General features: G+C 38.3%; 55 protein-coding genes, 1 pseudogene and 1 riboswitch (1 of these 57 cut by a window edge). Of the genes and pseudogenes, 34 read left to right on the forward strand and 22 right to left on the reverse strand.

Annotated features, from left to right (window positions below; genetic code table 11):
* Positions 1-187: 187 nt before the first annotated feature.
* The gene (locus ACFSX4_RS00440) at positions 188-406 is read left to right on the forward strand and encodes a DUF308 domain-containing protein (RefSeq protein WP_377770438.1); all 219 of its coding nucleotides are present in this window, start codon (positions 188-190) and stop codon (positions 404-406) included.
* A gap of 239 nt (positions 407-645) precedes the next feature.
* On the opposite strand, the gene ACFSX4_RS00445 is transcribed toward ACFSX4_RS00440, so the two are convergent.
* The gene (locus ACFSX4_RS00445) at positions 646-1,239 is read right to left on the reverse strand and encodes a 7-cyano-7-deazaguanine synthase (RefSeq protein ID WP_377770440.1); all 594 of its coding nucleotides are present in this window, start codon (positions 1,237-1,239) and stop codon (positions 646-648) included.
* 203 nt (positions 1,240-1,442) lie between these two features.
* Between ACFSX4_RS00445 and ACFSX4_RS00450 the strand changes: the two genes are divergently transcribed.
* From ACFSX4_RS00450 to ACFSX4_RS00470, 5 genes are all read left to right on the forward strand, one after another.
* A complete protein-coding gene (locus ACFSX4_RS00450; protein ID WP_377770442.1) occupies positions 1,443-2,237 on the forward strand; it encodes a helix-turn-helix domain-containing protein in 795 nt (264 codons plus the stop codon).
* 86 nt (positions 2,238-2,323) lie between these two features.
* Positions 2,324-2,689, forward strand: coding sequence for a DoxX family protein (locus ACFSX4_RS00455; protein WP_377770444.1), 366 nt, complete (start codon positions 2,324-2,326; stop codon positions 2,687-2,689).
* A 168-nt stretch (positions 2,690-2,857) separates the two neighbouring features.
* Positions 2,858-3,421, forward strand: coding sequence for an immunodominant staphylococcal antigen IsaB family protein (gene isaB / locus ACFSX4_RS00460; RefSeq protein ID WP_377770446.1), 564 nt, complete (start codon positions 2,858-2,860; stop codon positions 3,419-3,421).
* Positions 3,422-3,542: 121 nt separating this feature from the next.
* On the forward strand, positions 3,543-4,718 hold the full coding sequence (locus tag ACFSX4_RS00465) for an MFS transporter (protein ID WP_377770448.1): 1,176 nt from the start codon (positions 3,543-3,545) through the stop codon (positions 4,716-4,718).
* Positions 4,719-5,321: 603 nt separating this feature from the next.
* Positions 5,322-7,043, forward strand: a complete 1,722-nt coding sequence (locus ACFSX4_RS00470) for a DUF2207 domain-containing protein (protein WP_377770450.1) — start codon at positions 5,322-5,324, stop codon at positions 7,041-7,043.
* Positions 7,044-7,174: 131 nt separating this feature from the next.
* On the opposite strand, the gene ACFSX4_RS00475 is transcribed toward ACFSX4_RS00470, so the two are convergent.
* Positions 7,175-8,023 carry a VOC family protein gene (locus ACFSX4_RS00475; RefSeq protein WP_377770452.1) on the reverse strand — a complete coding sequence of 283 codons (849 nt, stop codon included), beginning with the start codon at positions 8,021-8,023 and terminating at the stop codon, positions 7,175-7,177.
* A gap of 371 nt (positions 8,024-8,394) precedes the next feature.
* On the opposite strand from ACFSX4_RS00475, the gene ACFSX4_RS00480 reads away from it, so the two are divergent.
* Positions 8,395-11,943, forward strand: a complete 3,549-nt coding sequence (locus ACFSX4_RS00480) for an SIR2 family NAD-dependent protein deacylase (RefSeq protein ID WP_377770454.1) — start codon at positions 8,395-8,397, stop codon at positions 11,941-11,943.
* A gap of 50 nt (positions 11,944-11,993) precedes the next feature.
* Positions 11,994-13,085, forward strand: a complete 1,092-nt coding sequence (locus ACFSX4_RS00485) for a metallophosphoesterase (RefSeq protein WP_377770456.1) — start codon at positions 11,994-11,996, stop codon at positions 13,083-13,085.
* A 533-nt stretch (positions 13,086-13,618) separates the two neighbouring features.
* Here ACFSX4_RS00485 and ACFSX4_RS00490 read toward each other — a convergent pair.
* From ACFSX4_RS00490 to ACFSX4_RS00505, 4 genes are all read right to left on the reverse strand, one after another.
* Positions 13,619-14,419: a hypothetical protein gene (locus ACFSX4_RS00490; protein WP_377770458.1), complete on the reverse strand. Its 801-nt coding sequence runs from the start codon at positions 14,417-14,419 to the stop codon at positions 13,619-13,621.
* Between the two features lie 68 nt (positions 14,420-14,487).
* Complete coding sequence (locus ACFSX4_RS00495) at positions 14,488-15,306, reverse strand: LolA family protein (protein ID WP_377770460.1); 819 nt, start codon at positions 15,304-15,306, stop codon at positions 14,488-14,490.
* A gap of 357 nt (positions 15,307-15,663) precedes the next feature.
* The gene (locus ACFSX4_RS00500) at positions 15,664-15,927 is read right to left on the reverse strand and encodes a hypothetical protein (protein ID WP_377770462.1); all 264 of its coding nucleotides are present in this window, start codon (positions 15,925-15,927) and stop codon (positions 15,664-15,666) included.
* Between the two features lie 91 nt (positions 15,928-16,018).
* The gene (locus ACFSX4_RS00505) at positions 16,019-16,621 is read right to left on the reverse strand and encodes a DUF5067 domain-containing protein (protein WP_377770464.1); all 603 of its coding nucleotides are present in this window, start codon (positions 16,619-16,621) and stop codon (positions 16,019-16,021) included.
* Positions 16,622-17,239: 618 nt separating this feature from the next.
* On the opposite strand from ACFSX4_RS00505, the gene ACFSX4_RS00510 reads away from it, so the two are divergent.
* From ACFSX4_RS00510 to fosM, 3 genes and pseudogenes are all read left to right on the forward strand, one after another.
* Positions 17,240-19,060 carry a P-loop NTPase fold protein gene (locus tag ACFSX4_RS00510; RefSeq protein ID WP_377773395.1) on the forward strand — a complete coding sequence of 607 codons (1,821 nt, stop codon included), beginning with the start codon at positions 17,240-17,242 and terminating at the stop codon, positions 19,058-19,060.
* Positions 19,061-19,102: 42 nt separating this feature from the next.
* Positions 19,103-19,357 (forward strand): annotated as a pseudogene (locus ACFSX4_RS00515) (GNAT family N-acetyltransferase); the annotation flags it as partial.
* A 32-nt stretch (positions 19,358-19,389) separates the two neighbouring features.
* Positions 19,390-19,812, forward strand: a complete 423-nt coding sequence (gene fosM / locus ACFSX4_RS00520; protein WP_377770466.1) for a FosM family fosfomycin resistance protein — start codon at positions 19,390-19,392, stop codon at positions 19,810-19,812.
* A gap of 171 nt (positions 19,813-19,983) precedes the next feature.
* On the opposite strand, the gene ACFSX4_RS00525 is transcribed toward fosM, so the two are convergent.
* The 3 genes from ACFSX4_RS00525 to ACFSX4_RS00535 form a co-directional block, all read right to left on the reverse strand.
* Positions 19,984-20,319, reverse strand: coding sequence for a type II toxin-antitoxin system PemK/MazF family toxin (locus tag ACFSX4_RS00525; RefSeq protein ID WP_377770468.1), 336 nt, complete (start codon positions 20,317-20,319; stop codon positions 19,984-19,986).
* Entirely contained in the window at positions 20,313-20,564 is a 252-nt protein-coding gene (locus tag ACFSX4_RS00530) for an AbrB/MazE/SpoVT family DNA-binding domain-containing protein (RefSeq protein ID WP_377770470.1), read from the reverse strand. The genes ACFSX4_RS00525 and ACFSX4_RS00530 overlap by 7 nt, the downstream gene beginning before the upstream one ends.
* 101 nt (positions 20,565-20,665) lie before the next feature.
* Complete coding sequence (locus ACFSX4_RS00535; protein WP_377770472.1) at positions 20,666-21,589, reverse strand: 1,4-dihydroxy-2-naphthoate polyprenyltransferase; 924 nt, start codon at positions 21,587-21,589, stop codon at positions 20,666-20,668.
* Positions 21,590-21,706: 117 nt separating this feature from the next.
* Here ACFSX4_RS00535 and ACFSX4_RS00540 point away from each other — a divergent pair, with 117 nt between their 5' ends.
* The 9 genes from ACFSX4_RS00540 to ACFSX4_RS00580 all read left to right on the forward strand — a co-directional run bounded on the left by ACFSX4_RS00540 (position 21,707) and on the right by ACFSX4_RS00580 (position 31,941).
* On the forward strand, positions 21,707-23,077 hold the full coding sequence (locus tag ACFSX4_RS00540) for an isochorismate synthase (protein WP_377770474.1): 1,371 nt from the start codon (positions 21,707-21,709) through the stop codon (positions 23,075-23,077).
* Complete coding sequence (gene menD / locus ACFSX4_RS00545) at positions 23,067-24,719, forward strand: 2-succinyl-5-enolpyruvyl-6-hydroxy-3-cyclohexene-1-carboxylic-acid synthase (RefSeq protein WP_377770476.1); 1,653 nt, start codon at positions 23,067-23,069, stop codon at positions 24,717-24,719. The genes ACFSX4_RS00540 and menD overlap by 11 nt, the downstream gene beginning before the upstream one ends.
* Positions 24,712-25,509 carry a 2-succinyl-6-hydroxy-2,4-cyclohexadiene-1-carboxylate synthase gene (menH, locus tag ACFSX4_RS00550; RefSeq protein WP_377770478.1) on the forward strand — a complete coding sequence of 266 codons (798 nt, stop codon included), beginning with the start codon at positions 24,712-24,714 and terminating at the stop codon, positions 25,507-25,509. Before menD ends, menH begins: the two co-directional genes overlap by 8 nt.
* Positions 25,510-26,328: a 1,4-dihydroxy-2-naphthoyl-CoA synthase gene (gene menB / locus ACFSX4_RS00555; protein WP_377770480.1), complete on the forward strand. Its 819-nt coding sequence runs from the start codon at positions 25,510-25,512 to the stop codon at positions 26,326-26,328.
* Between the two features lie 44 nt (positions 26,329-26,372).
* Entirely contained in the window at positions 26,373-27,746 is a 1,374-nt protein-coding gene (gene menE, locus ACFSX4_RS00560; protein ID WP_377770482.1) for an o-succinylbenzoate--CoA ligase, read from the forward strand.
* A 144-nt stretch (positions 27,747-27,890) separates the two neighbouring features.
* Entirely contained in the window at positions 27,891-29,138 is a 1,248-nt protein-coding gene (locus ACFSX4_RS00565) for an MFS transporter (protein ID WP_377770484.1), read from the forward strand.
* A 108-nt stretch (positions 29,139-29,246) separates the two neighbouring features.
* A complete protein-coding gene (locus ACFSX4_RS00570) occupies positions 29,247-29,750 on the forward strand; it encodes a helix-turn-helix domain-containing protein (protein ID WP_377770486.1) in 504 nt (167 codons plus the stop codon).
* 76 nt (positions 29,751-29,826) lie between these two features.
* Complete coding sequence (gene relB, locus ACFSX4_RS00575) at positions 29,827-30,057, forward strand: type II toxin-antitoxin system RelB family antitoxin (RefSeq protein ID WP_377770488.1); 231 nt, start codon at positions 29,827-29,829, stop codon at positions 30,055-30,057.
* Between the two features lie 93 nt (positions 30,058-30,150).
* Positions 30,151-31,941 (forward strand): S9 family peptidase, encoded by a 1,791-nt coding sequence (locus tag ACFSX4_RS00580; RefSeq protein WP_377770490.1) that lies wholly within the window; start codon positions 30,151-30,153, stop codon positions 31,939-31,941.
* Between the two features lie 21 nt (positions 31,942-31,962).
* Here the strand turns inward: ACFSX4_RS00580 and yidD are convergent, their stop codons facing one another.
* Positions 31,963-32,226: a membrane protein insertion efficiency factor YidD gene (gene yidD / locus ACFSX4_RS00585; protein ID WP_377770492.1), complete on the reverse strand. Its 264-nt coding sequence runs from the start codon at positions 32,224-32,226 to the stop codon at positions 31,963-31,965.
* Between the two features lie 75 nt (positions 32,227-32,301).
* Between yidD and ACFSX4_RS00590 the strand changes: the two genes are divergently transcribed.
* Positions 32,302-32,766, forward strand: a complete 465-nt coding sequence (locus ACFSX4_RS00590) for an NUDIX domain-containing protein (RefSeq protein ID WP_377770494.1) — start codon at positions 32,302-32,304, stop codon at positions 32,764-32,766.
* A gap of 46 nt (positions 32,767-32,812) precedes the next feature.
* On the opposite strand, the gene pckA is transcribed toward ACFSX4_RS00590, so the two are convergent.
* From pckA to ACFSX4_RS00610, 4 genes are all read right to left on the reverse strand, one after another.
* A complete protein-coding gene (pckA, locus tag ACFSX4_RS00595; RefSeq protein ID WP_377770496.1) occupies positions 32,813-34,390 on the reverse strand; it encodes a phosphoenolpyruvate carboxykinase (ATP) in 1,578 nt (525 codons plus the stop codon).
* Between the two features lie 223 nt (positions 34,391-34,613).
* Positions 34,614-36,218, reverse strand: coding sequence for an ABC transporter permease (locus tag ACFSX4_RS00600; RefSeq protein ID WP_377770498.1), 1,605 nt, complete (start codon positions 36,216-36,218; stop codon positions 34,614-34,616).
* A gap of 26 nt (positions 36,219-36,244) precedes the next feature.
* The gene (locus ACFSX4_RS00605; protein ID WP_377770500.1) at positions 36,245-37,126 is read right to left on the reverse strand and encodes an ABC transporter ATP-binding protein; all 882 of its coding nucleotides are present in this window, start codon (positions 37,124-37,126) and stop codon (positions 36,245-36,247) included.
* A 33-nt stretch (positions 37,127-37,159) separates the two neighbouring features.
* Positions 37,160-37,780: a TetR/AcrR family transcriptional regulator gene (locus tag ACFSX4_RS00610; RefSeq protein ID WP_377770502.1), complete on the reverse strand. Its 621-nt coding sequence runs from the start codon at positions 37,778-37,780 to the stop codon at positions 37,160-37,162.
* Positions 37,781-38,004: 224 nt separating this feature from the next.
* On the opposite strand from ACFSX4_RS00610, the gene ACFSX4_RS00615 reads away from it, so the two are divergent.
* The 3 genes from ACFSX4_RS00615 (at position 38,005) to metK (ending at position 40,321) form a co-directional block, all read left to right on the forward strand.
* Positions 38,005-38,172 (forward strand): hypothetical protein, encoded by a 168-nt coding sequence (locus tag ACFSX4_RS00615; protein ID WP_377770504.1) that lies wholly within the window; start codon positions 38,005-38,007, stop codon positions 38,170-38,172.
* Positions 38,169-38,735: a hypothetical protein gene (locus tag ACFSX4_RS00620; protein ID WP_377770506.1), complete on the forward strand. Its 567-nt coding sequence runs from the start codon at positions 38,169-38,171 to the stop codon at positions 38,733-38,735. Before ACFSX4_RS00615 ends, ACFSX4_RS00620 begins: the two co-directional genes overlap by 4 nt.
* 204 nt (positions 38,736-38,939) lie before the next feature.
* A riboswitch (SAM riboswitch) is annotated at positions 38,940-39,050 on the forward strand.
* Between the two features lie 89 nt (positions 39,051-39,139).
* Positions 39,140-40,321, forward strand: coding sequence for a methionine adenosyltransferase (gene metK, locus ACFSX4_RS00625; RefSeq protein WP_377770508.1), 1,182 nt, complete (start codon positions 39,140-39,142; stop codon positions 40,319-40,321).
* A gap of 91 nt (positions 40,322-40,412) precedes the next feature.
* Here metK and ACFSX4_RS00630 read toward each other — a convergent pair whose 3' ends face one another.
* Positions 40,413-40,580, reverse strand: coding sequence for a hypothetical protein (locus ACFSX4_RS00630; protein WP_377770510.1), 168 nt, complete (start codon positions 40,578-40,580; stop codon positions 40,413-40,415).
* Positions 40,581-40,777: 197 nt separating this feature from the next.
* On the opposite strand from ACFSX4_RS00630, the gene ACFSX4_RS00635 reads away from it, so the two are divergent.
* Both ACFSX4_RS00635 and ACFSX4_RS00640 read left to right on the forward strand, forming a co-directional pair.
* Positions 40,778-41,692, forward strand: coding sequence for a nuclease-related domain-containing protein (locus tag ACFSX4_RS00635; protein WP_377770512.1), 915 nt, complete (start codon positions 40,778-40,780; stop codon positions 41,690-41,692).
* Positions 41,693-41,787: 95 nt separating this feature from the next.
* Positions 41,788-43,206 (forward strand): FAD/NAD(P)-binding protein, encoded by a 1,419-nt coding sequence (locus tag ACFSX4_RS00640; protein ID WP_377770514.1) that lies wholly within the window; start codon positions 41,788-41,790, stop codon positions 43,204-43,206.
* A 263-nt stretch (positions 43,207-43,469) separates the two neighbouring features.
* On the opposite strand, the gene ACFSX4_RS00645 is transcribed toward ACFSX4_RS00640, so the two are convergent.
* The 3 genes from ACFSX4_RS00645 to ACFSX4_RS00655 all read right to left on the reverse strand — a co-directional run bounded on the left by ACFSX4_RS00645 (position 43,470) and on the right by ACFSX4_RS00655 (position 45,625).
* A complete protein-coding gene (locus tag ACFSX4_RS00645) occupies positions 43,470-43,787 on the reverse strand; it encodes a hypothetical protein (RefSeq protein ID WP_377770516.1) in 318 nt (105 codons plus the stop codon).
* A gap of 247 nt (positions 43,788-44,034) precedes the next feature.
* A complete protein-coding gene (locus tag ACFSX4_RS00650) occupies positions 44,035-45,024 on the reverse strand; it encodes a proline dehydrogenase family protein (RefSeq protein WP_377770518.1) in 990 nt (329 codons plus the stop codon).
* A gap of 94 nt (positions 45,025-45,118) precedes the next feature.
* Positions 45,119-45,625 carry a gamma carbonic anhydrase gene (locus tag ACFSX4_RS00655; RefSeq protein WP_377770520.1) on the reverse strand — a complete coding sequence of 169 codons (507 nt, stop codon included), beginning with the start codon at positions 45,623-45,625 and terminating at the stop codon, positions 45,119-45,121.
* 81 nt (positions 45,626-45,706) lie between these two features.
* On the opposite strand from ACFSX4_RS00655, the gene ACFSX4_RS00660 reads away from it, so the two are divergent.
* On the forward strand, positions 45,707-46,507 hold the full coding sequence (locus ACFSX4_RS00660; protein WP_377770522.1) for an alpha/beta hydrolase: 801 nt from the start codon (positions 45,707-45,709) through the stop codon (positions 46,505-46,507).
* A 758-nt stretch (positions 46,508-47,265) separates the two neighbouring features.
* The gene (locus ACFSX4_RS00665; protein ID WP_377770524.1) at positions 47,266-47,457 is read left to right on the forward strand and encodes a hypothetical protein; all 192 of its coding nucleotides are present in this window, start codon (positions 47,266-47,268) and stop codon (positions 47,455-47,457) included.
* Positions 47,458-47,502: 45 nt separating this feature from the next.
* Here ACFSX4_RS00665 and ACFSX4_RS00670 read toward each other — a convergent pair whose 3' ends face one another.
* Positions 47,503-48,072 carry a tRNA (mnm(5)s(2)U34)-methyltransferase gene (locus ACFSX4_RS00670; protein ID WP_377773397.1) on the reverse strand — a complete coding sequence of 190 codons (570 nt, stop codon included), beginning with the start codon at positions 48,070-48,072 and terminating at the stop codon, positions 47,503-47,505.
* The gene (locus ACFSX4_RS00675; protein ID WP_377770526.1) at positions 48,062-49,015 is read right to left on the reverse strand and encodes a TIGR01212 family radical SAM protein; all 954 of its coding nucleotides are present in this window, start codon (positions 49,013-49,015) and stop codon (positions 48,062-48,064) included. Before ACFSX4_RS00675 ends, ACFSX4_RS00670 begins: the two co-directional genes overlap by 11 nt.
* 105 nt (positions 49,016-49,120) lie before the next feature.
* Here ACFSX4_RS00675 and ACFSX4_RS00680 point away from each other — a divergent pair, with 105 nt between their 5' ends.
* The 5 genes from ACFSX4_RS00680 (at position 49,121) to ACFSX4_RS00700 (ending at position 55,154) form a co-directional block, all read left to right on the forward strand.
* Complete coding sequence (locus ACFSX4_RS00680) at positions 49,121-49,885, forward strand: ABC transporter ATP-binding protein (protein ID WP_377770528.1); 765 nt, start codon at positions 49,121-49,123, stop codon at positions 49,883-49,885.
* Positions 49,851-51,389: a hypothetical protein gene (locus ACFSX4_RS00685; RefSeq protein ID WP_377770530.1), complete on the forward strand. Its 1,539-nt coding sequence runs from the start codon at positions 49,851-49,853 to the stop codon at positions 51,387-51,389. Before ACFSX4_RS00680 ends, ACFSX4_RS00685 begins: the two co-directional genes overlap by 35 nt.
* A gap of 5 nt (positions 51,390-51,394) precedes the next feature.
* Positions 51,395-51,859, forward strand: a complete 465-nt coding sequence (locus tag ACFSX4_RS00690; protein WP_377770532.1) for a methylated-DNA--[protein]-cysteine S-methyltransferase — start codon at positions 51,395-51,397, stop codon at positions 51,857-51,859.
* Between the two features lie 570 nt (positions 51,860-52,429).
* A complete protein-coding gene (leuS, locus tag ACFSX4_RS00695) occupies positions 52,430-54,844 on the forward strand; it encodes a leucine--tRNA ligase (protein WP_377770535.1) in 2,415 nt (804 codons plus the stop codon).
* Positions 54,845-54,860: 16 nt separating this feature from the next.
* Complete coding sequence (locus ACFSX4_RS00700) at positions 54,861-55,154, forward strand: antibiotic biosynthesis monooxygenase family protein (RefSeq protein WP_377770537.1); 294 nt, start codon at positions 54,861-54,863, stop codon at positions 55,152-55,154.
* Between the two features lie 95 nt (positions 55,155-55,249).
* On the opposite strand, the gene ACFSX4_RS00705 is transcribed toward ACFSX4_RS00700, so the two are convergent.
* Together ACFSX4_RS00705 and ACFSX4_RS00710 are read right to left on the reverse strand one after the other, a co-directional pair.
* Positions 55,250-55,507, reverse strand: coding sequence for a hypothetical protein (locus ACFSX4_RS00705; protein ID WP_377770539.1), 258 nt, complete (start codon positions 55,505-55,507; stop codon positions 55,250-55,252).
* Between the two features lie 207 nt (positions 55,508-55,714).
* Positions 55,715-56,965, reverse strand: a complete 1,251-nt coding sequence (locus tag ACFSX4_RS00710) for a BaiN/RdsA family NAD(P)/FAD-dependent oxidoreductase (protein ID WP_377770541.1) — start codon at positions 56,963-56,965, stop codon at positions 55,715-55,717.
* A 78-nt stretch (positions 56,966-57,043) separates the two neighbouring features.
* Between ACFSX4_RS00710 and ACFSX4_RS00715 the strand changes: the two genes are divergently transcribed.
* Positions 57,044-57,671, forward strand: the 5' portion of a protein-coding gene (locus ACFSX4_RS00715) for a putative polysaccharide biosynthesis protein (RefSeq protein WP_377770543.1). The gene runs 1,007 nt beyond the window's last position; only the first 628 of its 1,635 coding nucleotides appear in the window; the start codon lies at positions 57,044-57,046; the stop codon falls past the right edge of the window.

Here is a 57,671-nt window from a genome sequence, read left to right on the forward strand (position 1 = left end):
AGTGTATATATATTATTAAAATAAAGGTACTTATATAGTATGAGTACACAGAAGTAACAAGCGTAGTAGCTATAATAGTTTTAGTCTTCTTTGATATTAATTTAACCCTTTTTTTGAATTATTTGTTAATATGTAGGCGCCTTGTTTATACTAAAATAAACATTCTGATTAATAAAGGGTGGTTTTGATGGGAAATAGAAGTGAAAAGAATGGTAAAAGAATTTTGGAGATTGCCAGTAATATTTTTTATATTATTGCTGTAGGAATTTTGCCTATTGTAATAGGCGTAATACTTTATAGAGATTTAGGAGTAACATTATATTTATTGTTAATATTAGTAGGCATTATGGCCCTTATATTAGGCTTTGTAAGGATAATGAAATTGATGAAAAATAAGCACTATTAATGTAAATATTAAATGCTTATATGATACTTTTGTTAGTTTTGCAATTCCGACAAAATTCTTAACCCTAGGCTTTGTTCATAAGCAAAAGGTACGAAGTTTCCTCGCTATACATAGCTGCAACTATTAGGCAAAATTTGTGTAAGACTAATAGTATTGAGGGTTAATAATTAAAAAATTGAAACATAAGAAGAGCGGTTTCCCGCTCTTTAGTCGTTGATCATTAATCATTGAATGTTGTTTTATCTGTAAAAAAACAAGGTCTTTTCCAGATGATAGTTTGTGTCATCTGTGACACCCGCTTCACTGAAGTGCTTAATCCGTTCAACACAGGAATCGCAGTAGCCGCAATGACTGTCTGTCCGGTTCTTACAGCTCCATGTTTCGGAAAAGTCAGTATCTAAATACTCACCTAAATTGAGTACTTCGGATTGACTGTAGTACAGGAATGGGGCTTCAACATGAAAGTTTTTCCCTGCTTTTAAAGAAATGGTTTCAGACAATGTGTTGTTGAAGTATGAAATACCTTCCTTGTTCACAGTGTCATTTTTATGAATGCCGTAGAACAATTTGTCGGCATTAATTTTTAAAGCATAATCGGCAGCGAGTGTGACGAGTACACTGGGACTGATATTCTTGGTTGTTTTTAAATCTACATAGTATGCAGAATCAGTGATTCTCTTAGAAATCGATTCAGCAGCATGCACTCTGGCTTTACTTTTAGAATCACCTAGATTAAAGTTTAAAGTGGAGACATCATACCCTTTCTCATTCGCCCAATGTACCAGAGCTGCAGAGTCCGGACCTCCTGATAATAGTACTAATGCTTTTTTCAAAATCTCACTCCTCAATCAATTACATAAAATTAAAGATACTTATGAATCCTGTCAGCCATGGGAAGAAGTTCGTAATCTCCAGTAAGTCCATTAAAATCACCTCTTTAATCATCTTTGATTGAATTATAGTCGGTGTTTTTAATAAAAATGGCTGATGCATTATTTTTAGAAGTTTCAACTTTTTAATAGGGTGGTGTGATATAATGGATAGTTTAATCAAAGAAATCAGAGAATCCAGAAGTTTGAAGAAAATTGATGTTTACGATGGGATTATTTCCAAAGATCTATACAACAAAATTGAAGAAAATCTATCCAATGCTAAAATGGGTGACTTAATACTCATTCTGGACAAGCTGGATATTTCTTTTTTGGAATTCGGCTATATCATCAACACATATATACCCAATGTCCATTCGGTTTTAATTAAAGATATGAGAACAACATTTATATCCAGTAACGCTTCAAAGCTTGAAGGTTTGATATCAAAGTTTAAGACGAATCCAACAACATACTATCTACTACTGAGTGTGAAAGCCATTACTGAAAATAAACTGGATGATGCCCATAAATATGCACGCTGTGTCTGGGAGAAGCTCCAAGAGTATGACACATATTTTCCGCATGATGTATATTATCTGGCACAGATTTTTTATTTGTTTCCTTTTAAAGAAGGCTTAAATATTATCGATATTTTAAAGAAGCAGTTAGATTATTGGAGGGAATTCGATAATTTAAAAGTGACAGAGGTCAGTTTTTATTTGAATGCGGGAAGATATATTGAGGAAACAGAAGGAAAGTCGGCACATGCACTTGAGTATTATTATAAAGGGCTGGAACTTTCCAAGCGGAATGACTTTGGCAGATATACAGGAATTGCGTTACTCAGAATAGGATCGGTCGAAAATGATCAAGCGAGGATACAGGAAGGCAAAACAGTTCTTGAAATTTTCGATCCTGATATTTTAGCTGTAATGCTGAAGGATATTGGTGAAAGTTGAGCCGGTTGAAAAGTAATCAATTATTTTGTGATTTAAAGCGTCGTTAAAAATACAAATTAGCGGCGGATAAAGTGGAGGTCGTCAATATGAAAGTATTACTGCGGATATTGTATTCTATCCTGTTATTTGGTGCAGGAGTTCTGCATTTTACAAATGAAAAAGGTTTTCGAAAGATTGTACCTGAATCACTGCCTTTCAGAAAAAGTATTGTTCTGGTCACGGGTGTTTTTGAAATACTCTTTGCGGTAATGCTGTGGGTGAAAAAAGGGCAGCATATTACTGGGAAACTGCTGGCGTTTTTCATGATTGCAGTATTTCCGGCAAATATTTATATGGCAGTAAAACGAATTTCATTCAGCCCGGATAAACCGGCAAACTTGTGGGTATTATGGCTGCGCCTGCCGCTGCAGGTTCCGTTGATTATCGGTGCGCTGACCCTCGGCAGGAAATGAAAATCAGCGTAATTATAATCAATTACCTGTGTAAAGAAAAATAAATCCGACCTCAATGGTGTAATATAATTTCGTTATTAACATTTAACTTTGAAATTTAATTGTGTTATACTGATGGTGAAATGTCACTCAAGCCACTAACGCAAATCCAAACTGGAGGGTGTTATTATGCGCAAGCTGAGACATATTTTGTCTACAGGTGTTTTTGCGTGCGTTGTCATTTTAAGTACAACTTTGGCAGTCGATGGAGCAGACAGGATTGAAGCGTCAGAAGTGGAGATTGGACAGGATGTAACGGCCGTTGAAAATCCGTGGTACAGTTACTCGGGGTATACGGGCTATAATCATGACGGTGAATTTATACTGGACCCGTATTTTGTGAACGCAGTCGCTTATCAGAGTTTTACGATTAATGGATATGAAATTGATGGTTCAAAGGAAGCAATGGATGAATACGGGGAGAACCATACAGTTGTAGAGACTTATGATCAGCAGATATTAAAATATGCAGATGGAAAAGCAATTGGTGTCAGCTTCCCGGTCAACTCAGGTGCTGTATCTAAAGAAGCGTTATTTGATGTATACGGTGAAACTGAAAATGCCGCACCATCAGATCCAGATGAAGTCGCATACTACAATTATCAAATCGAAGATCAACGCATTCAATTTGTTGTAAGAGATGGATGGGTAACAGAAGTTCGTTATGGCGGAGATTTGATGAATCACTCATAATGTATGAATAAAATGAAGTAAGTAAGCTGCCTGTAACGGGCAGCTTTTTTTCATTATATTATTTACAATCCGGCTTCAATCAGATAGAGTGATGCTCATGTGATAAAAAGGAGAGCGCAGCATGAGTGATACAAATAATAAAATATGGTCGCTGTCATTTAAATTTATAGTGACTTCAAATGGTTTACTGTTTATGATTTTTGAAATGCTTCTGCCGACACTGCCGTTGTTTATTACTGCAATGGGTGGCGGAGCAAGCCAGGTCGGAATTGTGACCGGCATATTTATGCTGTCGGCAATTTTAACACGTCCATTTGCCGGAATTCTTGCAAGTAAGATAGACAAGAAATATCTTTTAATCCTGGGGATTTTAATCAATGCACTGGCTACCGGTGCATATTATCTTTCGAATGACATCACAACACTGTTGATTATCCGTCTGTTCCATGGTGCGGGATTCGGGCTCGCAACGACTTACTTCGCAACACTTGCTGCGGAAATTATTCCTGCACACCGGCGTGGAGAAGGGATTGGATACTTCGGTCTCGGTGAAACGATTGCTATATCAGTCGGTCCAATGATTGGTATTTTGACGTTGGAATTGTATGATTTTCAGAGATTATTTCTCGGTGGATTATCTGTACTCTTTTTGGCATTGATAATGGCAGTGTTTGTGAAGCGTGCACCTGACGGCAGGGAATTGGATAGAAGAGAAAATGTAAAGACGAAAATTCTGGAGAAAAAAGTGCTCTTTCCTGCATTTCTGATTTTGTTAGTCGGTATTGCGGCAGGAGGAATTATGTCATTCTTTTCTCTATATGCTCTGGAAAAAGAATTTTCGCATGTCGGTTTATTTTTCTTCCTAATCGCAGCCGCAAGTTTTTTGGTTCGTTTGGTGTCGGGGAGATTATTTGACTTGTATGGTCCGTCAGTAATCTTAATCCCGGGTGCCCTGAGTTCCGTAATCGGGCTCGGACTTCTATATTTTGCGGACAGCACAGGCATGTTTTTCACTGCTGCGGTATTTTATGGCTTTGGTTTCGGGGCGCTGCTGCCTGCGATCCAAACGTGGTGTATGAATTTGGTGGAACAAAATGAACATGAAGATGCGATGGCATCCTTCTTTAACTTTTTTGATATTGGTATCGGAGGGGGTTCATTAATTCTCGGGATCATCGCAGATGCATTGTCTTATCAGGCAATATATCTGGTTGCGACAGTGATTTATATTATTTTTCTAATCATATATTTAATTCATGTTGTTTTAAATCGGCGGCCAAATGTAAATGTCAGATAAGACGATGTTAAATAAAAAATCGGATGATATTGAGGTGCACCCCTGGAGTTGAATTTTGGAGTTCAACTTCAGGGGTGCACCTCCTTATTTATCATCAGTGTTATTTTTTTTAGAAAGGCTGTAAATAAAAAGAAAAAGTATTACGATTGGAAAAATTATTAACCAATATGGAAACCAAATCAATTCTATAGTTAAATAAATTCCATAAATAAAAAACATCCAAATACAGTTTAATAAAATAATGACTGAGATTTTTGACATTATTTTTCCACCACCCCAAGTTTTTTATAAACAAAAACTTCATATCTATAGTAATTATAACTTATATTTATAAATTTACCTACAATATTAAATTTTACCATTCAGTAGTGTTAATAGAATCTTCTATTTCTTTATTATCTGTAATTAGTAATATCTATATAGATCTTCACAGACGGATATTTAAGTCAAACATTAATTTACTACGATTCTTAGATCTCTGGATTCCTCATTAGTTAATCACGTGTCTTTGATATTTAGAGTGGTGTACTTGTCTCTGTAAAAATGGAGTAATAATGGTAAGATTAATAATAACATTTGATTAAATTGAGAGGGAGATGGGTTATGAAACATCTGATGATGGGGTTCCTCATTTTGGGAATGTTCCTGACACTGAGTCCGACTGCTTTTGCGAATGAAATCAACAGTCTGTATATGGATATAGAAATTAATGAGGATGGCTCTGTATCTGTAACTGAGACGCGTGAAGCGGATATGTCGGAAGGAACAGAGAATTATATTGTCTTTAATGATGAAGATATGGGAGACGTTAATGTCACTGATTTCTCTGTGGAAGGATTTACAGAACAGGAAAACTGGGATTTAGATGCAGATATTGAAGAGAAAGCAGGTCAGTACGGTACCGTTGAGACTGATGACGGAATTGAACTTGTCTGGGGTATCGGGGAATATGGTGAACAGACATATGTGGTTTACTATACGCTTGAAAATGCAGTACGCAATTTAGATGGCGGTCAGTCACTGTACTGGAATTTTGATACATTCACCGGTCTGCCGGTAGATGAATTTACAATGTTTGTGACATCCACAGTGCCGTTTGATGAAGATTTACAGTTTTGGGGATTTGGTTTTTCAGGTGATATAAATCGGACGGATTACGGTGTCACCTGGACATCTGAAGAAGCGTTGTCGGATGGTAACGATGCGGTACTGTTAATGCATTTTCCAGAGGGCACATATAATACAAGTGTAACAGGGGAAGGGACGCTTGAAGATGAAGCAGAGGAAGCCATGGACGGTTCGATTTATGATGACGGTAGTCTCAGCGGCTGGTCAATTGCTGCGATTATCGGCGGTAATGTCGCAATCATCGGCGGTATCGTGATGTTCTTTATACGATTCAATTCGAGACGTTCGAAAGCAGGACACATTGAATCCGCTTCTGCCGTCACTAAACGAAATAAAGAAAAAGAGCGAGATACACCGCCTGCAGTTAATGATTACGCCTCTATTGCCTTTGTACTGAAACACTTGAACATGGGACATTTCGAAGAGATATTTCAGGCATATATGATGAAATGGACAAATGATGGTGATATTACGATTGAAATCAATCGTAAAGAAGGGCAGAAAATAGATAAGGCTGAGACTGAAATTACCATTCATGATTATCAGGATTTGGTTAAAAATCATTCGACTTCTTTTAAAGAAGTCAGCAGTGAACTGAAAGATAATGGGATTGACGGCAGCTATGAGCCACTGCTCTTTAAGATGTTGGTGGATGCGGCGGACAGTGACGGCCGTATCGATGGTGACCGCTTCAAAAAATGGTCGAAGAAAAATGCGAAATCAGTAAGTACAGTTGCGGATAAAATTGTAGAGTATTCCATGAAAGTGCTTGAGGCAGACGGCTATTTTAAATTTGATAAGCAGAGAATCGTCGGCTTTAAAACAACAATTATCATACCGTCGGAAAAGGGAACTGCACTGCTTGACGCACTCGCACAGTACAAGAATTATCTGAAAGCAGATTACAGCCGTGTTTATGAAAATGAGGATTACAGACAGCATATGATCTGGAGTCTCCTTGTCGGTGAAGGTGAGGATGTTCAAAAACATCTGTCGAAAGTGACACCAAAAGACAGCGGCGATTATTATCCATCATATGTGAATTACTACTACGGACCGCACCTTGCATCACAGTCATGGTCGAAAGGGCTCGGACAGGGTGGATTTAATTCATCTGCTGCTTCCGGAAGCGGCGGCGCGACAGGTGCTGGAGGCGGTGCCGGAGCAGGCGGCGGTGGTGGTGGCGGTGCGAGATAATACGTGCCGGACCAGCGAAGAACCGTTTAAAAATATCGTGTAAGCATTTAAAAGCCGGACGACAATTCCAGTCGCCCGGCTTTTCATGTTTAATTTAAAGGGTCATACAGCCAACAAAAACCATCCAAATTTTAAAATGCCATGAGTACTTTATTACCTGAGGGATCCTGACTGTAAAATCCATGTTCCGATGCACACACTTCAAAACCTAGCGCCTGAAGTCTTTTAACAGCATCAGACAGTGTCTCTTCAGACGGATATCTTAATATATATTCTTTAAGACCGACACTGTTGTCAGGCGGAGACGGCGCATTTTTACCATTCCATGTATTTATGGCAATATGATGATGGTAATTTTCAAAAGACAGGAAGGCAGCCTGTTTTCCGAGAGCAGCGACTGTCTTTAATCCGAGCCCCTCTGTGTAAAACGGCAGTGCAGCATTTAAATCTGAAACATGCAGGTGCAGATGGCCTATAACAGTATCTTCAGGCATGCCGTTCCACGGCTGATGGGGGTCATAACTTTCCATAATCCCTTCAACATTCAGCGGATCAGTGACCATATGAACAGAATCTTCGTGCCAGATCCATTGGCCGGCATCACGGTCACGATACACTTCGATACCATTACCATCCGGGTCGTTAAAGTAGAGTGCCTCACTGACATGGTGATCACCCGCACCTAAATCAACATTCTGCCTGCTGATGTGCATCAAAAATGCAGCCAGCGACTGCCTGTCGGGTAATAAAATTGCGAAATGATAAAGTCCTGTTGTTCTGCCCTTACGAACCGGATTTTCCGGTTGATACAAAGAAAGAACAGGGGATACGCCGTCTGTAGTTAAATCGATGTGGTGATGATCCTGATAGAGTATTTTTAATCCCACTATTGTTGTATAAAACAAGGCCGAAGCATTTAAATCACTGACGTTAATACTGACGTGTTCAACATGTGCCGCAGGCGGTTGATGAAAGTTCATATTATTTTCTCCTTATATAAGTTACTTTATGTAACTAAGTATATATTCAAAAGTATAATATATCAAATATAGTGTTCTGCCGATAGAAGATAGTGATTCAAGATTGTTTTACATTTGAGTGTCGAGTGGGTGAAACTGAGAATTATTTCAATTCTAAAGACTTTTTAATTTTCCTTCTCATTATTTAAAATATACAAAGTTAGAAATTAGATTTTAGTATTAAACTGGTTATAATTTTAAAATATAGTTATAGTATTTTATAAGAAATAAGGATTACAAAATTGGAAATGTATTCATTGTGGGATTGAAAAAAGAAACCTAATAAATTTCATGTTCTTTTTACAATAGTAATTATGAAAGGATGGTTTGATATGGACGACATCAAAGTTAAATTTAAAAATAAACTAACTACTTATAATCACTTAAAGAAAATTAGAGATAATCTATGGCCGAAGATTGGGAGTAGCAAAGTTTCTATTATGGTTGGAGCAGGGTTTAGTTTAAATGCAAGGAAATTAGATGAGTCTTTAGATAGTATGTCAACATGGTCAGGAATTAAAGAACGTATAGAGCAAGAACTTGATGTAAATAAAGTATCAAAAAATTTAAATGTATTGGAAATTGCAGAAGAATACGTTAATGAGTATGGGAGGGCAAATTTAGACGATTTATTAAAAAAATGTATTCCTGATGAACACTATGAGCCGCATGATATTCACAAAAAATTATTAAAGCTCCCTTGGTCTGAGGTATATACTACAAATTATGACACTCTTTTAGAAAGAACTTTACCTGACATTGTAGATCAGAGATACTCTGTTGTTCAAGATGTTAAAGATATTCCAAGCTCTACTTCTCCAAGAATAGTGAAATTACATGGTAGTTTCCCCTCTATCAGGCCCTTCATTTTCACTAAAAAAGACTTCGATGAGTACAATAAAAATTTTGCACCTTTTGTTAATATGGTGCAACAGTCAATCATGGAGAATACATTTATTCTACTTGGTTTTTCCGGTGAAGACCCGAATTTTGAACAATGGATAAAATGGGTTAGAAGTAATCTAGGTGATCATATGCCTAGAATATATATGTTGGCATATGATGAAGGCCCCAGAAGAAAAGAACTCGAAAATAACGGAATTACAGTAATTGATTTTAAAGAAGTTTACGGAAATCAAAGTGAAATTTATGAGACCATGTTTAAGGATATATTTGAGTTCTTTTCGTATAGAGACAGGAAAGAAGAAAAGGACTGGCCATACCTTCCCTATACTTCTTCAAATAAAAACATTTCACTTTTAGATATTTTTATAGAGAACCATAATAGTTATCCTGGATGGATAGTCCTACCTGAAACAATTCGAAGGAATAATATAGAAACTGTCCAAATGGCTGTAGGTAGTTTAACTAAAGATATCGTGAAAGACGAGATTTCAATATATGAGAAAATAAATATTGTTTATGAAATTAATTGGGTTAACAGTATCTTCAGTATTCCAATTGATATTAGACTTCAAAAAATAATGGAGAACCTAGTAGATAAGCAACAAGATAATAATATTTCCTTAAATGCTACAGTATTAAAATTACTAACAGAAGCTAGGATGAATTGTGATGTAAGATTATTTAAAGAATATGTCTCAATCTTAAAAAAACAGTCTCTAAGTAAAGAGTTTTCTCATCAACTTACTTATGAACTAATACAATTTGAAATGTTAAAACATGAATATGATAACGTAAAATCTTTATTAGAGAATTGGTATTTAGAAAGAAATGATATTGAATGGATAATAAAAAAAGCAGTTATTCACTTTAAAATTGGAGAAGCTAATCTATCCAAAAAATTATTAGGTGAAAACTTAGAAACTATTAGAAACATCATTGCTCGGAATAGTAACCATAAATTACTGTCGCTAGAGGGGATAACACTTACTTTATTATTATTATATGGGGAAGAAAAATTTCAAAATTTTAAACATAGATTGGAATATTTAGAGAGTGAATTAAGTAACCCGTTAAAAGAACTAGAGTCTTTATACTATAGTGTTAAAAAATCTAAATCTGCAGTAGAAAAATCAATGATATTAGAAGAAGGATATGATCCTAATTCTATCTTAAAAAGTTATAGATTTAGGAATACAAATGATCCTAATTTTATTACATCGTATAGAACTATAAAACTCTATGATGAGTTTGGTTTAACTTTATTAAATAGTGAATTACAAAGAGAAACAATTAATTTATCCCTAATAAATCAAGAGTCTTATTATCCTTTTTTTACATGGTCTCTCTACTTAAGAATTGGAGACTATAATAATATAAACCAATTTTTTTCTCGTAATAATATAAGGAAATTGAAAAAAAAAGAAGTTAGATTATTGGCAACTATTCTATTTAATGAATTTGATAATAATTATAAAAATAAAATTGTATTAGAGCTATTGTCTAGAATATATTTTGTACTTAATGAAAATGAAAAGAAAAAAGTTGATAAAATTGTATTTACTTTATTTACGAATACAGAGTTTTACAAAACTTTTCAAATTGGATCTGTAAAAATACTCGAAAAACTCTTTAATAGGATTGTTTATAGTAAAAATAAAAATGAAAAAGAAATCTTTATAGTAAAAATATATGATCTGCCTATTTTGGGAGAAGCTTCTGGAAACATTGCAGGGGTTAGAGTAGATAAATTTAATATTTTTGATCCAACTATAGTTCTCAATGTAGGCATGAAAATAAATCTCGATATCGCTAACGAAAGGATAGATGAATTATTATTAATTCTTGAAAATGGAGATAGGTGGTGTTGTGATTTAGCGCTTCAAAGATTGAATGTTTTGTTTGAAACTGGTAATTTAAACTCTGAATACCAAAATGAATTTAAAAAAAAGCTTAAAAAAATACTTATAGAGAAAGAATTTAGAAGTCATTTCCTTTTGTATTCTTATTTATTAGTTATAATTGGAGATAAAAATCTTCAAAATACTTATTTAGAAACCCTTTTATCTAAACCATTCCCTGTATCATATGACCCTAATTCTGGAGCGACTTCATTTGGAGGTGGTTTAGCCGATCGTTTGAAAGACTTAAAGAATATTTTTCCAAAATTAAGATTTTCAGATAAACATTTCATTGATTTTAATAACAATGTCTTTAATGATGTTATAGAGCTTTTTTTTGCTTGGTGGGATACTCAACAAAAATGGCTATTAACAAATAATGAAGAAGACCTCATCGATAGTGATAATGATTTACTTCAAATGATTAATTTTTTAAGGATATCTTTATTATCAAACATGCCATTAGAAAATTTAAACAAAGATATTACAAAAAAATTATTAACTATTTATGAAAGCTTAAACACTCATAAAGAAAAATTTGCATTAATGTTAATACCTGTTCTTTGTAGATTACGTGTTATTCCTGAGAACAACCTTCAAACAGTTTATAATGGATTGACGAGTAACGATGGCTTTACCATAGAATCATCGATAGCAGCTATGCATGATGTTTTTTATTTAATTTTTTTAGGAAAATTAGAGTTGAATACTGATTTAAGAGAGTTGAAAAAAGAGATTCTAAATGTCCTGAAATTTGGGAACGAATTATCCCAAAATCACATATTAAAACTTCTAATTACTTTATTAAATGATCAGCCTAATTTTTTTTCTGAACAAGAATTAGAATTAATTATAGATAAATTGAACTCTCTATTCAATTATTATTCTAATGACTTTTCTAGAACTTTATTAAGTATGAATGAGAAGATGCAATTGTTATCTCATATTTCAAATTTAGCAGGTGAAATTTATTGTCTTGAACCTCAACTTAGAAATAAGATTAATCAATTGAAAGAGTATGTATTATCTGAATCACTACCGGAAGTGCAACAATTCAGTTTTTTATTTTCAGAATAGTTATTCATTATTTTAATACTAATTTTATTACCGAAAAAGGAGATGCACAGTTGATTAACATCGAAAAGGTAGAGGTAGATTCGGAGAAGCGTATGATAGTAATTTCCGATATACACGGCAGTTTAAAACTGTTTCAGAGGCTCTTAGAGAAGATTGATTATACAGATAATGATTATTTGTTTATCAATGGGGACCTTGCTGAGAAAGGGAAAAATAGTCTTGAAGTGATTGAATTTATAAAAAATCTGGATGAAAAATCTAATCGGGTCTTTGTATCAAAAGGGAACTGTGACATTATATTTAAATATGTGCTGGACGGTAATGAGAGGATTCTTTCATATATGCGACAGCAGCAGTATTCTTTACTAAATGAAATGATTGTTAATGAGGGGAAGTCGATGGATGATTTCTCTGAGATAGAAAGTATCGCTGAATTTTATCGAAATCATTATCAAGATATGTTTGACTGGCTTGATTCTCTGCCTGAGGCTTATGAAACAGACGATCATATTATTATCCATGCCGGTATTAATGGAACAAAAGTGTGGCGGGAGACAGATGAACTTACAGCACTATCGGCAAAAGCATTTTATGAAAATGGACATCAAGCGGAAAAAATGGTTATAGTCGGTCACTGGCCGGTGGTTAATTATCAGACAAATCTTGTCAGTTCAAACAACCCTTTAATTGATTTGGAGAAGAAAGTAATCTCACTGGACGGCGGAAACCAGATTAAAATAGACGGGCAGCTTAATGCTTTGATTATTAAAGACGGGATGTACTCGGATACATATGTGGATGAATTAACGATTGAAAAAACAGTTCAAACAGATTTTCAAAATACAACAGCGGGTGTCGGTACCGTCACTTATCCCAATTATGAGTTAAGAATAATACAACCTGAACAGTACTTCACACTTTGTGAAAATGCTGTATCGGGCATCAGACAGTGGGTGAAAAATGAGTATCTGACAACGAATAATAATATGACATATTCGAGCGATGTAAGTACTACGTTTCTTTCAGTGCAAAAGGGTGAGAGAGTAAAGGTGATTAATGCATCATGTGAAGGATATGTCCTGATAAAGAAAATGAATGGAGATACAGGATGGATTTCAAAGTCATGCTTGAGTGGTGAATGATATGAAGCACAGGCGTTATTCAGTAAAAACTTGTGTTCAGGAAAGCCAATAAAATTTCCCCCTTAATTATATTTAAGGGGGAATGAGGAGTTATATTCTAATTTCACTTCTTTGATTATTTGGTAATGTAATAGTCTACTTAGCATTATTGTTAATATTTATTAAGCTTGAAAATAAAGCATACAATACATATAAAGCTGATAAGATTAAAATTAAACTCGCAAAAATATTATAAATATCATTATTATAAATATTTATGAAAGTTATTCCAAGATTATCTAAAGTACCAAAAAAATTATTAAGGGGTCGTGTATTAAAATTTAGTAAGTCCATTAAAAATAGAATAATCAAGGAAAAGACAACAGAAAACAAAGTACTTAAAATTCTCTTCATTTTATCCCTCTCTTTTAAAATTTTTTTGTTCATAACTTATAGTTAAAGAATCATGGTGCAGTATACAATATAATAGTAACTGTTATAGTTATTAGGCCGACTATAGTTACAAATTCTATGAGAATTAAGGGGATATTACATTATCGATTCTTATTAATCATGACTTGGGCATACAAGGCAATCCAAAGTGCGTGGGGAAAATCATCTGTATGATTTTCAATTTCTATATTATGTTTTTCTCCACGCCTTTTTGTGCCTTTTTCTCTGGATAAGTCAAAGAAACTGCGATCAGCTTTTAAAATATTTTCTTCTGAGTCATGGGGACTGATGACTGCATCGAAGCTCAGATAATCATTATTAAAATCATATTCTTTTTTATCATCTGTGAACCGGTAAGACAGAAGTTTTTTAGCTGCCTTATCTTTAATGACTTTTTTCGATTCGAAATAACCGCTCTTTTCATCATTGATATAAACATTATATCTATACCTTGGAAGAAGGGGGTTCACAGGTGATAACTGAATTTTATAATCAGATGATTCAAGTACCAGTCCATACACCGGGAAAATCCCCAGTATACTCAGCCATTTTTGTAAAGAATTATTAAAGTAAAGCATATATTTCATACGCGTTTGTCCATAAATTTTAATGGGCTGGTTATCTACCATATATAAAGGTGACTGATAAAAATACTGATTGTCTCCGAGGGAGTGTTCGGGTATATCACTGTCATCTTCCAAATGCTTTAAATATTTTTTCTGAGACTGGTTTCTGAAGACAAAACTAATGATAATAACCGCCAGTAATACAAAAGCTAAACCATATAACATCCAGAGGGAATTATCAAAAAATGTCTGATTGCCGAGAGCTGTATTTACAGTATCCACCACAGCCGCTATCAAAATGAGCAGGAATAATATCATTAATCTTCCGGAATTCATTTGTTAAAACCTCCAAATTCTTGTCTTAAAAAGACTGCCTGAAATCCGCAGACAGTCTGTATCATTTATTAATCAATCGTATCTTCCAGATCTCCATCAACCACGTCTATATCTTCAGGCGCAGTAAATAGTGATTCATCAAATGCCGGATTTACTTCATATTCGATGATTTCTATATCACTTTCCGCAGCACCGACAGATGCTTCATCATCATTCTGTCCGCTTTCCTGCTTCACTTCAAAAAATGTTTCCTGATCAAACCAGTACCCGGTGGTTTCACCGTCCTGTTCCGCTTCAACATGGTAGGTTTGAAAGCCGTTGATATCCTCTTCACCGATATAAGTGAGTTCTGCATTTTCAAGAAGCTGTTCATATGGATATGCTCCCGTACTTAAATCATCCATTTCCTCAGCATTTGTTCCAGACTCATGACGTATGGCTTCTGAATCACCTTCATCATAAGAAATTGTATAGTCCGGATCGTTTAAATCAGTAAGCTGATAATTTACGGGCATTGCATTGTCTATCGCCTCACCGTCTTCTTCACCTTCCATCATCATTTCAACTTCGAGACGGTTGTAGTAGGCATCCTCTTCCATGAACTGCCACTGTTTTTCAGTGATTGACTGAGTCAGCTCTGCTTCAGGCATATTTTCTTCTTCGCCGTCTGCAGCGATATCAATTTCACTTTCTGTCACGAAATAAAGCCCATCAAGCCCGTCATAAAATGCGGCAGCTTCCTCTAAAACATCTTCAGCAGAAGGCTCTGTATTTTCAGCTGTTTCTTCACTGTTTTCTTCCTGAACTTCTTCCTCTGACGATGTTTCAGTGTCATTGCTTTCTGTATCACTGTCGTCACTGCACGCTGTTAAAAATAATACGCTCATTAGAGAACCTGCGAATAATTTTTTAATAGTAACCCTGCTTTCTATAAGTATTTAATGTAAGTATTACCTTTAAAAACTCATTTAAAACATATTTGCTAAAATTTGGGTTTATTTTATGTCAGGTTAATTTAATCAGAGTTATTATTATTATTATTCATGACGGGTAAGAATTATGTTCTTAATTTATAATACTTTCAGTATTATGTTATGTATTGGGATATTGGAAAAATTAATCAGTGAGTTTGGGGGGATAATTACATTGATTATTCTGCCGGTATTAAACACAGTTGAAGAAGAAGTAAGATTTGAGAATAAATTATAATCAAACAAAAAAACACGGCAATTTGCCGTGTTTTTCTACAGACGCTGATATAGGTGGCCTTTTAATTCTTCGGTATACTCGAAATAGCATTCGGTAATAAAGTCCTCAGAGTCTGTTTCAAGAATTTCAAGTTTTAAAAGCTGTTCTCCCTTGCCAAAGAAGGGGAGTGACTGTTCTGCGTATTCTTCTGTCAGTTTGTCGTACAGTTCCTTTGCATCTTCATCATTTTCATAAGTGTGTTGTTTTACGACCAGTTCTTCACCGGATTCTTCTATTGTAGAAAGTTTAATATCCAACATTATTGTGTCCTCCATTCAAGGTACCATATTATACCAGGTAGTTGTATTAAACAAAAAACCAAGAGAGAGGTATCTCCTGGCTTTAAGCATATTATTCTTCAGTCTGGATTTCAATTGTTTCGTCTACTGGATCAGAAGTTTCTTCCGCCATTGGGTTTTCACGGCTTTGAAGTACTGTTTCTAAACTTGTATCCACCGGACCGTATCCAACGACTGCCGTTGCACTTTCACCAGGTTCAACTAATTCACCGGATGCTGTAATAGCATCACTGTGTTCGTTGTCTTCAGGAACATCCATTGTTAAGTTGTCTAATGTTGTTTCACTACCGTCAGCGAGCTGTCTGACCGCAAAGTCCATACCGAAAGCTTCAGCAGGTGATGTTGCTACATCAGAGTTATTAGTGAATTCAAATTCAACAAGTACAATTTCAGTAGGTGAAGGTTCTTCTTCACCTTCAGCAGGCTCAGCGTCCGGATCTGGTTCAACAGTGACCTGGTCGTAGCTGAGTACATTGTAGTCGCCGTATTCACCAGTATATGATACAGTTCCGTTTGATTCGCTGCCGTTTTCCTCAGTCGTTTCGTCAGTACCCTCATCCGCAGATTCATCGTCAGATGCACTATCATTGTTACATGCACCTAGTACTAAAGCAGTCGAAAGTCCGCCGGCGAGTAAGTATTTCTTTAAACTCATGGAATTTCCTCCTAAATATTTTTCTCTCATTTTTAATTATATTCATTATTTTAAAAATAATCAATTTTTAGAAACCGTTTTTATGAGATTTACTTTTATTTGATGTAAAATAAAATAACACAAATGTTTCTTCATGCAGTGCTGCTTTCATGATGAAACACATCTGACAGAATATATTAAATACGCTAATACAGAAATTTCAGGTGTTTTGGTTTATAAAGTAATTTTAATCAAAACTGAAGAAATCATTGATCACATCTCATTAAACTGGATTTCATTACTTATTCGTTGGCGGGGTGTGACAGTCTTCTGTTTAAAAGTACCGTTTCTCGAATTTCCAGGATTAAAGGTAGTAACTAAATCTCAAAGGTAACCGTTTTTATTGATTTATTTACACAAACTTTTAAAGGGTCTCGTTATGTTCTATTATTGACTAATAAATCAATCTTTTTGAAGGTGTTTTGGGCAAGTTATAATTATAAGAGTTTACTAGCCGAAATTCAGACAAAAACAATAAAGAATATGATAAAAAATTAATTTAAATACTTGAGAATGTGGGAGTGATGCACTATTATTGATGAGCTAAAACAAGAAATTGACTATTTTTATAATACCTATATTGATTGTGCGAATAAAACAGGTGTAACGTTATTGAACGGTAGATGGGGTAGTGGAAAAACATACTTTTTAGATAGATTAAGAGAGAGCAACACAAAGTATAAATATATTGAGATGGACTTTTGGGGAGAAGAAATTTCAGGTCAAAACTTTATTTTAATAGCGAAAAAACTGAGACCTATAAAGTTTTTATGTTACAAGTTTACTTACCCAATAATAGTAGTAATAATCTCTGCAATAATACCTTTATTAGGCTACTTATTTACAGCTGACATCTTTATTACTTCAGTTTTTACCAACAGTATATTACTATTATTCTTTATCTTTTTTATAATAGCTTTGTTACTACAATTCAAATATTATTTTTCTAGTTCAGATATTTTAGAAAAAAACTCTAAAAAAATAGTTGTAAATTTTTCGAATCCAAATAAAATAATTATTATTGATGATTTTGATAGAATATCTTCTCAAGACCGTCAAAATTTATACGCTATTATTAATCTGCTTAAAAGTAAGAAAAATAAGATTATTATAGTTGGGGATATATTACAAATAGATCGAGATATAAGGGATGGTTTCGTAAGAAAAATTATAGATTATAGATATGATATAGATAATCTTCATACTTCGAAGTATTTATATACTAAAATTGAAGAGGAACTACAAAAGATGGAAGTTGATACTTCTTCTATTGAAATGACCCTTTTGAGAAGTGATTTTATCAATAAGAAAAGAACATACCGAGATTATAAACAATTTTCTGAACTCATAAATGATCATGTTTTTAAGAATAGAAATATAAAATATATCAATTCTAATGAAAAAGTTTATCTTTTATATTTATATCATTTTTACTACGATGTATATAATAAAATTATTTCGTTTATAAATTCTGATCAAATTGCATTTCCGGCAATTTCACAGTCTCGGAAGTCAAATTCAAAGTCAGGTAAAGAAGATTTTATGAATGAATTACAAGATGAATATCAACTGAATGATTTGCTGTATCCATTTAGAAACAGTAAAGATTTAAATTCACCATCCTTATTTGATGGGTATCATGATTTATATATAGTTGGCAATGGGAAAAACTTTAATGACATAAAGTTGGCACTTAAATATAGTAAAGTTTTATCTGCTGATAGTTTTAAAAAAGTTATAGAGTTAGATTTACAATCTCAAACTTTATTTAGATCAAGAATTTATAGACTTGTGGTAATAAACCAAGAAGATAAAAATCTATTGATAGAATATTTAAGTAGTAGCGTAAATCTATTATTTGCTAATAATCAATACAACGAAGATACTAGCTTTAACAACTTAATCGTTGCTACATTTTTTAATTTGAAAACTTTTTTAATAAAAAGTCCAGAATTTAAGAAGTGGTACATGAATATAGCATCTGCTATTAATTTAAATAAATTATTTTTCTTAAAAGTAAGATTTGATCGAGAAGACAATATCTTGACCTATGAAGAATATGAATCTATCGTACAGGCGAAAAATATTGTTTTTAATGACGAATCATTTTATGGCACATTACAGTTGCTAAAAAATTATGACAAAGAAAGATTCAATGAATTAATTAAGGATATTATTAACAGTAATGACGAGGAGTTTTATGAAACATCAAAATCACGCTTGTTATCTGTATTTATTAAAGACGGCAAAGAAGAAATTCAAATGTTACATGAAACGATAATTGAATCTCCTAAATTGAAAGATGAATTTTTAGCAAGAATTAAAAAAATTGAGAATATACAATTTAGAAAGGAACTATTATCATATTTCAATATCGCCGATGAGTATCACGCATGGTAAATTACAGGAGAAGTGAAATTAAATAGCTTCTTAGATTGATAAGGGGAACCAAATGTCAGAGGACAGGGTGTCGGTCAAAAGATGCTTGAGGAAGTTTTGAAAATTGCTTTTGGGAAACTCAAGATGCATCGTGTGAGTCTGGGAGTATTTGATTTTAATCAATCAGCCGTATCTTGTTATGAAAAAGTCGGCTTTACAAAAGAGGGACTTCTTCGTGACAGCAGAAAAATCGGGAATGAATATTGGAGTTTAATTGAAATGAGCATACTTGAGAGTGAATGGTTTGAGAACCATTGATTCAAAAGCGAAGAGTTTATGGAGGATTATTAATGAATATCAAAGGCATTAACCATCTTTTGTTTTCAGTTTCTGATTTAGAGAAATCAATTAAATTTTATCAGGATGTATTTGATGCAAAATTAATGGTAAAGGGGAAGACTACAGCATATTTTGATTTGAACGGAATGTGGCTTGCGCTTAATTTAGAAGTGGATATACCGCGCAATGAAATCAATGATTCTTATACACATATTGCTTTTTCAGTAGAAAATGATGAAATAGATCATTTATATAATAAACTCAAGTCATTGAAAGTAAATATTTTATCCGGACGACCGAGAGATATCAGAGATAAAAAAAGTATATATTTTACTGACCTTGATGGGCATAAATTTGAGTTCCATACAGGGACTTTACAGGACAGGCTGAATTATTATAAAGAAGAGAAACCACATATGGATTTTTATGATTAGCATGCTTTCCACAAAAAAAAGAGCCGTCAAAAAACGGCTCTTTAGTATATTTAGAGACCTGTCAGCCCTGAATCAATAATCCAAGTGATAACAGCGTACCGAAAATGGTATTTATTTTCCCCATGGATGCCATGGCTGGAATCAGTTCGACAGGTATTCTTCCATAGTTTTTTAATTTACAATTTCAGAATGTGCAATGATGGTTTCTAAGATATTGGATTTAAGGTCATCATGGATTTCATCAATAACTTTAGTGTTTTGTACTTTTAAATCCAATGCTCTAATTTGTACAGTATCAATGATGCCGGTAATATTATTATTTTTAGTTTTGACAGGTAAATCGGATGGCTGTCGCCGACTTCTGTTTGTGATTGGCATAATCCAGCTAAAAGATGAACCGTTGTTGATAAGGTCATTACTGACCACAACACAAGGTCTGTATTTTTTCTTTTCTCTGCCGCGTGTTGGATCTAAATCAACTGTGATGACATCAAATTGTTTTACCATAATTCTTCCCCTTCTGCTTCTCCGTAATCGACTTCATGTTCGCTGTACTGACCCCCATTACGATAAAAGTCCTGAATCTCATCTTTAAGTGTTTTTTCTCTTTTCGTGAATATGATGGTGCAGTCTTTAATCTGGACATCCAGGTCATCACCGATTTTTAATCCTGCCTGTGTTAGTATCGTTTTATTTAAACTAATCGCCTGACTATTGCCATTTTTAAATACTCTTGATAATACTTTGGACATTGTTACACCTCCTAAAGATATTATACCGTGTGTAAGTACAATGTAAATACATTTGTGATATAAAAAACAAGTCACCGAAATAGGTGACTTGTTTTTCAAATTTAGAGACCTGTCAGCCCGTGAATTAATAATCCCAGTGACAACAGCATACCGAAAATGGTATTTAATTTACCCATGGATGCCATGGCCGGAATTAGTTCGACCGGGGTATGTCCTTTTTTCCAGAGTTTCACTGTTTTTACCGCAAGGGGTATAGACAACAGCGGCAGCAATAAGAATAAAGAACTTTCCGGTGCGAAAAATGCGAACCATATTATGAATAAATAACCGACCGCAAGGAGCAGGGCGGAAGTATTGACGGCATTTTTTTTACCGGCCAATATGACAAATGTTTTTCTGCCGCTTTCTGCATCTTTTTTCCGGTCTCTGATATTATTCGCCATGTTAAGGAGTCCGATGGTAATCGCAACCGGGATTGAAATTAACAGTGGAAAATAATAATGTTCGAGTGAACCGGTGTGGATGAAAAATGTAATCATAATGATGACGGTGCCCATGAAAAGTCCTGCAAAAATTTCGCCGAAAGGTGTCCAGGAAATCGGGAACGGTCCGCCGGTATAAAGATAGCCGACAGCCATCGATACTGCACCGATGACGAGTATCCAAAGGGATGACTGGAATGCGATGTAAAGCCCGATCAGAGCGGCGGTGAAGTAAAACGCAACCGCAATCATATAGACGGTTTTCGGACGCATACCGTTTCTGACGATGGCACCTGCGATGCCGACGGATTCTTTACTGTCAAGTCCTTTTTTATGGTCAAAGTATTCATTGAACATATTGGTTGCGGACTGAATCAGGATGGTTGCGATGAGCATCGCAGCAAACATATCCAGCCGTATATCTGAAAAAGCGAGGGCACTGAATGTGCCGACAAAGACCGGAACAAATCCCGCAGTCAGTGTGTGGGGTCTGGTCAGTGATACATATTTTTTGAAACCTGTTAATGTTTCGGTGGTCTGCATGATGATCTTCCTTTGTGACATGATTCATTTATTTTATCACAAATAAAGTGTCTTACGTACACAGTGAAATTAATAAATGATAAAATAGTACTATCTATGTTGAAAGAAGTGTATAAGATGCATTTAGAAGAACAACGAAGTACTTTGGAAGGCTTGAAAATCGATGCGGATAAAGGATTTTTAACGATGCACTTCAATATTTCTGAGTATGATATCAATGAGGAAAAATTATTCAGTTATTTTAACTCTTATCAGGGTCAGAGGTATTGGTTCCGTTCCAAAGATGAGCGGTATAATATTGTCGGAATCGGCTATATTAAAAGTATTTCTAAAGATAAATTTTCAAGTGCTGTGATGTCGGAAGAGAAAGCAGCGCTTTACAATGATATTCAGCAGGTTGATCTCGATAATGATTTAAAGGGCCGCCTGTCTTTATTCGGCGGTATTAAATTTGATGACAGCCATAAAACGGATGAATGGAATCAATTCAGACATTCGGAATTCCATCTGTCGAAGTGGCAGTTCTCACTCTCAAACAATGAGCTGTTTTATACCTTTGAAAATAATGGGGAATCTCTCACACAGACATTTGATGAAATCCATCAAATTTTAAGTGAGATTGACAGTCATACAGTTCAGGAGTCAGATAAGCCTGAGTTGAAAATGATGAAGGATATTTTCCCGGAAGAGTGGAAAACACTTGTAGATGAGGCGGTGGACCGGCTCGATGAGGATGCTTTCTTGAAAGTGGTACTGTCAAGACAGCGCTTAATCCGTTTTGATTCAAATATATCCCCGTTATTTCTGATCAACCGTCTGAATGATGAGAGCGGGACCTATACGATTTACTATGAAAAAAATGAATCGTCATTTGTTTCAAAATCACCGGAGAAACTGTTTGATATTAAAGATAATGCCCTGTCCACCAATGCGGTCGCAGGGTCATCCGAGCGGACGCTCGATGATGATGAGAACCGGCAGTCGAAAGCATTTTTATTATCCGATGATAAAAATCTGTATGAACATGCGCTTGTCAGGGAGTCGATTGTTGAGGATTTAAAACCGTACTCACATTATGTGAAATATAATGACATTCCGGAAATTATGGAAAATAAATATATTTATCACCTGCATACACCGATTACAGCGCGCCTGAAAGACGATGTGGATGTCTTTCAGCTGATCGGCGCCATTCACCCGACACCTGCTGTCGGCGGGATGCCGAAGGCGTTGTCAGAAGCGTACATTACTGAGCATGAATTCGGTACACGCGGTTTATACGCAGCACCGGTCGGTATTGTGGAAGAGAACAACAACAGTGAATTTGTCGTCAGTCTGAGATCAATGCTCGTCCGTCAGAGAAGTGCATCATTATTTGCCGGCTGCGGCATTGTGAAGGCGTCCGGCAGTGAGGAAGAGTTTAAAGAAACAAGTGTGAAGTTCACACCGATGTTAAATGTGTTGGGAGTGGAATGGAGTGAGTCATAAAACGGCACTGACAGAACAGATATTTACGCTCGTGGATATGCTGTACAGAGAAGGCATGACAACGGTAGTCACATCACCGGGATCTCGTTCGACACCGCTCGCACTCGCAGCGGAAATTCATCCGGGCATCCGGACGTTCATCCATCCTGATGAAAGAAGTGCAGCATTTTTTGCCCTCGGCTTAAGTAAAAAGGATAAACAGCCGGTCGGTTTAATATGCACCTCAGGCACTGCGGCTGCGAATTATACACCGGCGGTGGCGGAAGCGGATTTGAGTCATATTCCGCTCGTTATTTTAACGGCTGACAGACCGGCGGAACTGAGAGATGCCGGTGCACCGCAGGCAATCATACAAAATAATATGTACCAGAATTATGCAAGATATTTTACGGAACTGCCGATCGCTGAATCCGGCGTGCCCCAGGGTTTTATTCTGGATAATAAAGTCCGCAGGGCGGCTGCGTTTTTCGGCGGTACTGCATGCGGTCCGGTGCACTTTAATATTCCCATCCGTGAGCCGTTGATGCCGGATATGAACAGGGTGGACCTGTTTCACCGTGAACCGTCTCGGACACTCACGCGTACTGTCCCTGACAGCATCGAGGCACTCTCCGGACACATACTGGTGATACTGGGTGAAACCCATACGGATTTAACAGATGTCAAAGCGCTCGACTGTGACAATGTGACGGTGATTGCGGATCCGAGACAGCATTACCGGCTGCATCACTCCGATGTGATTACGAATCATGATTTAATATTTTTAAGTCTGACAGATACACAGATTCAAGATCTTGAGACACAGTTTGATTATATTATCAGAGTGGGTGAACCGCTGACATCAAAAGCATCGAACCAGTTCCTTAAAAGAACGAAGATACCGCAGATTGTCATCAGCGAATATGACAATATTAAAACGTTCCCGAAAGAGCCGGTGAAGGTTTATACCGGAGATGTACAGGCAATACTCGATCAAATCATTACATCCGGTGTACCGGGCAGTGATTTCCTGACACGTGTCAATGAAGGCATCGGTGATATGATTGAGAAGAATGTACGTCACTACGGAGACGAAGGTCGTATGATGTATGAAATTTTAAATCAGCTCGATGACAGTCATTCCATCTTCTTATCGAGCAGCATGCCGATCCGTGATTATGAGAGATACGATTTAAAAAATGTCCACCGTGTGTATGCGAACCGCGGAGCAAACGGAATTGACGGGGTGGTATCCACCGCGCTCGGCATGTCTGCAGGTGAAAAGATGACACTCATCATCGGGGACGTTGCTTTATACCATGACATGAACGGTCTGATTATGGCAAAACTTGAACAGCTCAATATTAATGTCATTGTCTTTAACAACAACGGCGGCGGTATATTCAGTTTTCTGCCGCAGTATACACATAAGGAACATTTTGAGCGTCTCTTCGGTACGCCGATTGATCTGAATTTTAGACACACAGCGGCGCTTTACGGCTATCCGTATACTGAAGTGGAAGATGTGGAGGATATTACAGCAGATTTACTGAACCGGGACGGGCGGCAGATAATTGAAATCCGTACAGACCGGACTGAAAATCTGGAGTCACATCAGGCGTTAAAAAACGAAATTGCGACGAAGGTGCAGTCTATTGATTAATCTGCATGCTGAATTTCAGGATAACGGACAGGAAAAGACAGTGATTCTGCTTCACGGATTCTTAAATGACCGAAGGAGCATGGCGCACATCGGCAGCAGCTTAAAACAGTGCGCCAATATTTTAAGTGTGGACCTGCCGGGTTTTGGTGAATCGAAAAGTTTCGGCATCGATTATACAATGGATGACATTGCAGATGCCTTATATGCCGTTCAAAAGAAATATGATAGAGAGCACATTCAAACATATATGCTCGGTTATTCAATGGGCGGAAGGGCGGCACTGTCTTATGCCTGCAGGTATCCCTCGACGTTATTCGGCCTGATTCTTGAAAGTGCCTCTCCCGGAATCGAAGACAGTGCAGAGAAAAAAGCGCGGATTGAAATCGATGATAAGCGTGCACTGGAGATGGTGCAGGATTATCCTGCATTCATTCAGTCGTGGGAAAACATGGGGCTTTTTAACAGCCAGACAGAGGTGGATGAACAGGTATTTAATGAACAGCGTAAAGCGCGGCTGTCTCAGATTCCAAAAGAAGCGGCAGACAGTCTGAGGAAATACGGCACAGGCGTGCAGCCGTCTTACTGGGACCGGTTAAAGAGTGTGGACATACCGGTGTTACAGCTCGTTGGCAGCCGGGACGAGAAGTTTATTTCCATCAATCAAAGGATGAATGACTCTTTCCCGGATGCGGTTTTAAATATTGTTGACGGGGCGGGGCATAATATTCATTTAGAAGTGCCGGAGAAATTTGATACAATAGTAAGTGAGTTTATAAATAGGAGGATTTAGATGGCTAGAGAATGGGAAACAATTAAAGAATATAAAGAGATTAAATATGAATTTTATAATGGGATTGCGAAAGTGACAATCAACCGTCCGGAGGTGCGTAATGCGTTTACGCCGCTGACAGTGTCTGAAATGATTGATGCGTTCAGCCGTGCGCGTGACGATCAAAGAGTTGGTGTGATTGTACTGACGGGTGAAGGTGAGAAGGCGTTCTGTTCCGGCGGAGACCAGAAGGTGCGCGGTCACGGCGGTTATGTCGGTGAGGATGAAATTCCACGCTTGAATGTGCTGGATTTACAGCGTTTAATCCGTGTTATTCCAAAGCCGGTTGTGGCGATGGTGTCGGGTTATGCGATCGGTGGCGGTCATGTGCTGCATGTCGTATGTGACTTGACGATTGCTGCAGAGAATGCGATTTTCGGTCAGACCGGCCCGAAAGTAGGATCGTTTGATGCAGGATACGGTTCCGGTTACCTGGCACGTATCGTCGGCCATAAAAAGGCGCGTGAAATCTGGTATTTATGCCGCCAGTACAATGCAGAAGAGGCGCTTGATATGGGGCTTGTTAATACTGTGGTTCCTTATGAAGAGCTTGAAAATGAGACAGTCAAATGGTGTGAGGAAATGATGGAACACTCACCGACAGCACTCCGCTTCCTAAAAGCAGCGATGAATGCTGATACAGATGGTCTTGCAGGTCTTCAGCAGATGGCGGGAGATGCGACACTGCTTTACTATACAACGGATGAAGCGAAAGAAGGCCGTGATGCGTTTAAGGAAAAACGCTCTCCGGACTTTGATCAATTCCCTAAATTCCCATAAAAAACGAAACCCATCTCCGGATGGGTTTTTTAGAGGTGAAAAACGTGAACTGGCTCCATGAAAGGTATATTCAAGACAGCGACAAGACGGCAGTGTATGAGAACGGCGTCCGGCTGACGTACGGCGGATTGTTTGAGTCGGCATGTTCACTGGCCGGGAAAATACAACAGCTTCAGAGAGAACGAATCGCAGTTTATATTCATAACAGCCTAGATTCTGTCGTTCTCGTTCATGCGTTGATGCAGGCGGGGGTTGAGATGGTGCTGTTAAATACGCGTCTGACCCGGCATGAAGTGGTGGCACAGCTTAAGGATATTGATGTCGATACTGTGATTGCGGCGGCTGAATTTGAAGCGGATGAACTGACGGTCATTCCACTTAGAGTGCTTCAGGATGCGCCGGAAGCGGTGTTTGATATTCGGACACCTTCAGAACAGGATATATTATCTATCATGTTCACTTCAGGGACAACCGGTAAACCAAAAGCAGTGTCTCAGACTTATTTGAATCACTATGCGTCGGCACTCGGCTGTGCTGAACGTTTTCAATATGACGGGCAGTCGAACTGGCTGCTTGTGAATCCCGTATATCATATATCCGGCCTGTCCATCATCTTCCGTACAGCGATTTCAGGCGCTTCTTTATATATTGTGAATAAGTTCGATGAAGATACAGTGATTGACATGATTCAAAAACATCACATTACGCATACGAGTCTGGTACCGGTGATGCTTAAACGTTTGATGAAAAAAGAATGGACGCATCAGCTTGAGGGGATACTTCTCGGCGGTGCCGGAGCAACCCGTACCTTAATGGCTGAAGCCGTTGAGCGCGGGCTTCCGATTCATAATTCCTTCGGTATGACCGAAACCTGTTCCCAGATTGTATCTGTTTCCTATAGAAACGACATGCTTTTAAAAGGGACAGTCGGCCGGCCGCCGCAAAACGTCAGTATCAAAGTAGATAAAAATAATGAACTGCTGGTGAAGGCGGATAACGTCACGCCGGGATATTTAAATGCACCCATTGAACGGGTAGACGGCTATTTTAAAACCGGTGATCTTGCAGAAATAGATGATGACGGCTATTTATATATTTTAGACCGGCGGAAAGATTTAATTATCAGCGGCGGTGAAAATATTTATCCGAAAGAGATTGAAGATGTTGTCAACTCCGTTGAAGGCGTCGTGCAGTCGGCAGTCATCAAAAAGAAAGATGAGAATTGGGGAGAGGTCCCTGTGCTGCTGGTAGAAGGAAGCCCTGATTCAGAGGATTTAAAACATCATTTAAAAGAAAAACTCGCCCGGTACAAACAGCCAAAAGAAATTCATTTTGTCGATGAAATATATATGACATCGACCGGCAAAGTATCAAGAGCAAAGAATAAAGAAATATATGATGCGGTTATTGACCGCTAACAAACACCTGTGATGAAGAGAAATCTTTGTTGCAGGTTTTTTTGATGGGATGAAAAAAGACAGAATATGCCTTGTAATTTGCATTCGCAAATTGTAATATTAAAACAAATCGATTTGCAAATACAAATATACGTGAGGGAAAACATGAAACAGTTTACAGCATTTAACCAAACGATTCGCATTAGAATGTTCCTTAATTTTTTCTCAGTAATTACCTCTGCAATGGTAATGCCGTATACCATTCTTTATTTTAATGATTTAATCGGTAAGGGATTAATATCAACAATCATTATAATGATTGGAATGATAAGTGTGGCGGGTTATCTTCTTGGAGGGTATGTCACTGACAGTTACGGTAGAAAATTAATTATTATTATCGGTGAGGGGATTTCAGGAGCCGGCTTTATAGTAATCAGTTACTTAGATTATGTCGAAGCGGCGTATATTATTCCGATTATAATTGTGTTTAGTATTATGTATTTTTTTGAAACAGCTGCCAACCCGGCATACGCCGCATTAATTATCGATGTCAGTCATGAAAATGAAAGACGGGTGATTTATACATATTTTATGTGGCTGTCAAGTATAGCATTTGCTTTAGGGAGTGTGGTGGGCGGGTTTTACTTTGAACACCATTCATCTGTTCTGTATTTCATTATGGGACTGACATCACTGATTTCATCTATACTGACCTATCTTTTTGTTAAAGAAAAATCGTTTTCAAAACAGAATAATATTGATCATTTAGAAAATGTTCGGGAAATCAAAAGGGATATACCGGGTCAGAAAACATATAGTATTATCAGCATATTTAAAAACCGCTTCTTCTTGTTGTTATGCACAGGCGCGTTTTTATTAACACTCCTTAGTGAACAGATATACAGCTATTTGAGTGTGAGGGTGGTTGAGAACTATCGTATTGAAAATTTCAGTATCACCGGCCATCAAATGATGGGGTATCTGCATCTGGAAAATACAATTATTATGACTTTATCGGCAGGAATTATAATGAGAGTGACTAAAAAATTAGAAGATAAATCGGTGATTATCATTGGCCTCATATTAAATGTAACTGGTTATATATGTTTAAGTTATTTTCTGCAGCCGATGGTCTTATTTTTCGGAATGTTTTTGGTTGCGGTAGGCTTTCTTACTTACCGTCCGGTTCAACAGACCATTATTGCGAATTCTATTCCTGAAAATTCAAGAGGGCGACATTTATCTGTGATTGGCTTAGCAGGTCCGCTCGGTGGAATGGTGTCCGGTTTATTTATTTGGTTGTCAGAGTATGTTTCCGAGACAGGAATAACTTTCATTTTTCTTATTGTAGGCATTTTAATTATTATAAATTATTTGAGAGTATTGAAGTATTACAATGCGGAAATAAAGTGAATATAGGAAAGGCTAAGGATTAATATAATTACTTTAAGTTTATTTTTATAAACTATATAATGATATTAAGTTGATTTGTAAACGTCAATTAATAAAGGAGTTTTATTTATGACAGAAGAAAAGAAACCAAAATACAGCCGGGATGAAGTGATGGAAATTTCATGGGAACAGGAAAAATTAATCTCCAATCCTTTCAGATCAAGACTGATTGCACTTCTTTATGAGCAGGCATTAACACCAAAGCAGGCGGCGGATATGGTCGAGAAGAACCCAGGGACAGTTTATTATCATATCCAGCAGTTATTGAAACACGATATTTTAGAAGTTGAACGAATGGAAACGAATAAAGGAATTGTTGAAAAATATTATCGTGCGAAAGCGGCTAATTATTCCAATCCGGAACGGTCAGCCCAGAATCCGGCGCATTATGTGACCGGTGCAAATATACATATTCTCATGTCAGATGAGCTCCTTGAGGATTTTAGAAAAGATATGGGAGAATTACTCATGAAGTACGGCCATCTTGCATACAAGGAGCAAAACAGTAAGGAGCAGAGCGGATATACTATAGAGTACTCTGTAAAGAAATTTCTCGAAGATGATGAGAAGTAAAGTTATAAAGCTGTCAATCAATCTTCAGGCCAAATATATAGTTATATGGAGTATATAGATAGAAGGTGTGGTTATTATGTCTTTTACAATAAGTTTGTCAAAAAATGAGGAAAAGCTTATAAGGGAATACGCCAAAGATAAGAGTATAAGTGTTACTCGTTTATTTCGGGATTCTGTTTTAGAAAAAATAGAAGATGATATCGACTTGAAAATTTATGATTATGAAATGGAAGCACATAAGATAAATGATACTTCTATTTCTTACGATGAGATGATGAAAGAAATAAATAACGAGCGTACGTCCTAAGATTTTGTTGAATGATATAGCTAGGATAAAAAGTTAATCCACCATATCCTATCTATCAAATGTTTGAAAACTAATATAAAAAGGGGTATTCAAATGATTCAATTTCCAAAACCAGATTTAGAGCAGTTTTTTTATACGTACAGTATCCACCATTTTCAAGTGAGTCAAGATGAGAAGAAACTGGTATTTTCAACAAACTTAACAGGGAAGCGAAATTTATGGGCGCTTGATTTAACTCAGGAGCATCCATATCCGTATCAATTTTCGAAAAAGGATGAATCGATTGGATTTATTGAGTTTGACCCGAATGGGAAATATGTTTTGACCAGCTTTGATTCTGATGGTGATGAGAATCATCAGATTTATGCACTGCCTGCAGCAGGCGGCGTGCCGCAGCCATTAATTACAGGGGATGAAAATGAAAAATATATATTCTCACACTTAAGTAAAGACGGAAATCGTATTTACTATAATACATCAGAAGGCAATCCGAATTTTTTAAATGTACGGCTTCGACATCTGGATACAGGTACCGATGAGCTGCTGAAAGAGGGCGCCGATGGTATGACACAGCTGGTTGCTGTGTCTGAGGACGAGAAGACTTTAGTGTATATTAAGATGTTCGCAAACACATACAACAATATTTATATTCAAAAAGATGAAGAGGTGTATTTAACACCTGACCCTGAGAAGATTCATGTATCTGATGAACCGGTTTTCACGGATGATGACACATTATATTTCCCGACGAATTATGATAGTGAGTATAATTATCTTGCCGAATACCGGATTAAAGAACAATCTTTTTCAAAAGTACTTGAAATAGAGAATGAATCTATCACATCAGTCAGTTATGATAAAACGTCAAATGTATTGTATATTGTGACAGAAAGCGGTGTAGTGGATAAACTGTACCGGTACGGAATAAAGTCCCGTGAACTCAAAGAAATCACGAAACCTTTTGATATGATTGACCAGATTAAAGTTACAGAATCAGGATCTGTGTATATGCTTGGGTTATCTTCTGTGAAGCCTGCAAATATTTACCGCTTCACAGAAGAACATGAGTGGGAACAGCTGACAGACAACCGTGTACTCGGAGTATCCGGGGAAGATATGGTTGAACCTGAAACAGTGACATACCAGTCATTTGACGGTATGGAAATTGAATCTTTGTTTTTCCGTGCGAAACCTGAGAATGCGAATGGTTATACAGTATTCTGGCCGCACGGCGGTCCACAGGCGGCAGAACAAAAGTTTTTCCGCGCAGTATTTCAATGTATTTTAAACAGAGGCTACCATATTTTTGCACCGAATTTCCGAGGAAGCACGGGCTATGGTTCTTCATTTGTCAAACTGGTGGAGCAGGACTGGGGTTACGGGCCGAGGCTTGATAATGTAGAAGGGATTAAGTGGCTGTTTGATCAGGGGATTACTGATTCTGATCATCTGTTTTTAGTCGGCGGCAGCTACGGCGGATATATGTCACTCCTTCTCCATGGACGTCACCCGGAATATTTTAAAGCAGTGGTTGATATATTCGGTCCTTCGGATTTATTTACTTTTGTTGAATCGGTTCCGGATCACTGGAAACCGATTATGGAAAGATGGGTCGGGGACCCGGAACGTGATAAGGAACGGTTTGTCAGAGACTCTCCGGTCACATATCTTGATACAATGACTAAACCGATGCTTGTAATTCAAGGCGCAAAGGACCCGCGTGTCGTAAAGAAAGAGTCTGACCAGATTGTAGAAAAACTCCGGAATAAGGGCAGGGAAGTTGAGTATCTCGTACTTGAAGATGAAGGTCATGGTTTTTCAAAAACAGATAATGAAATTAAAGTATATAAACAGATGCTGGAATTTTTAGAAAAGCATCAATAAATAAAAACATCAGCCGAATCCTTAATGGGATTTATGCTGATGTTTTTCATTGCTGTCATTGTAGTTTTTCGGGTTTAAAGGGACCGGATCATAGCCGCCTGGATGGAAGGGATGGCATTTTAAAATACGTTTAACTGCCATATAGCTGCCTTTAAGTGCACCATGTTCCTGGACGGCCTCAATGCCGTAGTTGCTGCAGGTCGGTTCAAATCTGCAGGAGGGCGGGAACATCGGTGATATATAACGCTGGTAGAGCCTGAAGATTTTTATTACAATTCGTTTCATTAATAATCCCTCATCGTTTTTAATATGTATATCATATAGCGTATACTGAAGATAAGCAAATTAGAGGTGTTGGAGATGCGGGTATTTACAGACGAATACGGAATTAAAGTGACATTTACGAAATCACATATTAAAGAAACGAAACATATCCTGGCCATTCCTAAATTTAATCATCAATATTTGATGACACACCATAAAATTCGGGGGATTGAATTTCCAGGCGGTAAAGTGGAAGCGGGTGAATCGCTGGAAGAAGCAGTCCACCGTGAGGTCTTTGAAGAAACAGGGGGTGTTATTGAATCGCTCGCTTTTGTCGGGACATATACGGTTCATGGCAGTATGCCGTTCTCAAAGGCGGTGTACACGGTGCGGGTGAATGATTTTCATTTTAAGTGTGATTACATGGAAACATACGGCCCGGAACTGTTTGATGCTATTTCAAGTGTTCCAGAAGAAGAGCAGAGTCCATTGCTCCGGGATGAATGTATCCGTTATATATATGAAATGACTAAAGATGATGAAATTTTTACAAAACAATAAATGCCGATAAACCTGGTGGACATCCACACAGATTTATCGGCATGTTTTATTTGAAGCCGCCGGCGTCAGCAATTTCTGCTGAATCATCACCAAATTTTTTGAAGTTTTCTATAAACATTTCTTTTAATTCATTGGCCTGCTGATCGTAAATACTGCCTTCCGACCATGTGTTTCTCGGCTGAAGAATTTCTGTCGGCACACCAGTCACTGCTGTCGGTACACTTAAATCAAATACCGGGTCTTTTTCGTATTCGCCGAGTTCCAAAGCACCGCTGATGGCATTTCGTACCATTGTACGTGTGTGTTTTAAATTCATTCTGCTGCCGACACCGTAAGCACCGCCGGTCCATCCGGTATTTACGAGGTAAACATTAACCTCGTGCTTATCAATCAGACGACCGAGCATTTTTGCGTAAACCGTCGGTTCAAGAGGCAGGAAGGGTGACCCGAAACATGAAGAGAATACCGGTTGTGGTGTAGTAACACCGCGTTCAGTACCTGCAAGCTTGGAAGTAAAGCCGCTCATGAAGTGATACATTGCCTGGTTTCTGTCGAGCTTACTGATTGGCGGCAGTACACCGAAGGCATCTGCCGTTAAAAATACAATCGTTTTGGCATGTCCTGCAACCGATGGGATACGGGCATTGTCGATATGGTGAAGCGGGTAGGCCGCTCGTGTATTTTCAGTTAAAGTACCGTCTTCATAGTCAGGTTCCCCCTGGTCGTTCAGTACAACATTTTCAAGAACGGAGCCGAATTTGATGGCACGGAAAATCTCAGGTTCTTTTTCTTCAGATAAATCAATAGTTTTTGCGTAGCATCCGCCTTCAATATTGAAGACACCGTCATCATTCCATCCGTGCTCGTCATCACCGATTAATTCACGATAAGGGTCTGCGGACAATGTTGTTTTTCCGGTTCCGGAAAGCCCGAAAAACAAGGCAACATCTTTGTTTTCGCCGACATTGGCAGAGCAGTGCATGCTCATCACACCGTGTTCAGGGAGCAGGTAGTTCATGATTGAGAAGATGGATTTTTTCATCTCTCCTGCGTATTCAGTGCCGCCGATTAAAATGATTTTCTTTTTCAGACTGACAATGATAAAAGCTTCAGACTTTGTGCCGTCTGTGTCAGGATCTGCTTTAAAAGTCGGAGCGGATACAATTCTGAACTGCGGGTCGATAGAGAGTGCTTCTTCACGTGTTTCAGGACGGATGAATAAATTTCTGACAAACAGATTGTGCCAGCTGAATTCGTTAACGACCTGAAGATTTAATCGTGTTGATTCATCAGCACCGGCATAACCGTTAAAGACAAACAACTCTTCTTTGTCATTTAAATGCTGAATCACTTTATCGTAAAGTGCGTCAAACACATCTTCAGATATTTCCTGGTTTACATCTCCCCAGTCTATTTTATGGGAAGAAACATCATCACGGACAACGAAACGGTCTTTCGGACTACGTCCTGTGTATTTTCCGGTCTCAGCTCGGAGAGCACCGGTTTCAGTGAGTCGGCCCTCACCACGGCGAAGTGAAGCGGTTACAAGTTGCGAAGTAGAAAGTTGATTGTGAGTCGAGTCTTTTGAAATAAGGTTTGAAATGAGTTCATCGTGATTGACCATATGAATGCCTCCAAATATGTAGTATTGATTTCTTTGAGAAATAGTATAACACATTAATAAATGATATAACACAATAACAATAATTTAATTTAAAAAATTTCTTGAAGATATATTTTTGATGAAGAAATCAGGTTGAAAAACCTATGAATACAGTATTTTTAAATTGATTTTTTCGTGTAACAAAAAAGAATGGACGGAAATTTCCATCCATTCTTTATAAAGGTTAGGCTAAATCACGTCTTTTGTACCCAATATAGCCAAGCAACATTAAGAAGATACTAATACCAGTAATAATTAAAAATGGTCCCCATTCAAATGAATCCAAAGGCACTCGGGGCAGAAAGCTTTGAACTGCTGTTTTCTCGACCCATTCAGGCAGATCAAGTATTCCCTGAAAGTAATCCAGAAAGAATGAGTAGACAAGGACGATATACACAAGTTTACCGAACTTTGGCAGCCATCCGAGAAGCAGTGAAGAGATGCCGGTGAAGAACAGAACAACCGGAAAGAAGTTCAGACCGGAATTTATGAAGTCGCTCAAACTGATTACAGATGTATTGTCCATGCTGCCTAAAGCAGTCAGACCAAGTCCTAATGCAGATATCAGCGTACCGATAAAGCCGACTGTGACAGCGAGTCCTAAAGCAGTGAAGAACAGCTTCCCCCGGGATACTCTCGTGGCATAAATTTGACTCAAATGCTGTCGTGTTTCTTCATTGTATAATTTATTGACGATGACAATCGGCAGAATTGATACCAGACTGATTACCACTGCCATAATGGTACCGGTGAACGACACTTCTATTGAGACACCTGTTGTTGTGAACATCTGCTGAATCATTGCGTTACTCTCAATAAAAGACTGCATATCGCCGTATATTGAACCATATGCTGCACCGATGGCAATAAAACCAATCATCCATGAAATAATTACACTTCTGTTAATACGGAAAAACCAGCCGGGGACAGATAATAACATGCGGCTAGCCTGAGGATGTCCGGCACGCTCCGGCAGATAACCTGCACCCATATCCCGGTATCCTTCAAGTGTAAAAGCAATGACGGATACTATAATCAAAAATGCAGCAGTGTAGATGAGCGGCATGACGTTATTCTCAGTAAAAGGGAAGGTTAAATATGTCCAGCCCATCGGGTTGAGCATGGATAAGTCCGTATTCACTGTATCAGTCCCGGCGCGTATGATATACATCAGTCCGATGATACCAAGTGTTAAGCCTGAAGCACCTGATGACGACGGCATAAGCTGACTCGCAGCTAAAGCAATCACGGCACCAATCAGTCCGGCAGCACCGATGGATGTACCGAAAATGACTGTCCCTGATACTGAAAAACCGTCTGCATTAAAACTCATCATTATCACAGAAATGACTGCAGCAAGTATGATATTGATTAATGTTACTTCCAGTAACACTGCAAGTGAATTCGCCTGACGTCCGACTTGAAATGAACGGACGAGTTCAGTTAAACCGAGATCTTCTTCTTTTCGTGTATGACTGACCACATGAAGGGCAGAGATAATCATTGCCACAACACCGCAGAAGAGAAGCATTTCATGAGTGTACATTGCACCGACTGTATATTCAGCAGCAGAATCCACGGGTGTCGGTCCGACCATAGCGGTCATTGCGGGGTTCTGCATCGTCTCATACATCCCAGTCAGCCCTTGTCCTTTTGCTATCTCTTCAAAAGCAGGAACAAAGACAGCAGAAAACAGTCCCAGTCCGGTAATCCAGAATATTATCTTTTTCCAGTCACGCTTTAAATACTGGAGAAACAGTGTGCCTGAGCGTGCAAAGTTTTCTTTCAAAATACTCGCATCCTTTCCAGATGAAACTATCCTTTATAATGACGCATGAACAAGTCTTCAAGTGTCGGCGGTGCAGATTCAAAAGTAGTAACACCCAGTTTACTCACTTCAGACAGAATATGATTTAAATGTTCAGGTTCTGCAGAAAATACCGCATGGTTATCTTTTAAATGAAAATCAAATACCCCTTTAACATCTTTTAATTTTGATACATCATTCTCTGTTTGAATCGTAATAGTGGAGCGGCTTAGATGTCTTAATTCATCAAGTGTTCCTGATTCAACGATTTCACCCTGCCTGATAATGACAACTCTGTCTGCCAGACGCTCGACTTCGCTTAATATGTGGGATGAGAGAATAATGGACTTTCCTTCTGATTTTAACCGTTCCACTTCCTCTTGAAATATCGATTCCATGAGCGGGTCAAGTCCTGATGTCGGCTCATCGAAAATATATAAATCAGAATTCACAGAGAGAGATGCAATCAGCCCGACTTTTTGGCGGTTTCCTTTCGAATAGCCTTTTGCTTTTTTTCTTGGATCGAGTTCAAAGCGTTCAATCAGACGGTCGCGCTTTTCTTTACTGCCGCTGCCGTGAAGTTTAATGAATAAGTCAATAATCTCACCGCCGGATAAATTACCCCATAAGGCAACATCCCCCGGAACATAGGAAATCCGCTTATGAATTTCAAGGCTGTCTTTCCACACATCTTTACCGAATATTTGTGCGTCTCCGCCGTTCTTTTTTATAATACCGAGTAAAATTCTGATTGTTGTTGATTTTCCGGAACCGTTGGGACCGATAAAACCGACCACCTCACCGGGATAAACTGAAAAGGTGACATCACTTAACGCCTGGAATTTACCGAACTTTTTTTGTAAGCCTTCAATTTTAACCATTTCGTTCATCATAATGACTTCCTTTCAAATAATATGAGTGTTTTATTTATAAAAACTGTACTTTAATATTTCTGCGTATTCCTGCCAATCGTTTAAAAGGGCACCTCCGAAATCAGTAACAGATTCAAAAGATTCTATCTGCGGCATATATTTATCAGCAAAACCGAACATCGTCCATGTTAAAATTTCGATTGCTTTTTGAACATCAATCTCTTTTTTAAACAATGAATAATCAATATCATCGTACAGGCTGTTTAAACCGCGGATATAAGTATCATTGATTTTGTCATTAATTATATTTTTGACCTCGGCTGATTCTTCACTTATAGAATTGGTCAGAAAATCAAAGGCATAGGGAAACTGTTTTTGAGTTTTTAATTTCTCTACACCGATATTTTCAAGACGTTTAAACAAATCAGGCTCTGACTTGTCAATTTGATTGTAAAACTGCTCAACAACTTCGATACTGTAATCAAGCAGGAAAATGTACAATCCTTTTTTACTGCCGAAATAATTGAACAATGAGCCTTTTGAAATATTGGCTGCTTTTGTAATAACGTTGGTTGATGCAGATTCATAACCATTTTCACTGAATTCTTTTAGTGACACATTAATAATTTCAGTTTTTTTATTATCATCTACTTTATTAAAATTTTTATACATTTCAATCATCCTCACTTCTTTGACCACTATGGTCAACTTCATTATAGTTCTAGTGACCGGTGTGGTCAAGTGATTTTCTAAAACTGCTGGAAATACTTGATTATATGAAAAATTTATTATACGAATGTCTCATTTATTAGGATGGCTTCAATCTGCGTCCTTTATTTAGAATGTAAAATGTTATATAATAAATTTACTATTTAAATGGAAAGGAGATGCCGCCAATGGCTACATCTACAATCACCAGAAAGATTACGATCAATGAATATGAAGCTAGGCAAATTGCAGAAAGTGAAGCGTACGCTGTGAAAAAATCATCTGTAAAAATGGCAACTTCAAAACAACGAAAAACGTTAATTGATTCAATCAGAAGGGGTAAGCATAATAAGTGAATCTGATTATAGAATCTCTCGAAGCATTAATACAGGATGGTCTGACTAAAGAAGAGTTTCACACTTTAGTTGAAAATTTTAAATGTGATTTTAATGAAGATGTTGAGTATTTTTTATTGGAAAAAGCTTATAGCAGTTGTGTTGCGAGTCAGTCCAGAACTTTTTTAGTGAGAGACGAGGAGAAGTTGAATGAGATATTAGGATATTTTACGTTATCCCACAAAACAATTTCTTTTAATAGTGAAGTCTCTGCAAATGAGAGGAAAAAACTTACCGGTTCAAAACAAAGTGATGGGTTGTCAGGAATATTAATTGCTCAACTCGGTAAGAATACCAATGCAAGTGTTAACATCAAAGGGATGCTCTTATTAAATGAAGCAGAGAATTTATGTAATCAAATTTTCGAGACGATAGCTTTAAGAGTAGTAATACTTGAACATGATGATGTGGAAGAATTACATCGTTTCTACGGGGAGAATCATTATAAAATCCTGGATAAAGCTTCTGATAAGAATAATCATCTGTTTCTTAGGTATAAAAGGCTAGATAGAAATTTAAATTAAGGTATCCTGTCATAACAACAAAGGACGACAGAGAATTCAGTGATTCAAATAGCTTTCTCGAAAATTAATGACTTTTACTTTAAGAACAGCGACTATACAAATAAAATCTAGTAAACTGCTAGGATTAAATAATATGAATCATGAAAACCACATGCTTGGTCTTGATTTGGTTTTGTGAATCTAGTATATTATTAAATAAGTTATCTCTTATCAAGAGTCGGTGGAGGGAACATACCCTATGAAGCCCAGCAACCTCTTTATTAGTTTTTGTGAAGAAAGGTGCTAAAGGATGCAGAGTATTCTGAGCGATAAGGGGAAGAGCGGAGCCTTTTCTCTTTTTGATGAGAAAAGGTTTTATTTTTGTCGTTAGGAGATAGCTAATATACTTTTAAAGGAGCTTATTTATGGCAGAGCGCAATTTATTTACTTCCGAGTCAGTGACGGAGGGACATCCAGATAAGATTGCCGATCAAATATCTGATGCAATTTTAGATGAAATTATTGAAGGAGATGCACATGCAAGAGTTGCCTGTGAAACGGTAGTGAATACGGGTCTCGCATTAATCGTGGGTGAGATTAGTACAAAAACGTATGTGGATATTCCTAAAATCGTAAGAAAGACAGTTGAAGATATTGGCTATGTTGATGCAAAGTACGGTTATGACTATAAAACAATGTCTGTATTAACAGGTATCGATGAACAGTCACAGGATATTGCACAAGGTGTGAACAATGCGATTGAAACGAGAAGTACGGAAGATGTGTCTACAGGTGCCGGCGACCAGGGCTTAATGTTCGGCTTCGCTTGTGATGAAACAGAGGAATTAATGCCGCTTCCAATCTCTTTATCCCATAAATTATCAAAGCGTTTAACGGAAGCAAGAAAAACAGGGCTGCTTGATTACCTGCGCCCGGATGGTAAAACACAGGTGACGGTTGAATATGATGAAAATAATGTTGTGAAACGAATTGATACGATTGTCATTTCTACACAGCATCATGAAGATATTTCACCGGAACAGATTTATGATGATCTTCTTGAGTATGTGATTCGTTATGTTGTCCCTGAGGAACTGCTTGATGAAGATACAAAATACTTCATCAACCCGACAGGGCGCTTTGTTATCGGCGGACCACAGGGTGATGCAGGGCTGACAGGCCGTAAAATTATCGTAGATACTTACGGTGGTTATGCGCGTCACGGCGGCGGTGCATTCAGTGGTAAGGATCCGACAAAGGTCGACCGTTCTGCAGCATATGCAGCACGCTATATCGCTAAAAATATTGTGGCAAGTAAAATCGCATCAAAATGTGAAATCCAGCTGGCATATGCCATCGGCGTGTCACAGCCTGTATCGATTTCAGTAGATACTTTCGGGACTTCAAAATATAGTGAAGCTCAAATCGTTGAGGCCATCCGTGAGCTGTTCAACTTATCACCGGACGGAATCATTGAGATGCTTGATTTAAGAAGACCGATTTATAAAAACACCGCAAGCTACGGCCATTTTGGACGTGAAGATTTGAATCTTCCATGGGAAGCGGTGGATCAGGTGGATGCACTTATCGGTTCACTTTCCAAATAAAAAAACCCGGATGCTTTTTGCAGCCCCCTGAAACGAGAAATAAATCTCACTTCAGGGGACTGCAGAACTCCGGTTTTTTCAGTTCAACAGGTTAATCTTCGTCTTCATTATCATCCATATCATCGTGATTCTCATGATCTTCCATGTCATTGTCGTCCATATCACTGTCATCCATGTCATCTGAATCGTCATTGCCGCATGCACCGAGAACAAGAACGGAGAGTAATCCGCCTGTAAGTAAATATTTTTTAAGTTTCACAGTAAAGCCTCCTTGTATCCTTTAAAAGGATATTATTGAATGGAATGTATTGATCCTCATTTTAAAAATGATTGAGTAATTATACCCATTTAGTTAAAGATAAAACATAAACTTAAGATGGAGACTTGTTTTTAATCGTTTCAAATCCGTTCTTTTGATATAATAAATTAAGCAATTCGAGGAAAAGGAGAATAAATATGAATATGAATACAGATATTTTTACAGAGCCGATATTTATCATTGTTGCTGCTGTACTTTTAATTATTTTGATTTGGTTCTTAGTCTATTTCTTCAAACACCGTAAAGAAGTGAACACACTTCAGGAATCATATGATAAAGAAAAGAAGGAACTGGTTGAAAATTACGAGTCACAGCATGAAGAAGAGCGTCTTGGTTATAAAAAAGAAATTTCCACGCTGAATGAAAAATATTATAACGATACTACGCTGCTCGATAACAAATTATCCAGCCTTCAGCAGTTCACTGTCGATAAAGGTGAATATTTAACGGATCTCGCACTGATTCAGCTGAAAGACAGACTGGTACGTGATGAGAAAATCCGTGAGTCTGATATGCATATTCTTTCAAATGTATATATACCGAGCCGCAACTACACGAATACACGTAAAATTGACCATCTTGTGTTAACAAGAACAGGCATTTATTTACTGGATTCCAAGTATTGGAGAGGCCATATTCTTCATGGTGTTAATGAAACGAACTTTGAAGAGCTTCCTTATATAGAATCATTCTTTGACTTGTTGAACTTAGATAAAAAGCAGGAGCAGACACTTATTTTTGATAAAGACACAGATGATAAAGTAGCTGTGAATCATTATAATGAAGTGATTGAAGAAACAAAAGTATCTTCAGAAAAACTGCGTAATATTTTAAAACTGCAGTATGAAATTGTACCGATTATCTATTTTAATCCGAAGGATAACGGCAACTACTCTATATCAAATTATTCGGATGACCAGGGTGTTAAAGTGCTGGTCGGCACTGAAGAGCTGGATGCATTCTTCATGAAATATGTATTCCACGGCCGTTTCCAATATACGGTTAAAGATCTGGATGAAATCGCAGATGCGATTCTCAGCCTGAACCCGTGATGAATTATTTTTGTATATACTGATAAAAGTCCTATAATCTAATTATAGGGCTTTTATTTATGAATGATAAATTGACATGACAACAGGAGGAAACGATGGATAGAACAAAACGGATTGCTGTAGTCGGCGGCGGAATTTCAGGTGTATCTATATTAAACAGACTTGTGAACCATACGCCGGGCAGACGATATAAAATAGATATTTATGACAGCAGGGAAAGTATGGGACACGGACAGCCTTTTAGAGAAGACAGTGAACATCTGCTCATCAATGTGCCATTTGATGGCATGTCATTAAGTGATGATGATGAAGATTTTAAAAAGTGGATGACAGAAAAAGGCTGCCGGCCGGTTCAACATCCGCCGAGGGCTTTATTCGGTGAATATGTAGAAGATTTTCTGAATGATTTGTTAAAACATGAAAATGTGCAGCCGGTATACGCCTATGTTACGAATGTTTTAATTGAAAAGGATGGGTATCTCGTCCAGACAGAGACTGAAGAAAGATACTATGATGCAGTGTTTTTGGCAGTGGGACAGATGGATTACAATGACCCGTATCAGTTGAAGGGGAAGAAGCGGTATATTCATAATCCGTACCCCGTTAATGAAAAACTGCATCAGTTAAAAGGGAAAATCGGTATTGTCGGTACCGGTTTGACCGCCATTGACTGTATCAGGCATTTAATTCATGAAGAAGGTGCGTCAGAGCTGTATGTTTTCTCAAGAAGCGGTGAACTGCCTTCAGTGAGAGGGATGGAATGTCAGATCCAGCTCAAGTATTTTACAGCAGAAAATATAAAAAAAGAATTACACCGCGGACTTGTACCGCTTCAACATATGATTGATTTATTTAAAAAGGAATTATCCGAGCATCAGATTAACACTTCACTCTTCGACAGACAGACGGGAGATGCGCATCAGGATTTGAGTTTTGATCTGGAACATGCAGATGAAGTCGGGAAGCTCCAGTACTTAATTATTGAAGCGAATCCGGTGATGACAGAAGGATTCCATTATTTATCACGATCTGATAAAAAGGTGTTTATGGAGAAATATCATCCGCTGATTGATGAAAATCATTCGCCGATGCCGGACAGTTCCGCAGAGGAAATCATTTCATGGATTGAAGACGGTATGTTAAAAATGTTTAATGATATGGAAGATGTTGATTATGACGGCGGGTTTACTGTGTCGGCAGGTGGTCAAAAGGTAGAAACAGATGTGTTAATCAATGCGACTGGACCACTTTGGAAGGTAGAGGAAGATGACAGTCCGCTGCTTAAAAATATGCTCGAAAATTATATAGTTGAAAGTGCTGATTTCGGAGGTATTATTGTTGATCAGACACGTCGCGTCATCAGTCCGAGATACGGCACAATGAATCGTTTTTACGCACTTGGGGCACTGAGTGTAAATGTTGATTATCTGTCGGCGTCAGTTAATATTTTAAATGATTATTCGAAAATGCTTGTAGAAGATTTTTATAAAAGGGAAGAAGGCTTTGACGAATAGGATAGCTGTTTTCTAAACGTCACCGTCTTTTGGAATGTGTCTATATTAGGGGCATGTTCGCGCATGCTGCATGTTTCACTTACAAGTACAAAGAAATCTTTGTTTATTAGTTATTTAGGTTTTTGGATACATTCTATATAAAAATCATAACCCCATTCTTCGCTTTGAATGGGGTTATGATTTGTGTTTTACTGTTAGAATAAAGGATGAATGACGAATACTTTTGGAATATAGTGGTAAGAGTAATCTAAAATAAGGTTCTACTATTTAATTTGGTGATAAAAGAAGAACCATCCAATAGTTATAACTAATCCCAAAATCAATAGTATGATTAAAGTGATTACTGATACAATTGAAGAAAATCTTTCAAACTTTATTTTTGGCATTAAAATGAAAACCAAGAAACTAATGAAACAAATTAATAGCAGTACCCACAATCCGTATCCTATAAAATCAGGTACATAAATTTGGGCGTCTCTTGCATTCCCATTTCTTCTCATTAAATAAACTGTGAATACAAAGAAAAATAGTGAGCTTATTATACCTATAATATTTATTTTTAAATTTTGTTCTTCTCCCATTATAAGTACACCTCAATCCTCAATTGGACATAAACTTTATATTTCCAATATACACTGGTTTATTCTGGATTACAAAGTGCTGTGACAGTCGCCCAATATATCTTGACCCCAAAAAAGTTGTCTTTTTAGATTAATTGAAAGTACCGGTTGATTAATAGCGAAAAAACGGCAAGGTGCCCGAATGAGTTTCAACCGGTTATTTAACAAATCAAAAAACTGACAGCCTGGCTGTCAGTTTCTTTAATATCTATTTTCTTTTAAATAATTTAACAATAGTAAATAGTGATAAGATTCCGGCAGTACCGAATGCTGCAGGTTTAAACGCAGGGTGTTTAGTGACTGATTTTACAATCAGGTTGATATTCTGCGGTCTTTCTGCGAGACGTCTCATGAAGTATGCGTACCAGTCCATGCCAAACGGAAGATAAACGACCATTTTATACCCGCGTTTTACAAGGTTTTTCTGATAGTCTTTTCTAAAACCGTAAAGCATCTGGAACTCGAAGCGGTCATGGTCAATATCATTTTGTTCGATGAAATCAATGATTTCTTCAATGATATGGTGGTCATGTGTCGCAATGGATGTATAACCTGTACCCTCAGTTAAGTGGCTTTTAATTAGCTCCAAATATGCTTTGTCAATATCAGCCTTATCCTGATGTGCAGCATCTGCGCTCTCTTTATATGCACCTTTTACAATACGAAGACGGGTATCTTTGTATTTAAGGATATCATCTGGAGAGTTTAACAGATAGGCTTGAATGACAGTTCCGACATTGTCGTACTTTTCAAGCATAGCATCCAGTATACGGAGTGTGTCCGGATACAAATTATAAGATTCCATATCAATGTTCACGAAGATATCAAGCTTATTAGCAACTGCAATAATTTCGTCGATGTTATTCAGACAGAAGTCATAGTCAATCTGTAAGCCGATCTGGGACAGCTTCACTGAAGCATGTGAATCGACACCGAATTCATGGATGGCATTAATCATTGCGATGATTTTTCCTTTTTCCTGAATCGCATCCTCTTTATCAGTGATGAATTCACCCAGGTTATCAAAAACAACACTCATCTCCTGATCATTAATGTCTTTAATACGTTCGATTGTGTCATCGATACTGACTCCGCCCACCACTTTGTTGGCTCCGAATTTTAATCCCATTTTCTTAGTGGAATTATTGAGAAATTGATTCTCTGATAAATGAATAAAAATATCACGTAATAACGGCATACTAAACCTCCTAAAAAGTCAAAAAAAATAAAAGTTTCTAACAACCCATATTCTACTACCATACTTAATAATATAACAACAAACTTTTTGTGAACTATTCCACTTTATAGTGCGGAATGTGATTAACATATGTGTTATTTATGCGAATCATTTCCTTTTTGTCTTCCTCAGTCAGTTCTCTGACGACCCGCGCCGGACGTCCGAATGCCATAGAATCTGCAGGGATTTCAGTTCCCGGCGTGACCAGGCTGCCGGCTCCGATAAATGCATTTTCTCCGATTACGGCACCGTCGAGGACAGTGGAATCCATTCCGATTAATGCATTATCTCTAATCGTGCAGCTGTGAAGTGTCACCTTGTGTCCGACAGTGACATTATCGCCGATAATAAGCGGCATATCCGTTGATTCATGAAGTACAGATAAATCCTGAACATTAGAGTTCCTGCCGATTTTAATCGGTGCAATGTCGCCTCTCAGCACACTGCCAAACCATACTGAAGCATTTTCGGCGATTTCAACATCACCGATAACTGTTGCATTTGGTGCAATAAAAGCACTCTTGTGAATTTGCGGCGTTGAACCATTATAATCCAGTATCATTTTTCATTATCCTTTCATAAATTAGACTGTTATACTGATTGTATCACAGAGATAATCATTTGTATGGATAGGAGTAGCAAAATGTGGAAATGGGAAACTGATCGAGAGGCAAAAGGTGTCATTCTTGTCATTCATGACATGATGGAACACCATGAATATTATACAGAATTAATCTCAAAATTAAGAAGACAGGGCTATCATGTCATCACCGGAGATCTGCCGGGCCACGGCCAGACAACGAGGGTTCATAAAGGACATATTTCTGATTTTTATCAGTATGTTGACAGAGTCAGTGAGTGGTATGAAATCAGCAGGGAGTATAACCTCCCTATATTTGTCATGGGGCAGGGTCTTGGCGGATTAATTGCACTGGAAGCGTCACGACAAGATCATATCGAAGTTGACGGTCTCGTACTGTTGAACCCGCTTCTGTCATTTAAGCAGTCATTCATGAACCGTAAAAATACTTTAAAAACCAGTGTCAGAACAACAAGTGATGAAACAAGATTTAATCCGGGGATTCAGATGAAGTACTTTACAGAGGATGATAAGTTCCTTGAGAAATACGTGAATGATGAACTGCTGGTTAGAAAGGTAAGTTACCACTGGTATAAGACAGTCATCAATCAGATGAAGACAACAACTGAGTATCTGGATGAATTCCCGGATGTTCCGATTCTTGCCATGTTCAGCAGGAAAGATGAAATTATTGAGCCGTTTATATCCAGTAAGTATGTGAAGCAGATTCCGACAAGCGAGCTCCGCGTTTTAATGATGGATGATGTAGAGCACAGCATGTTCCAAAGAGAAGACACAGCACTTCAAATGTATTATCTGGAAAGATTTTTTGATGAACAGCTGTTTAAAGTCGGCGTGATTTAAACCGGTCTGGATTTATTTAGCCGTTCGCTGTGTAAATTTCAAAATGAAATAAAAGCTTCCGGGACGTGAGTTTTCGTCCCGGAAGCTTTTATTTTAAAATACATTTAGTTATGGGTTGTTTTTTGATTGAAATCCGTGAATATACTTAATACCAATAGCAGGTGCAAATTCCAGAAGTGAGATAAATATTGGTGCAGGAAGTAATGTCACCACAGCAGGGGGACGGTATTTTTCTTTCTTAAAAATATGTGAACAGTGTGAGACCAATCACTGCTCGAATTAATAGAGTATATTCAAACTTATTTTTCCTTTTGGAACGTACAGTAAAATTATGAGTAATCTCTATCTTTAAGACGGACTAATTCAATCAATAATATGATGAAACTGATAATGATAAGAAAGAGAAGTACCCAATTTGGGATGATTGAAACTTCGCGTAAGGCTGTATTAAAGACACCCAGATCTTGGTTCCAGCCTAAACTGGTATCACTGCCTGTTAAGTTAGTACTGTAAATCGCAGCAGAAAGTGATTGAAAACAGTAGATGGCAGTAAACACAAATAATACTGAAATGTATATAATAATCTGTTTGATATTTGACAACTCCTCTCTTTATTAGTAAATTTTAGATAATTGTGTTTCAAGTGTATCATATTTTTTAGATGCTGTGATTCACTAACCTTAATGATAGATAATTCATAAATATCTATATATTAAAAGGGGATAATCAATGATTATGAAGTGTTTGGAGGTGGGTTTATGAGACGGAAATTTAAATTTTACGGCTTACTTTTGATGGCATTGAGTACTTTATTGTTTCTATTCAACGCCCTCCACATTACGTTCAATATTCAATACAGTTATCTTTTGTTTTTTATATTGGGATTTATACTGCTCTTCTCCGGTGGAGTGCTTGTGTTAAAGGGAAATGCGTTGAAGAAAGACAGCTAGGAGTAGCGATTTGGTTTTAAGGGAAAATAAGAAGGAAGTCCTGAGTCAGCTCAGACTTCCTTCTTTCAGTTTTTCTATACATATAATAAAAGGGGCGTGGTTCTGCTGGTTGATGAAACGGTATTCAAGGACCTGACAGATGTTCTGCGGCCAGAGGTGTAACTGTTCAATGAGTGCGTCTTTTTCGATTTTTCCTTCCGGGTGCCCGTGATATACAACGATAACAATCCTGCCGCCGATTTTAAGAAGTTCGAATATATGATGTAAGGCTGTGAGTGTTGAGTCGGGTGTTGTAGTGATTGATTTATCACCTTTTGGCAGGTAGCCGAGATTAAACATGGCACCAGTTACAGCACTTGAGACATATTCCTGAACGTTTGCGTGCGAGTCTTTGATAAACGTAATATTGGTCTGTCCGTCAGTATTTTCCCGGGCAGAGTCAATGGCTGCCTGCTGAATATCAAAACTGTATACGTGTCCTGTATCTGTGGCAAGTTCTGATAAAAACTTCGTATCATGTCCGTTGCCGCATGTCGCATCAATAAAAATATCACCGGGTGCTGAAATACTTTCAATTAATGATTTTGATTTAGGGAGTATCCGCTCAAGCATAATGTTCCACCCCGTATTTCTTTCCCTGGTATGTGTCTCGTTTCTTTAAAGTATCATCAATACTGTTTAATACATTCCATTTATCCGCGCTCCACATCGGTCCGATGAGCTGGTCAATCGGTCCGTCACCGGTAATACGGTGGATAATCATTTCCGGCGGCAGGATTTCCAGCTGGTCGACGACTAAATTAACATAGTCCTCCTGATTCAGAAATTCAAGCATGCCTTTTTCATACTGTTTCACCATAGGTGTGCCTTTTAACAGATGAAGGAGGTGGATTTTAATCCCCTGCACATCGAGTGCGGAAACTGCGCCTGCGGTTTCCATCATCATCTCGTAATTTTCTCCCGGCAGACCGTTAATGATATGGCTGCATACATTGATATTATGTGCCCGCAACTTATCGACGCCTTCTTTGTAGCACTCAAAATCATGTGCCCGGTTAATCAGGCGGGCAGTACTTTCATGGACAGTCTGGAGTCCGAGTTCGACCCATAAATATGTCCGCTCATTTAGTTCGCTTAAGTATTCCACTACATCATCCGGCAGGCAGTCCGGACGTGTACCGATTGAAAGACCTACAACACCGTCTATCTTCAGTGCCGCTTCAAACTTTTCTTTCAATACAGGAAGGGGTGCGTGCGTGTTGGTGAATGATTGAAAATACGCGATGTAACTGCCGTTCTTCCATTTTTGGTTATGCGTGCGGTTCTTTATTTTTTCAAACTGTACTTCAATCGGATCCACACGGTCTCCTGCAAAATCACCGCTTCCGGCAACTGAACAGAATGTACAGCCGCCGTATGCTGCTGTGCCGTCCCGGTTCGGACAGTCGAACCCTGCATCGAGTGCGACTTTAAATATTTTTTGATTAAATTTATTCTTCAAGTGGTAGTTCCATGTGTGATAGCGTTTATCTTCGAAACTATATTTAAACTGAGTCATCTGTATCACCTTATCCTTCTTCTAAGAATTCTATCATAATGCTTGTCGGTACAACACAATACGATTATGATTTAAAGTATATTAGAGATAAAGGACGGTGTCCGTGTGATTGCAGTGAGGGGTTTATCAAAAGAGTATAAAGATAAATATGCAGTGAAAAATTTAAACTTCAATGTTGGTGAGGGTGAATTGTTCGCATTTTTAGGTCCGAATGGTTCAGGTAAATCAACGACAATTAAAATGATGCTCGGCATTCTTGAAGCGACAGAGGGAGACGTAGAAATTCTCGGTTTTAAGGCGGACGTAAATAATATTGAACTGAAACGGCAGTGGAGTTTCGTGCCGGATACACCGGATATTATTGGAAAGCTTACCGGCCAGCAGTATTTAAATTTTGTCGCCGGCGTGTATAAAATGCCTAAAAATCTATTTAATGAACGGGTCAGTGAACTTTTGGAGTGGTTTGATTTAAAGAATGATCTAAAGACGCTTGTTGAAGAGTATTCACACGGTATGAGACAGAAACTTGTCATCATCGGTGCATTAATGCATGAACCGAAAGTGATTTTTCTGGATGAACCGAATGTCGGTCTTGATCCGAAAAGTACAAGAAATTTAAAGCAGTATTTAAGAGAATATACATCACGCGGGAATACTGTTTTTCTGACTACCCACACACTCAGCCTGGCAGAGGAAATTGCAGACCGGATATTGATTATTTATAAAGGGGAGGAAAAAGCAACAGGTACCCTGGACGAACTCCGGCAGATCAGCGGCTTGGCTGAAGGGACGTTGGAAGACGTATTTCTCCATTTGACAGAGGAGGCATATTCAGATGTTTCAAATTATGAAAGTGGAGATACTGTCTAGAATTAACTACCTTAAAAATATGAGGGCATCAACGATACTGGCGTTGTTATTATTAAGTGTCATCATCGTTTTTGCAGGACCGGGAATTATTATTTCACTGTTTTTTATTGTTGTGTCGATGGATGAATCATTGATTGCACCGTCTGTCACTGTAGTGACGGTCTCGTTGATTATATTTTTATCACTTTTAACGGTAAATAAAATTGTTAAAGACTTATTTATGAACCGGAATATGGTACTTTACATGACATTCCCTGTGACTGCCGGGCAGTTGTTTACGGCAAAATCACTGATGCAGCTTTCGACAGGTATCCTGCCGGTCACTGTCATCACAGGACTTTTTTTCGGTATTGCTTTATCTGTGCGTGAAAACAATGTGGCTGCTCTTTTCAGCAGTTTGTCCTACATGTTTTTAATCAGTGCCGTGATACTCGGAATCAGTTATATCATTGTATTTTTTGTTACGAAAGTATCAAAACCGGGGCGTGTCAGCGAGGTATTGACACTCGCCGGCGGATTGATTGGAGTTATGCCGTATTTAATCATTACGTTCGGTACAGGGAATTTCGAGCGGGTGCTGTCTAAAATGCCTGACATGAGTGTCTTGTTCAACGGTTTTTTGTATAATATCGAGCCGTTGAAAACGGCTGCCGGTTCTGTCGCTGCGTTAGTTCTCGGTGTGCTGGTTTTATACATTGTCACGAGACTTGTAAGTTCTGCTTTTATCAAGGGAGCACTCAGTACATCACGCGCGGGTAAGGTGAAATCTTCAGAAGCGGCAGTTTCATCGCCGGTTATCAGTTTATTATCGAAAGATTTAACGATGACACGCCGTGATTTCAAGGAATGGGCAGCAGTGCTGCCACAGTATTTTCTGCCGTTTATCATTTACTATGTCGGTGTATATCAGATGGATACGCTGGATGCTGAAATCGGTGCCTCTCTGATTGCGGTTTCTGTAACAGGGACTGTCATTATCAGCTTGTTTGTTTCTGCTTTGAACACGGCACGAGATGCGGCGCATTATGAAATGCTGCAGATTCTGCCGGTGCGTCCGAAGGATATAGCCACCGCTAAATATCTATATAATATAATTACCATTATCCCGGTTTATTTAGTACTTTCGGCAGCAGCATTTATGATTGCGGATTTTTCAGTGGTGAATTTACTGCTTTCCTGGCTGTGTATTATATTTACAGCACTGACTGTCATCCCGGTCGGTATGCTGATTGGTGCATCCACTCCTGTCGTTAATAAAAAACAGCCGACAGACCGAATCGGTATTGCGGCGAACGTGATGATTATTATAGTCATGCTTGTCTTTGTATTTGCCACCAGTATATTTGCGAGAATGTTTGTGGATACTTCAGGGTCGGTCGCAGCAGGCGGAGTGCTGATTTTCACTGCGGTGCTTGCTGTAACAGGTATTATCAGCTATATCATGGTGTTAAAAAGAGTATCACGGGTGTATGACAGAGGATTAATTATTGAATATAAAGGGTGACGGATATGACTTCAGTATATGAAAAGTTTTCAATCGGCTGGCTAAAAATCTCGAGTCATGATAGTAAAATTACAGGTATTGATTATGCGGACACTGAAGGTGAGAGTGATGAGTGGAATGAAGTACTCAGAGACTGCGCACGTGAGCTTCAAGAATATTTTTCAGGTGAACGTAAAGTATTTAATGTAGAGATTGATTTTGAATATAAAGGGACAGCTTTTCAGCAAAAAGTGTGGCGGGCACTGTATGAAATTCCGTACGGCATGACCATTAGTTATAAAACGCTCGCAGAGCAGTGCGGCGGTGCGAATTATTCACGCGCAGTTGCGAATGCGAACGGAAAGAACCCGTTATCAATTATCGTCCCGTGTCACCGGGTCATCGCAAGTGACGGAACACTCGGCGGTTACACCGGCGGACTGGATAAAAAGAAGCATCTGTTGAAGCTTGAGAATGTGATACTTGTGTAGGAGTGGGGCATGATGGTGGGGTGTTAGTGCGGCACAGAAATCTATTTTGGGGATGGTCTGTGTCGTTTGAAGATGGTTTTTGCTACAGCCTACGCGAAATTCATCACTCTGTGTCGTTGTGCGCTACGGATTCTATGTATTTCATCAATCTGTAGCGTTTGCCACCGCCTTTCGCCACAGAAAAAGGATTTTTCCATATCTGTGGCGCATCAGGACACAGAAGGCCCTCTCTTTTTATTCCGCTACAGTGAAATGGACATATACTGTTCATAATGGCGGGTGAAAAACGCTTTATTCCTGTGCTTTTGTCAATAAACCTTGCAGTAGCAGAAGAAATAGCATATATTAATATGTAGCAGAAGTAGTAGGGTGGACATTGTTTACAGAGAGCCGGTGGTGCTGCAAACCGGTACCAGTGGAGCTTGAACTCATCTGCGTTTAATGACAAACATTTATAATAAAGTGGCACTTTAAAAGTGAATGCGGGTGGTACCGCGGTCTTAATAGATCGTCCCATATCAAATCGTCTGGTTTGATATGGGATTTTTTATATTTGAAGGAGGAAAAGTAATGGCGTTTAAGCATCGCGACATTGAGAAAAAATGGCAGAAATACTGGGAAGAAAATAAAACTTTCAAAACTGAAGAGGAGTATGACAAGAAGAAGTTCTATGCGCTGGATATGTTCCCGTATCCTTCAGGGGCAGGGCTTCATGTCGGTCATCCGGAAGGATACACAGCAACGGATATTATTTCGCGTATGAAGCGGATGCAGGGTTATAATGTGCTTCATCCGATGGGCTGGGATGCATTTGGCCTTCCGGCAGAGCAGTATGCGATTGATACCGGTAATGATATTAAAGAATTCAACACTAAAAATATTAATAACTTCCGCCGTCAGATTAAAGAGCTCGGCTTCAGCTATGACTGGGACCGTGAAGTGAATACGACGGATCCCGACTACTATAAATGGACACAGTGGATTTTTATTCAGCTTTATAATAAAGGGCTTGCTTATGTAGATGAAGTGCCTGTGAACTGGTGTGAGGCGCTTGGAACTGTGCTTGCGAATGAAGAAGTCATTGACGGTCTGTCAGAACGCGGCGGACACCCCGTGGTCAGAAAACCGATGAGACAGTGGATTTTAAAAATTACTGAATATGCGGACCGTCTTCTTGAAGATCTGGATGATCTTGACTGGCCGGAATCTCTTAAAGACATGCAGAGAAACTGGATCGGTAAATCAGAAGGGGCAAATATCACATTTAAAATTGAAGATACGTATAAAGATTTCACCGTATTTACGACACGTCCCGATACTGTATACGGCGCAACTTATGCGGTACTGTCACCTGAACATGAACTGATTGATGAAATCACAACAGAGGATTATAAAGAAAAAATAAAAGCCTATCAGGAAAAAGCGGCGCGTAAAAGCGATCTTGAAAGAACCGATCTTGCGAAAGAGAAGACCGGCGAATTTACAGGGGCTTACGCTGTTAATCCGTTCAACGGTGAAAAGCTGCCTGTCTGGATCGCAGATTATGTTCTGGCGTCATACGGAACTGGTGCCATCATGGCGGTACCTGCCCATGATGAGCGTGACTATGAATTTGCGAAAACGTTCGACCTGCCGATTATTGAAGTACTGTCCGGCGGAGATGTGGAAAACGAAGCCTACACAGGTGACGGTCCGCATGTAAATTCCGGTGAACTGGACGGCCTTGGTAAAGAGGAAGCGATTGAAAAAGCCATCGCAATTCTTGAAGAAAAAAATCTCGGTGAGAAAAAGACGACATATAAACTGCGTGACTGGCTCTTCTCACGCCAGCGTTACTGGGGTGAGCCGATCCCTGTCATTCACTGGGAAGATGGTACAATGTCAACAGTGCCTGAAAATGAGCTGCCGTTGACGCTGCCGAAGATGGATCAGATTAAACCGTCCGGCACCGGTGAATCACCGCTTGCGAATAACGATGCATGGGTGAATGTCACCCGGGACGACGGTGTGAAAGGCAAGAGAGAAACCAACACGATGCCGCAGTGGGCCGGCAGCTGCTGGTACTACTTGCGTTATATCGATCCCGACAATAAAGAGCAGCTTGCAGATCCAGAAAAGCTTAAACACTGGCTGCCGGTTGACCTTTATATCGGCGGTGCTGAACATGCGGTACTTCACCTTCTGTACGCACGTTTCTGGCATAAAGTCCTTTACGATATCGGTGCTGTAGAAACAAAAGAACCGTTCCAGAAGCTTTACAACCAGGGGATGATTCTCGGTGAAGGCAATGAGAAAATGAGTAAATCAAAAGGGAATGTCATCAATCCGGATGATATTATTTATTCTCACGGTGCGGATACTTTGAGACTGTATGAAATGTTCATGGGGCCGCTTGATGCATCGATTCCGTGGAGTACGACAGGTCTTGACGGTGCGAGACGTTTCCTTGACCGTGTATGGCGCTTGATTATTAATGAAGAGACCGGTGAACTTCAGTCGAAAATTACTGATAAAGACACACCGGACCTTGACCGTGTGTATCATCAGACAGTGAAGAAAGTCACTGAAGATTTCGAAACCCTCGGTTTCAACACGGCGATTTCACAGATGATGGTCTTCATTAATGAATGTAATAAGGCGGATGGAGTGTCTAAGAAACATATCGAAAACTTTGCGAAACTGCTGTCGCCGATTGCACCGCACCTTGCTGAAGAGCTTTGGAGTAAACTCGGTAATGAAGGTACGATTACCTACAGCGAATGGCCGCAGTTTGATGAAGCGAAACTGGTTGAAGACGAAGTGGAAATTGTCATTCAAATTAACGGAAAAGTTAAAGAAAAACTGACTGTAGCAAGCGATGCTTCAAAAGAAGATATCGAAAAAACAGCAGTAGAATCCGAAAAAATTCAAGCTGAAATTGAAGGGAAGACTGTCCGTAAAGTGATTGTTGTCCCAGGTAAGCTCGTGAATATCGTAGCGAATTAATTATTGGAGGTGCGTCATGATATTAGAAGCGGCATTTCTACAGGTTACAAAAGGCAGGGAAGATGCGTTTGAAGCATCATTCCGGAAGGCTTCGGACATCATTTCTTCAATGAACGGCTATAATTCCCATGAGCTGCAGAGATGTCTTGAAACGGAAGGGAAGTATTTACTGCTTGTCCGCTGGCAGACGCTCGAGGATCATACTGAAGGATTCAGACAATCTGAAAAATATCTTTTGTGGAAAGAAATGCTGCATCATTATTATGACCCATTCCCGTCAGTTGAACATTTTGAAATTGTAAATGAATGAGGAAGTCCCCGGTTGAGTATAGTCATGTACTCGGTCGGGGACTTTTTATATAAAGAAAGAAGCTTTACTGAAGATGGTTAATTGTTGATGCTGTTTTAAAATATTTCATAAAAGAAGAAAGTTGCTGCAGCAGCGCTTAATAGTAAAAAGAACATAAAGTAAGGACCGAATGATTTTTTTCTGGCCAGATTGACTGTTCTGAATGTAAAGACTGCCATGAGCAGTGCTGATAATAAAATTGAAAAGTGTTGATTCATAAAAGCAGGATAAAAAAACAGAGACCAAAAACCAATGACCGCGAGTAATATGACTGCATAATCAAAAATACTTCTTCTGTTTTGAGTACTGTTCAATTGCACACCTCTTTCTTAGTTATGAAACACTATACCAAAAGAAAACGCTTCCAATTATATTGTATAATGTCATAAATTAAAAAGAAATATATAAAAGAATAAGTATCAGTATTTATTTTAGAAATCCAGTCTAAACCGGCGCTGTTTCATTCAGGTCGCAGTTTAAACTGGATTTCATTACTTTGTACAGACTCATTGCTTCTTGTATCACTCCCTGCACGCGCTGTTTCCGGCCGTATAACCGGTGACGAGTGCACTGGTGATATTATATCCGCCGGTATAGCCGTGAATATCCAGTACTTCACCGGCAAAGTAGAGGCTTTTAACGAGCCTGCTTTCCATCGTCTGGGGGCTGATTTCCTTTAAATTCACACCGCCGCCTGTGACAAATGCTTTTTCGATGGACTGGGTGCCGTTTACGGTGAATACGAAACCTTTCAGAAATTGTATAATCTTTTCCTTATCTTCATTTTTTATGTGATGACTGTTGGCGTCGCCGTCAATATTTAAATATTCGAGCATAAATTCAGCGAGCCGGTCCTGCATCATTGATTTTAAAATGTTCCTTAGAGCACGGTTCGGGTGTTCTTTGACAGTTTTATCGAACGTTTCCGAAAGTGAACCCTTACTGTCATCCGGATAGAAATCAATCATCATATCAATGTGTGTTTTTTTCTGGTTTTTCTGCTCTTTATAAACAAATTGACTGCATCTGAGTGCGGCCGGCCCTGAAATACCGAAATGGGTGAAAAGCATGTCCATTTGATGTGTGATTCTCGGCTTTCCGTTCTTTTTTAGTACAGACAGGCCGACATTTTTCAAGCTGAGTCCTTTTAAAGTGCTGTCTTTAATAAATGATTCATCGGATGTTACAGGGACTTCAGTCGGAAAGAGTTCTGTAATCGTGTGGCCGGCGGATTCTGCAAATGTATGGCCGTCACCGGTTGACCCTGTATGCGGCACACTTCTGCCGCCGGTAGTGATGATGATGTTTCCTGCTGCGAATGTTTCATCTTTAGTCTTCACGCCCGTGACGCGTCCGTCCTGAATCATCAGCTCAGTCACTGCAGTATGATATTTAATGTCGACTTTGTTTTCAGCGAGAGCGTTTAAAAAAACATTAAGGACATCTTTCGATTGGTTCGACACCGGAAACATCCGGCCGTGGTCTTCTTCTTTTAATGAAACACCGCGTGATTCGACAAAATCAATAATACTTTCATTATCAAATGTGCTGAACGGACCGTAAAGGAATTTTCCGTTCCCTGGTATATGCTTAATGATTTCTGTGTAGGGGAGGCGGTTCGTCACATTGCATCTGCCGCCGCCCGAAATCAAAAGTTTGCGGCCGAGATTTTTATTTTTTTCTATAATTAATACACGTTTGTTATTTTGTGAAGCGGCGTACGCTGCCATTAAACCGCTGACCCCGCCGCCGATAATAATTGTATCGTACATGAATTATCTCCTTTTTGTTTGAAACTTTGTGCTAATCATCTATAATGTATTATATTCTGAAATTAAGAGGGTTTGTAAATGTCGGATTCTAATAAACTGATACGCGGCACATTTTATTTAACAATTGCCACGTTTATCACAAAAATTCTTGGGATGCTTTATGTTATCCCATTTTACAGTATTATGGGCGGGGAAGAAAACCTCGCATTATACGGTTATGCATATACACCGTACACCATTATGTTATCAGTCGCAGCAGCCGGTGTTCCGGGTGCTGTGTCAAAGTATGTAGCGAAATATAATGCGCTCGGTGCATACAGAACAAGTCAGAAGCTATACCGTTCAAGTCTTTATGTCATGATGGCGTCCGGTATTTTCGCTTTTGCTGTCATGTATATTGCGGCGCCTTTTATTGCTGATCTGCAGATGGCGGCAGCGGGCGAAGGTGCGCACCGCTGGTCCAATGAAGACATTACAGGAATTATCCGTATTGTGTCATTTGCTGTCATCATTGTTCCGTTTATGGCGACATGGAGAGGTATTTTCCAGGGCTTTGAATCATTCGGCCCGACCAGTGCTTCTGCAGTCATTGAGCAGATTATCCGAATTGCGTTCCTGCTCGGCGGTGCGTTCATTGTCATTAATGTTCTCGGCGGTTCAATCAGAACTGCGAATGAAATCGCTGTGTTCGCAGCATTTGTCGGCG

This window comes from Corticicoccus populi, assembly GCF_042686195.1.
Taxonomy (GTDB): domain Bacteria; phylum Bacillota; class Bacilli; order Staphylococcales; family Salinicoccaceae; genus Corticicoccus; species Corticicoccus populi.

Excerpts from the sequence above, each read along its gene's own strand:
- ACFSX4_RS00440 (WP_377770438.1), top strand. The coding sequence starts at position 188 with ATGGGAAATAGAAGTGAAAAGAATGGTAAAAGAATTTTGGAGATTGCC.
- ACFSX4_RS00450 (WP_377770442.1), top strand. The coding sequence starts at position 1,443 with ATGGATAGTTTAATCAAAGAAATCAGAGAATCCAGAAGTTTGAAGAAA.
- ACFSX4_RS00455 (WP_377770444.1), top strand. The coding sequence starts at position 2,324 with ATGAAAGTATTACTGCGGATATTGTATTCTATCCTGTTATTTGGTGCA.
- isaB (WP_377770446.1), top strand. The coding sequence starts at position 2,858 with ATGCGCAAGCTGAGACATATTTTGTCTACAGGTGTTTTTGCGTGCGTT.
- ACFSX4_RS00465 (WP_377770448.1), top strand. The coding sequence starts at position 3,543 with ATGAGTGATACAAATAATAAAATATGGTCGCTGTCATTTAAATTTATA.
- ACFSX4_RS00470 (WP_377770450.1), top strand. The coding sequence starts at position 5,322 with ATGAAACATCTGATGATGGGGTTCCTCATTTTGGGAATGTTCCTGACA.
- ACFSX4_RS00475 (WP_377770452.1), bottom strand. The coding sequence starts at position 8,023 with ATGAACTTTCATCAACCGCCTGCGGCACATGTTGAACACGTCAGTATT.
- ACFSX4_RS00480 (WP_377770454.1), top strand. The coding sequence starts at position 8,395 with ATGGACGACATCAAAGTTAAATTTAAAAATAAACTAACTACTTATAAT.
- ACFSX4_RS00490 (WP_377770458.1), bottom strand. The coding sequence starts at position 14,419 with ATGAATTCCGGAAGATTAATGATATTATTCCTGCTCATTTTGATAGCG.
- ACFSX4_RS00495 (WP_377770460.1), bottom strand. The coding sequence starts at position 15,306 with ATGAGCGTATTATTTTTAACAGCGTGCAGTGACGACAGTGATACAGAA.
- ACFSX4_RS00500 (WP_377770462.1), bottom strand. The coding sequence starts at position 15,927 with ATGTTGGATATTAAACTTTCTACAATAGAAGAATCCGGTGAAGAACTG.
- ACFSX4_RS00505 (WP_377770464.1), bottom strand. The coding sequence starts at position 16,621 with ATGAGTTTAAAGAAATACTTACTCGCCGGCGGACTTTCGACTGCTTTA.
- fosM (WP_377770466.1), top strand. The coding sequence starts at position 19,390 with ATGAATATCAAAGGCATTAACCATCTTTTGTTTTCAGTTTCTGATTTA.
- ACFSX4_RS00525 (WP_377770468.1), bottom strand. The coding sequence starts at position 20,319 with ATGGTAAAACAATTTGATGTCATCACAGTTGATTTAGATCCAACACGC.
- ACFSX4_RS00530 (WP_377770470.1), bottom strand. The coding sequence starts at position 20,564 with ATGTCCAAAGTATTATCAAGAGTATTTAAAAATGGCAATAGTCAGGCG.
- ACFSX4_RS00535 (WP_377770472.1), bottom strand. The coding sequence starts at position 21,589 with ATGCAGACCACCGAAACATTAACAGGTTTCAAAAAATATGTATCACTG.
- ACFSX4_RS00540 (WP_377770474.1), top strand. The coding sequence starts at position 21,707 with ATGCATTTAGAAGAACAACGAAGTACTTTGGAAGGCTTGAAAATCGAT.
- menB (WP_377770480.1), top strand. The coding sequence starts at position 25,510 with ATGGCTAGAGAATGGGAAACAATTAAAGAATATAAAGAGATTAAATAT.
- ACFSX4_RS00565 (WP_377770484.1), top strand. The coding sequence starts at position 27,891 with ATGAAACAGTTTACAGCATTTAACCAAACGATTCGCATTAGAATGTTC.
- ACFSX4_RS00570 (WP_377770486.1), top strand. The coding sequence starts at position 29,247 with ATGACAGAAGAAAAGAAACCAAAATACAGCCGGGATGAAGTGATGGAA.
- relB (WP_377770488.1), top strand. The coding sequence starts at position 29,827 with ATGTCTTTTACAATAAGTTTGTCAAAAAATGAGGAAAAGCTTATAAGG.
- ACFSX4_RS00580 (WP_377770490.1), top strand. The coding sequence starts at position 30,151 with ATGATTCAATTTCCAAAACCAGATTTAGAGCAGTTTTTTTATACGTAC.
- yidD (WP_377770492.1), bottom strand. The coding sequence starts at position 32,226 with ATGAAACGAATTGTAATAAAAATCTTCAGGCTCTACCAGCGTTATATA.
- ACFSX4_RS00590 (WP_377770494.1), top strand. The coding sequence starts at position 32,302 with ATGCGGGTATTTACAGACGAATACGGAATTAAAGTGACATTTACGAAA.
- pckA (WP_377770496.1), bottom strand. The coding sequence starts at position 34,390 with ATGGTCAATCACGATGAACTCATTTCAAACCTTATTTCAAAAGACTCG.
- ACFSX4_RS00605 (WP_377770500.1), bottom strand. The coding sequence starts at position 37,126 with ATGAACGAAATGGTTAAAATTGAAGGCTTACAAAAAAAGTTCGGTAAA.
- ACFSX4_RS00610 (WP_377770502.1), bottom strand. The coding sequence starts at position 37,780 with ATGTATAAAAATTTTAATAAAGTAGATGATAATAAAAAAACTGAAATT.
- ACFSX4_RS00615 (WP_377770504.1), top strand. The coding sequence starts at position 38,005 with ATGGCTACATCTACAATCACCAGAAAGATTACGATCAATGAATATGAA.
- metK (WP_377770508.1), top strand. The coding sequence starts at position 39,140 with ATGGCAGAGCGCAATTTATTTACTTCCGAGTCAGTGACGGAGGGACAT.
- ACFSX4_RS00635 (WP_377770512.1), top strand. The coding sequence starts at position 40,778 with ATGAATATGAATACAGATATTTTTACAGAGCCGATATTTATCATTGTT.
- ACFSX4_RS00640 (WP_377770514.1), top strand. The coding sequence starts at position 41,788 with ATGGATAGAACAAAACGGATTGCTGTAGTCGGCGGCGGAATTTCAGGT.
- ACFSX4_RS00645 (WP_377770516.1), bottom strand. The coding sequence starts at position 43,787 with ATGGGAGAAGAACAAAATTTAAAAATAAATATTATAGGTATAATAAGC.
- ACFSX4_RS00650 (WP_377770518.1), bottom strand. The coding sequence starts at position 45,024 with ATGCCGTTATTACGTGATATTTTTATTCATTTATCAGAGAATCAATTT.
- ACFSX4_RS00655 (WP_377770520.1), bottom strand. The coding sequence starts at position 45,625 with ATGATACTGGATTATAATGGTTCAACGCCGCAAATTCACAAGAGTGCT.
- ACFSX4_RS00660 (WP_377770522.1), top strand. The coding sequence starts at position 45,707 with ATGTGGAAATGGGAAACTGATCGAGAGGCAAAAGGTGTCATTCTTGTC.
- ACFSX4_RS00665 (WP_377770524.1), top strand. The coding sequence starts at position 47,266 with ATGAGACGGAAATTTAAATTTTACGGCTTACTTTTGATGGCATTGAGT.
- ACFSX4_RS00675 (WP_377770526.1), bottom strand. The coding sequence starts at position 49,015 with ATGACTCAGTTTAAATATAGTTTCGAAGATAAACGCTATCACACATGG.
- ACFSX4_RS00685 (WP_377770530.1), top strand. The coding sequence starts at position 49,851 with ATGTTTCAAATTATGAAAGTGGAGATACTGTCTAGAATTAACTACCTT.
- ACFSX4_RS00690 (WP_377770532.1), top strand. The coding sequence starts at position 51,395 with ATGACTTCAGTATATGAAAAGTTTTCAATCGGCTGGCTAAAAATCTCG.
- leuS (WP_377770535.1), top strand. The coding sequence starts at position 52,430 with ATGGCGTTTAAGCATCGCGACATTGAGAAAAAATGGCAGAAATACTGG.
- ACFSX4_RS00700 (WP_377770537.1), top strand. The coding sequence starts at position 54,861 with ATGATATTAGAAGCGGCATTTCTACAGGTTACAAAAGGCAGGGAAGAT.
- ACFSX4_RS00710 (WP_377770541.1), bottom strand. The coding sequence starts at position 56,965 with ATGTACGATACAATTATTATCGGCGGCGGGGTCAGCGGTTTAATGGCA.